Raw genomic sequence first — 55994 nt, forward strand, 5'->3', positions numbered from 1 at the left:
TGGACACCGGCCTGGTGCTGCAACTGCGCCAGGCGCTGGAGTTGATCGAGACGGACCTGGCCCGGCTGGGCGCGGTGCTCGCCGCCCAGGCGCAGCGCTATGCCGATGTGCCATTGGCCGGGCGCACCTGGTTACAGCACGCCACGCCGGTGACCTTGGGGATGAAAATCGCCGGTTGGCTGGGGGCGGTGACGCGCAGTCGCCAACGGCTGGTGGAATTGAAGCCGCGCCTGCTGGTCCTGCAATTCGGCGGGGCGTCCGGCACCTTGGCGGCACTCGGTGAACAGGCGATGCCGGTGGCGCAAGCCCTGGCGGCGGAGTTGCAACTGGCGCTGCCGGAACAACCCTGGCACACCCAGCGTGATCGTCTGGTGGAGTTCGCCAGCGTCCTTGGCCTGATCGCCGGCAGCCTCGGCAAGCTCGGTCGGGATATCAGCCTGCTGATGCAGACCGAAGCGGCGGAAGTGTTCGAACCCTCGGCACCGGGCAAGGGCGGTTCTTCCACCATGCCGCACAAACGCAACCCGGTGGGCGCCGCTGTACTGATCAGTGCCGCCACCCGTGTACCTGGCCTGGTCTCGACGATGTTCAGCGCCATGCCCCAGGAGCACGAACGCAGCCTGGGCCTGTGGCATGCCGAGTGGGAGACCTTGCCCGAAATCTGCCGCCTGGTGTCCGGCGCCTTGCACCAAGCGCTGCTGGTGAGCGAAGGCCTGGAAGTCGACGCGCAACGCATGGGCAACAATCTCGACCTGACCCAGGGGCTGGTGCTGGCCGAAGCCGTCAGTATTGTGCTCGCCCAGCGCCTGGGCCGCGAAACCGCCCATCACTTACTGGAGCAGTGCTGCAAACGCGCCGTCGCCGAGCAGCGCCATTTGCGCGCGGTGTTGGCCGATGAGCCGCAAGTCACCGTCGAGCTGTCGGCGCTGGAGTTGGATCGCCTGCTGGACCCGGCGAATTACCTGGGCCAGGCACAGACCTGGGTCAGCCGCGCCGTGGCCGAACACTTTGCATTTTCTGCCTGAGGAGGCTGCTGTGGGATTTGTACAACTCGCCGATGGCGAACTGAATTACCAACTGGAAGGCCCCGAAGGTGCACCGGTATTGGTGCTGTCCAACTCACTGGGCACTGATCTGCGGATGTGGGACACGCAGATGCCGGCGTTCACCGAGCATTTTCGGGTGTTGCGCCTGGACACTCGTGGCCATGGCAAATCCCTGGTCACCGCAGGCCCCTACAGCATCGAACAGCTGGGGCGGGATGTGCTGGCGCTGTTGGATGCGCTGAACATCGAACGCGCGCATTTCTGCGGCCTGTCCATGGGCGGCCTGATTGGCCAGTGGCTGGGCATCAATGCGGGCGAACGCTTGCTCAAACTGGTGGTGTGCAACACCGCAGCGAAAATCGGCACCCCGGACATCTGGAACCCTCGTATCGAAATGGTCTTGCGCGATGGCTCGGCGGCCATGGTGGCGCTGCGTGATGCGTCGATTGCGCGCTGGTTCACGGCTGATTTTGCCCAGGCCCATCCCGAGCAGGCCAAGCGGATTACCGACATGCTCGCCGCGACAGATCCGGCAGGTTATGCCGCCAACTGTGGCGCGGTGCGCGATGCTGATTTGCGTGAGCAACTATCGTCGATCACCGTGCCGACCCTGGTGATTGCCGGAACCGAAGATGCGGTAACACCGCCGTCTGGCAGCCGTTTTATCCAGGAACAGGTGAGCGGCGCCGAATACGCCGAGTTCCACGCGGCGCACCTGTCCAACGTACAAGCCGGTGCTGCGTTCAGCGATCGGGTACTGACTTTCCTGCTGGCTCGCTGAGGACGCTCTTGTGGACGAAAAACAACGTTACGCCGATGGCCTCAAGGTGCGTCGTGAAGTGCTGGGCGATGCGCATGTCGATCGCAGCCTCAATGCCCTGACCGAGTTCAACAGCGAGTTCCAGGAAATGATCACCCGCCATGCCTGGGGTGATATCTGGACGCGGCCGGGCTTGCCACGGCACACCCGCAGCCTGATCACCATCGCCATGCTGATCGGCATGAACCGCAGCGAAGAGCTCAAGCTGCACCTGCGCGCTGCCGCCAGTAATGGCGTGAGCCGCGCCGAGATCAAGGAAGTGCTGATGCAGAGCGCGATCTACTGCGGGATCCCGGCGGCCAATGCGACGTTTCATCTGGCTGAGTCGGTGTGGGATGAGCTGGGTGTCGAGTCCCGTAGCTAATCTTCTGTTCTAAAGCTGGCCATGGATGGGCGTCAGCTATAGCTATTGCGCTGGACAAGCCCCATTTCTTTACGCAAAGCGTTCTCTGTGAACGGTTCGGGATTGGTTGAGGTCGGCGGGGTGAGGGGGTCATCGTCAAAGTCGAACGGCTCGGCATCGGTCGGCAGACCGACAGCCTGTCGTTCGAAATTGGGTGTGTCTGTGTCATCGTCAGGTTCGCCAGCGACCGGTTCTTTAGTCGTCCCAGGCAGCATGGAGCCTGTGGCACCGTTATAGCCATGCAGCATTTCGTGGTAGAGGTTTGTTATCGGAAAGCCGCCGAATACAGGGGCATCAAAAGTGCTGGAAGAGGGGTAGCGGATGACGCCATCTGTGACGGGTGCGCCTCGTACCCCGTTGTGAACAAAGCCCTTTTCTGGAGTATCAGGAGCGAGCGGGCCTGTCTCCTGCAGGTTAAATGTGAAATTTGTATTCTCTCTTTTTCCGCCGTCCTGAATCGTTACCGGTACTCCGTTTTTCTTGGCGGCGGCGTCCATTTCGGCAAGCAGTTTCTGGCCTGCGGGCGAGCTGCGCAAAAGCGCCAAGTCATCGTCGACGCGTTGTTTGAATTGTGCCGTACCTTGGACGTTAAACCCGGTTTTACCTGCTTGGCTGGGTGTGACCGTGGTTAACGTTGCGCCAGAAAAACTCAGGAATCTGTCGCTGTTTTTTGCATAGATGCGGTCATCCTTATTATTGGACACGATCGTGTCTTTGCCGCTGCCACTATAAAAAGTGGTTCGACCGTGACCAATCATTACATCGTCATCCAGGCCGCCATTCATGATCATGTGGCCATGGCCTGCATGCATCTTGTCCGAACCACTGCCTCCGTCCATGTAGCTTTTTTTGCTGGCGGCTCCAGGGCCTGCCCACATCCGATCGTTTCCGTTGTTGCCGTACATGATGGCGTTGCCAGGCCCGCCTATCATCGTGTCGTCGCCCTCATTGCCTTCGGCATAGCCTGCGCCGCTACCCAATTGGAGATGGTCGTTGCCGTTGCCGCCCAACAGGCGGCTTGGACCACCTCCGGCCCTTACGTGATCATGGCCATCCCCCGCTTCAATGGTGGTGTAAAGCATGACATCGGCATCGATTGTTATTTTGTCATCACCGCCGTTACTTTTAATGTAGAGCTTCGTCGGTACCTTATCTTTCTCGTTTCTGACGTCAAAGATGTATGACTGACCATTGACCTCGACATTGAGTCGTCCATCAGTCCGGTTACTGATATGAATAGTGTCTGAGGTATTGCCCGTTTCAAGGGTCAGTTTATCGTCCAACAGCATATGTTCACCTGGAGCATGTTCCCGGGTTCGGATTGAATGCTGGGCAAAGAGATTGCCGTCACGAACCAGAGGCGCGTCCTGTTCAATCGATGGACGAGGGTAGGACGGGAACTCGCCAGAGGCGGGCGCTTGACGTTGTTCCCTCTTGGCCGCGGCAGGTGCCGAGGGAGGCGAAGGCTCGTGGATCGTGAGGGAAAGATTGTAGTTAAGTGACGCGATAGTGTTCATAAGGAAACCTTTCGATTGGAAACAGACAGGCTCCATCAACCCTTGGGGTTTTCCAGGAGCTGAATATATGACGACTTGAATGAAAGGGTTGCGCCGCGCCTGGTTTCTTTCTAAGAGTTGTCCGGATCGTAAAACTCTCGCCGCGCAAAACCCGTTTCTTCACGAAGCGCATTTTCGTTGAAGGGGTTGGGATTGGTTGTCGTGGCGGGGGTTGAAGGGTCATTGTCAAAATCAAACGCGGGCGCATCAGTCTCCAGCCCAACGGCTTGCCGCTCCAGATTTGGCTCTGGATTCTCCATGCCGTCCTTTTGGGTCTGGCCCGGTAAAAATGTGCCGTTGGCGCCGTTATAGGCATGGGCCATTTCATGGTAAAGGCCAAGAATCGGAGGCTCTTGGAAGATGAAGGCAGGATTGCTGTGTATCGTTGCACCCGTCGCTACCGAGCCCTTGGTATTTGCGTGGATAAATCCTATCTGGGATGACTCCAAGAGTTCGTCATACTCTTTTAGTTGTTTGTCGGTTTCTCTTGTGAAGTCGTTGGCGAAGGAGTAGTTAGGGCGGTATGTAGTTTCTCGGATATTGACGGGGGAACCATTGCGTTCTGCGGCCTGGTCCAGTTCAGTCAGCATCTTTTGTGCCGTCGGCGAGTTTCTGAGGAATTCAAGATCATCCTGGGTTTGTTGAGTGAACTTGTCTGACCCTTCAATATTCAAGCCTTTATTGCCAGCATTACTTATTTTGACTTGTGTCAGGGTAGAGCCGGCGACTCTGAAGATATGATCACCTGCGTCGGTATAGATCTTGTCGCTGGCATCGTTTGAAAAAACGGTATCCCGACCGCGACCCGTGTAAAACGTGGTTGGCCCTTTTCCGTACATCAAGTCTTCACCGGGGCCACCGTGCATCAAGTTAATGGGGCTTTGGCTAACCATGGTGTCGTTGCCATTGCCACCGTCCATATAGCTGAATGTTCCTTTGCTACCAGGGCCGGAGAACATCACGTCATTACCGTTACTGCCATACATGACGGTTTTACCGGTGCCACCCTGCATTCTGTCATTGCCGCTATTGCCTTCGGCGTAGCTGTCACCGCTGCCCAGCGTTATGTCGTCATCTCCCGCACCGCCGTAGACACGGGTTTGACCACTACCCAGGGCTTCAATCCGGTCTCGTCCCCTGCCACCTTCAATTGTAATGGGGAGAGTCATTCGGGGGTCAACCCTGATTTGATCATCGCCGCCTTTTGCCTTGATGTGTAAATCTTCTGGATAGTCCTCATGGTTGTTGATCTTTAGTTTGTAGTGAGTGCCATTCACTTCCAGGTGGATCTCATTACCTGAATAAGGGCTGATTTTTATGATGTCTGATTTGTCGCCTGTTTCGATTTGAAGCGTGTTATTTCTATTGATGTATTGATCGTCTTTTTCCGTTGCCCAAGTGACTTTATGAGTGACTCTTATATTTTTGTCATTGAATAGGGGGGTGGAGTTTGTATAGATTGGATATTTTTCTACATAATTCTGGTCTGTTGTTAATTTGGATTTTGATGTGAAAAGAGTGTGTGATTTTTTCAGTGGCGGGCTTTGAATAATGATCGGGTTGGAGGGGGAGTTTTCTGTCAGTATTGGAGTGAGTTGGCTTGAGGAGGAAAGGGGTAGATGTTGTGATGTCAGTGAAATTGTCATTACTTACTCTCGCGATGAGGTGTAGGAAACATTGACAATGTAGTGGCTGGTCGGTCGGAAAGGATTCCTCAGGGAACTAATACTGTTTTTTTCTGGCGGTGCGTAGGCCTGGGTTCTAAGTTTTTTAATTGTTTAAATGCCAGGCAGCACGGGGAAGTATCACTATCAGTGGGCGTCGGCGTCCCACACCCAGCTCCACACCCCTGGTAAGTGCACCACCTCGCTGGCATCTTTCACCGTACGCGCCAGGGCGCCGCGCTCCAGTGCTGCACGGTCGGTGTAGAACGGTTCGACCGCCGTCTTCAGGCCACTGGCCTGGGCGCTGTCCATCAGGATTTGCAGGTACTCCTGCAGGTGCCGGGCGGTGTAGCGGTTGATGTCGTGAAAGGTCACCACCACGGGGATCACCCCGTCCACCGTCGGCAACTCGCCCAGGGCAATACGTTCGCGCACCAGTGACAGCTGCCGCAGCAGGTTGGCCCGGCGCCGGGGGCTGGCGTTGAATCCCCAGATCTTGCCGTCATTGGCGCTCAAGTCGGTCAACAAGATGTGCATGCCGTGGCGCTGATAGGCGGCGAAGGTGCGTTTGTCGTAATTCCAGAAGGGCGGGCGCACCAGGCTGGGCGCGGCGCCAGTGATCGAGGCAATGCTGGCAGCGCCCAGGTTCAGGGTGCGCTCCAACGCCTGATCGTTCAGCAGGCGATGATTGCTATGCCAACGCGTGGCGGTGTGAAAGGCCAGGATGTGCCCCGCGGCATGCTCGCGTTGCATGGTTTTGCGCCCGCGCGGGCTGCCGCCGGCGCGCCAGGCGTCGGTCTGCAAAAAGAAAATCGCCTTGATCCCCGGTTGCACGGGGTTGTCGGCCAGGTCCTGGATCACCGAACGGCTTGGGTTGTTGTAACCCGAGGCACTGGGGCCGTCATCGAAGGTCAGCAGAAAGCGGATCGGCGCCTGTGCGATCAGGCGTTGCTCGGTGCGTTCGGTCAGGGCGATGGGCGCGCTGATGCAACCGCTGAGGCTCAGGATAGCCAGCAAACTCGATAAGACGATGGTGATGAGTTTCATGAAGGCCGGGTTCCAGGGATGTCGTCCTTGCCATCGTGATACGAGCAGTGGCGCTGAGTCGGTGCAACATACAGCAAAAAGCCCATGACTCAATGGCTACGGGGCTTGGATAGTCGAGGAACTCAATGCTTCGTTGCAGTTAGGGTGGTTCCTGGCAGGAACCTTTTCACACCGGAGGCCAAAGAAACAACACCTCTGCGAGGGTGCAAAAACCGTCAGGAACAGCACTGCTGACAGGGGCAATCGACGACCCACTCTCCCGGAGAAACTCCATGATACAGCCCTTTACGTTGTCTCCCTTTACGGTGTTGCCAGGCAATGCCTCGGTTCAGTTCGCAACCCCAGTGTTTCAGGCCAGCGCCTATGAGCCCGAGACTGAACCTCATCTTAAATACGATCCAGACCATCGCTTCGAGACCCGTATCCAGCCGTTTTTCAATGATGGCAATCTCATAGCAAGTTCACGGCTGACGTGGGAGTTGGACCCCGTGTTCAGCCCATACCGACTCGGCAGTAGCCTGGTCCTGGAAACCGCTGATGCGGCAGATAATGTGCACGTACGCCAGTGTGCCGATGGTCAATTGAGTATTCGGGTCAATGGCCGGGACTACCTCTTCGCCAGCCAGGACAAACACGGCAACGCCATGGAATTACTGATCCGGACAAACGGTGGCGATGACAAGGTGCTGATTGACGCCAATGTCACCCAGGCCGTGCGCATCGAAGCCGGTGATGGCGATGACCGAGTCCAGGCCGGAGGTGGCAGCACCCGGTTGTTCGGCGGCAAGGGCAATGACACCTTGAGCCTGGGCAGTGCAAATGGTTACGTCGAAGGTAATGAAGGGGATGACATGCTCATCGGCGGTACGGGTAATAACGTCATGTATGGTGGCCAGGGACGCGACCGGTTGTACGCCGGCGCCGGCAGTAAGCGCAGCTATCTGGATGGCGGCAGCGGGGATGACCATCTGTACGCGGGTAATGGCCATACGGTCTTGAGCGGTGGGGCCGGGGATGACGTCATGGTAGGGCACGATCGCAGCACGTTTTATACGGGAGCGGGCCGCGATAGCATTCGACGCAATTCCCTGGGAGATCTTGTCTATGGCAAGCACAGTGATTTGATCAATCCTTCCCGCGGCTCGGTTTTCTGCGCCGTGACGCCTAAGAATGTTGGCTCACAAGCCTTTGCCGTGTGTGGTTCTGTCGAGTTCAAACAGCGGGTCGAGGATGACCTGGAGTTATTGCGCAGTTCTCCCCAAGGCCAGGCCATGCTCGCGCACATGGATGCCATGGCGAGAAGCAATGGTGCCCCGGTCACGCTCATCGAAGATATCCACGATGAGGGCAGTCACTACCTCTTTGGTAGCCAGGAGCTCAAGCAGCTCTTTAATAACGAAAGAGCGCCTGTCATCGGTGACGATCCGAGATGGGGCTTCATGAAGGATGGCCTTGCGGGTTCCCGTGCAGATCGTGCCGTCATCGCCTATAACCGAGCGCAAATAGCTGAGTTAAACGGGGTGGCCTACTCGCCGATTGTCAGCCTTTACCATGAGATGGCTCACGCCTGGAACGGTGCCAATGGAACGTTTATTCCCGGTTTTACGCTGGAGTTCCCTCGTGGACGCTCAGCAGTGATCCCCAACAATGAGCGGCAGGCGGTGGGGCTCGAAAACACGGGACGCCCCTTTGATTTTGATGGTGACCCTTCGACCGAGCCTACGACCAGCAACCCCAAGCCATTGACTGAAAATACACTGAATGAAGAAATGGGTGTCCCGTTGCGCATGACCTATTCCTGAGCCTGAGCGTGTATGCCTTGGGCTGCTGCCGACTCCGCTCAGCAACGGCCTCATTTCTGCTCTTTGGCGCAATGTCAGCAACAGCGCGTAGGGGGCGGCCCATTTCTTCGTGCAAGGCAGGCAGCGTGCAGGTTCTACAGCAGGGTTAATGGATAGCTGACAATCAATCGATTTTCATCAAACTCATTGTTGCTGTAGTCCCGGCGCATGCTGGAATTGCGCCAGCGCAGGGTCAGGTTTTTCAGGCTGCCGCTTTGCACGGTGTAGCCCACTTCGCTTTCCCGACCCCATTCCTTGCCGTCACTGACGGTGGCAGTGTGCGCGTTGCTGCCGCTGATGTAGCGGTTCATCAGGGTCAGGCCCGGCACGCCGAGCGCGGCGAAGTTGTAGTCGTGGCGCAGTTGCCAGGATTTTTCCTCGGCGTTGTCATAGCTGGCGTTGAAGCTGTCGTTGGCCAGGGTGCCGCCGCTGGTGCCGTTGACCCGCATCCAGGCGCTGTTGCCGGTGAGTTTTTGCAGGCCGACGTAGAAGGTGTGGCCGCCGTACCTGGCCGAGAACAGGCCGGACCAGGTCTTGTTGTCCAGGCTGCCTGCGCGGGCGCTGCCGTCGTCCTTGCCATAGAAAAAGCCCAGGTTGGCGCCCAGGGTCCAGTCGCCAATCGGCTGGCTGTGGATCAGGTTGAGGTACTGCTGGCGGTAGATGTCCTTGAGCTGGGCATTCCATAAGCCGACTTGGGTGCGCTTGTCGTTGAACGCATATTCGGCGCCCTGGAAGTTGAAGCGATCCGAGGTGAAGGCGGTTTTACCGAACATCGACAGGTCCGTCATGCTGCTGTCGTCACGTGGGCTGTTGGCGCGGAACTGGCCGCCATACAGGGTCAGGCCGTCGATCTCTTTGGAGGTAATCTGCCCGCCGCGCAGGGTTTGCGGCAGGGAGCGGCCGTCGTCCGAACGCAGGATCGGCAATACCGGCATCCATTCCCCGACTTTCAATTCGGTCTTGGAGAGCCGCGCCTTGAACGCGACACCCAGGCGGCCGAAATTGTCGGCCGGCTTGCCATCATGGTCCAGCGGCAGCAACTGAGTGCCGCCAGAACCGCCGCCGCCATCGAGTTTCTGCGAGTACATGCCCAGTACATCCAGGCCAAAACCGACGGTGCCCTGGGTGAAGCCGGACTTGGCATCGAGAATGAAACTCTGCGTCCACTCCTGTGCGCCGCCCTGGGCTTTGGTCGGGTTGGTGAAATTGCGGTTGATGAAGAAATTGCGCAGGTTGAGGTTGGCGCTGGCGTCTTCGAGAAAGCCGTGTTCTTGGGCGATGACTGGCAAGGCAAGGCTGGCAACAGCGGTTGCCAGCAATAGCCGGCAAGGATGGAAAGTGCTCATGGCGTAGGACCTGTTGTTATTGGGGTTATGCAGGTGCGGGCCATGGTGCGGGGCGTTGCGGGGGCGGTTCAATCGGGGGAGGGCGGGTTCTGGGCGGTGATCGAACGGAACTGCATGCCCATGAAAAAGCCCACCAAAAGGTGGGCTTCCTGTGTCGCTACGCCGATCAGAACAACTTGAGCTTCGGCGCTTCTTCTTTCAGCGGTTCATTCTTCGCCGTTTGCTCATTCCAGCCGCCGCCAAGGGCCTTGTACAAGGTCACTTCGCTGGTCAGTTGGGCCAGGCGGTCGGTGATCAGCGTTTGCTGGGCACTGAACAACTGGCGCTGGGCATCGAGGAAGGTCAGGTTGCTGTCGACCCCGATGCGGTAGCGACGCTCGGCCAGGCGGTAGTAGTCCTGGTTGGCCGCGACGAAATCACGTTGGGCCTGCAACTGTTGGTTGTAGGTCGCACGTGCTGCCAGGCCGTCGGAAACTTCCTGGAATGCCGTCTGGATCGACTTCTCGTAGGTCGCGACGTTGATCTCTTTCTGGATCTTCGAGTAGTCCAGGCTTGCGCGCAGGCTACCGGCGTTGAAGATCGGGATGTTGATCTGCGGGGCAAACGACCAGGTGCCCGAACCACCCTTGAACAGACCCCCGAGGTCCGGGCTCAGGGTGCCGGCATTGGCTGTCAGGCTGATGCTCGGGAAGAACGCAGCCCGTGCCGCGCCGATGTTGGCGTTGGCAGCCTTGAGGTTGTACTCGGCCTGCAGGATGTCGGGACGGCGTTGCAGCAGGTCAGATGGCAGGCCTGGTGGAACTTCGCTCAACAGGTCGTCGGACAGCGGCTGGGTGGCGAGATTCGCCGGCAGGCCGGTGCCCAGCAGCAGGGTCAGGTTGTTCTCGTCCTGGGCCACCTGGCGGGTGTAGCGGGCCAGTTGGACGCGGGCGCTTTCAACCGAGGTCCGCGCCTGGCTCAAGTCCAGGGCCGAGGCCACGCCGACTTCGTTGCTGCGCGAGGTGAGCTTGAAGCTCTGCTCGTAGGCCGCCAGGGTGTCCTGGGTCAGCTTGAGCAGCTCTTTGTCGGCCTGCCAGGTCAGGTAGGCATTGGCCACGCTGGCCACCAGGCTGATCTGCGTGCTGCGGCGTGCTTCTTCGGTTGCGAAGTACTTTTGCAGCGCTTCTTCACTCAGGCTGCGCACCCGGCCGAACAGGTCAAGCTCATACGAGCTGACCCCGAGGGTGGCCGAGTAGGAGCTGGAAATGTTCGATTCGCCGGTTTGCGAAGCCCGTGCCGGAGTGCGCTGGCGGCTGCCGCTGCCATTGGCCGAGACGGCCGGGAACAGGTCGGCGCGCTGGATGCGGTACTGCGCGGCAAAGGCGTCGATGTTCAGCGCCGCGACACGCAGGTCGCGGTTGTTCTCCAGTGCAACCTGGATCAGCTGTTGCAGGGCCGGGTCGTGGAAAAACTGCTTCCAGCCTTGCTCGGCAGCGGCCTGGCTCGGCGCCTGGGCCGCCGAATACGCCGGCCCCTGTGGGAACTGGGCGGCAACCGGCGCTTCAGGCTGCTGATAATCAGGAATCAGCGAGCAGCCACTGAGCACGAATGCCGTGACTGCCAGGGAAAGTAGCGACTTGCGCATTAGCCAGCCTCTTTAGATGTGTGCGGTGTATCGGACTTGTCAGTTTTTTTGCGGCTGCCAATGGCAGACACGGTCACAAAGAACAGTGGCACCCAGAAGATCGCCAGGACGGTGGCGGTGATCATACCGCCAATTACCCCGGTACCGATTGCGTGCTGGCTGCCTGAACCTGCGCCCGAGGAGATCGCCAGCGGCAGTACGCCGAGGATGAACGCCATGGACGTCATGATGATCGGCCGCAGACGCATGCGGGAGGCCTCCACGGCCGCCTCGACGAGGCCCTTGCCCTGTTCATGCAGTTCTTTGGCGAACTCCACGATCAGGATCGCGTTCTTCGAGGCCAGGCCCACGGTCACCAACAAGCCCACTTGGAAGAACACGTCGTTGGACAAACCTCGCAGGCTGGTAGCCATCAATGCCCCGATGACACCCAGCGGTACAACTAGTACCACCGCAATCGGGATCGACCAGCTTTCGTACAGTGCTGCCAGGCAGAGGAACACGACCAGCAACGACAGGGCATACAGCGCCGGTGCCTGGGAGCCGGACAAGCGCTCTTCATACGACAGGCCGGTCCAGGCATAGCCCACACCCGCCGGCAGTTGCTTGGCGATGCGCTCGACTTCCGCCATCGCATCACCGGTGCTGTAGCCCGGCGCCGGCGTACCGAGGATTTCCATCGCCGGTACACCGTTGTACCGCGACAGTTTCGGCGAGCCGTAGATCCAGTTACCAGAGGCAATTGCTGATAGTGGCACCATTTTTCCGTCGTCGGCGCGCACGAACCATTTGTTCAGGTCTTCAGGGGACATACGGCTTGAGGCGTCGCCCTGGATATAGACCTTCTTCACCCGACCACGGTCGATGAAGTCGTTGATGTAGCTACCCCCCAGGGCAATTGCCAGGGTCTGGTTGATGCTCGACAGGCTGATGCCTTGGGCACTGGCCTTCTCGTCATCGATGGTCAGCTCGTACTGCGGCTCGTCGTTCACGCCGTTGGGACGTACGCCAGCCAGGACCTTGCTTTGCGCGGCCATGCCAAGGAACTGGTTACGTGCGTTCATCAACGCTTCGTGACCTACACCGCCCTGGTCCTGCAGGAACACGTCGAAGCCGGTGGCGTTACCCAGCTCCAGTACCGAAGGCGGCACGATGGCAAATACCATGGCGTCCTTGAAGGTCTGGAAGAAGTAACCCTGGGCGCGCTTGGCCACCTCGAATACCGACGTCGAGGCATCGCGCTCATCCCATGGCTTGAGCATGACGAACGCCAGGCCCGAGCTTTGGCCACGACCGGCGAAGTTGAAGCCGTTCACGGTAAATACCGATTTCACAGCCTTGCCTTCGCCTGGCTCGCCTTCCTTGTCGTTCAACAGGAACGCACGCATGTCGTCGATGACCACCTGGGTGCGTTCTGCCGAAGAACCGACCGGCGTCTGCACCTGGGCGAAGATCACACCCTGGTCTTCCTCGGGCAGGAATGCACTTGGAATACGGGTGAACAGCCAGATCATGCCGGCGAAGATGATCAGGTACACCAGGAACGAAGGCGCCTTGTGCTTGATCATGTTGCCCACGCCGCGCTCGTAGCTCAGTACGCCACGGTCGAAGGTGCGGTTGAACCAGCCGAAGAAACCACGCTTGGGTTGGCCGTGCTTCTCAGGGTCGATCGGCTTGAGCATGGTGGCGCACAGGGCCGGGGTGAAGATCAGGGCAACCAGTACCGAGAGGGCCATCGCTGACACAATGGTGATGGAGAATTGTTTATAGATCACCCCCGTGGAGCCGCCGAAGAATGCCATCGGCAGCAGTACCGCCGACAGAACCAGGGCAATACCTACCAGGGCGCCCTGGATCTGGTCCATGGACTTGATCGTCGCCTCTTTGGGCGACAGATGTTCCTCGGCCATCACCCGCTCGACGTTCTCGACCACTACGATCGCATCGTCCACCAGCAAGCCGATGGCCAGGATCATGCCGAACATGGTCAGGGTGTTGATGGTGAAACCGAAGGCCGCGAGGATGCCGAACGTACCCAGCAATACCACCGGTACGGTCATGGTGGTGATGATGGTGGCGCGGAAGTTCTGCAAGAACAGGTACATCACCAGGAACACCAGGATGATCGCCTCGACCAGGGTATCGACTACCCCGGAAATCGATTCGGTCACCACCGGGGTGGTGTCATACGGAACCACGGCTTTCATGCCAGGCGGGAAGAACGGCTCCAGGGACGCGACCGTGGCGCGAATCGCCTTGGCAGTGTCCAGGGCGTTGGCGCCCGATGCCAGTTTGATCGCCATGCCGGAGGCCGGCTTGCCGTTGAACTGCGCGCTGATGCTGTAGTTCTGGCCGCCCAACTCGACACGGGCGACATCGCCCAGGCGCACCTGGGAGCCGTCGGTGTTCACGCGCAGCAGGATATTTTCAAACTGCTCGGCGGTTTGCAGACGGGTCTTGCCGATGATCGTGGCGTTCAGCTGAGTGCCGGGCAGGGCTGGCAGGCCACCCAGTTGGCCAGTGGCCACCTGGACGTTCTGAGCCTGCACGGCGGTGCTGACATCCACCGGGGTCATTTTGAAGTTGTTCAACTTGGCCGGGTCCAGCCAGATACGCATGGCGTACTGGGAACCGAAGACCTGGAAGTCGCCCACGCCAGCCGTCCGCGAGATCGGGTCCTGGATGTTGGAGGCGATGTAGTTGGACAGGTCATCCTTGGTCATGGTGCCGTCTTCGGACACCAGGCCGATCACCATCAGGAAGTTCTTCACCGACTTGGTCACACGGATCCCCTGCTGCTGCACTTCTTGCGGCAGCAATGGGGTCGCCAGGTTCAGCTTGTTCTGTACCTGTACCTGGGCGATGTCCGGGTTGGTACCCTGGTTGAACGTCGCGGTGATGGTCATGCTGCCGTCGGAGTTACTGTCCGAGGCGGTATAACGCAGGTTGTCGATACCGTTGAGCTGTTGCTCGATGACCTGCACCACGGTGTCCTGCACGGTTTGTGCGGACGCGCCTGGGTAGGTCACCTGGATATCAATGGCAGTGGGTGCGATCGCCGGGTATTGGTTGATGGGCAACTTCAGGATCGACAAGGCCCCGACCAGCATGATCACCAGGGCAATTACCCAGGCGAAAATGGGGCGGTTGATAAAAAACTTCGACATGAATTACTCCCCTTTGCCAGCGGCGACAGGAGCAGTACCGGCAGGCTTGGCGTTGCTGGCCTCAACCGCTTTGACCTCAATGCCCGGCTTGATGAACTGCAAGCCTTCGGTGATCACGCGGTCACCGGCATTCAGGCCCTTTTCCACCAGCCAGTAGGCGCCGGCGGTACGGTTGGCGACCAGCACGCGCTGTTCGACCTTGTTGTCGGCAGTGACAACCAGCGCAGTCGGGATGCCCTTGATGTCGCGGGTCACGCCTTGCTGAGGTGCGAGGATCGCCTTGCTGTTCACACCGGCCTGCAATTGGGCGTGGACAAACATGCCTGGCAGCAGGGTGTGATCAGGGTTGGGGAACACGGCGCGCAGGGTGACCGAACCGGTGGTCTGGTCGACCGACACTTCGGAGAACTCCAGGCGGCCTTGCTGGGTGTACTCGCTGCCGTCTTCCAGGGTCAGCTTGACCATGGCTGCGTTTTCGCCGGCTTTCTGCAGTTGGCCGCTTTCCAGGTCGCGACGCAGCTTCAGCATCTCGGCGGAGGATTGCGTCACGTCGACGTAGATCGGGTCCAGTTGCTGGATCACCGCCATGGCGTCGGTCTGGCCGTTGCTGACCAGTGCGCCTTCAGTGACCGAAGAACGACCGATACGCCCGGAGATCGGCGCGAACACCTTGGTGTAGCGCACGTTGATCTGGGCGGTCTGCAGGTTGGCTTCCGAGGTCATGCGGTTGGAGACGGCGGTGTCGTATTCCTGGCGGCTGACCGCCTGCTCGTTGACCAACTGCTTGTAGCGGTCGGCAATCGACTTGGTCTGTTGCAGGTTGGCCTGGGCGCTTTTCAGGGTGGCGTCATAGACCGACGGGTCGATCTGGTAGAGCTGCTGGCCTTCCTTGACGTCGCCGCCTTCCTTGAACAGGCGCTTGAGAATGATGCCATTGACCTGGGGACGTACTTCCGCGATGCGGAATGCAGTGGTGCGGCCCGGCAAGTCGGAGGTCAGGGTATAGGCTTGGGGTTGAAGGGTGACCACGCCGACCTGAGGGGTTTGAGCGGGCGGTGCCGCTTCTTCCTTTTTACATCCGCTGAGCAGCGATGCCAGGGCGACGGCAGTGACCAGAGCGGTAACAGCTGGCTTAAGTTGCATGAAGATCCTCGGGTCAGGCGCGCTCAATGCGCACAAGAAGTGTGGAAGGGTAAAAAACAGGCATTGAGTAGATAAGTAGCTTGCTAGGCAATATACTTACGTTCATGGTTGTTTGTAAACTCTTGACAGGCTTCGCGGATTCCTTACAAAGCAACGCTGTAAGCCTCGATTCTAGTACGTTCGATGCCCATGAAGGCGTCGTCCCATAATTATTCAGATGGTGGTTATCAACCACCGCTCGTGTCCTGATTGAGGTGTTACTGCCATGGTTCGTCGTACCAAAGAGGAAGCTCAGGAGACGCGTAGCCAGATCCTTGAAGCTGCCGAGCAAGCCTTTTATGAGCGCGGCGTTGCGCGCACTACGCTGGCGGATATCGCGGCGCGGGCGGGGGTGACGCGGGGCGCGATCTATTGGCACTTCAGCAACAAGTCGGACCTGTTGCAGGCACTGCTCGACACGCTGCACGAACCCCTGGACGAATTGGCCAGGGCCAGTGAAAGCGAGGATGAGGTAGATCCGCTGGGCTGCATGCGCAAGCTGCTGATCCATCTTTTTCATCAGGTGGCCCTGGACCCGAAAACTCGGCGCATCAATGAGATCCTGTTTCATAAGTGCGAATTTACCGACGAAATGTGCGACATGCGCCGTCAGCGCCAGACCCACAGCCTTGAGTGCAACCTGCGTATCGGCCTGACACTGCGCAATGCAGTCCACCGCGGGCAACTCCCGGAAAACCTCGACACCGCGCGCGGGGCGGTGTGCATTCATGCCTACATCAACGGGCTTGTTGGCCAGTGGCTACTGGTGCCTGACAGCTTTGAGCTGTATCAGCAGGCCGAGCGTCTGGTTGATATAGGGTTGGACATGCTGCGTTTGAGCCCCAGCCTGCGCAATTGATACAAAATGCGTAATTGTGCCCGCTTGTGTCAACAGTAAAGCCCAATGACGGTCAATCGTCCTTGCGGCTTATTTGTGGGGTGACTTTATATACGCGCTGGCGCTGGGTTGAAAGGTAGCCGGCTAAGTATTTTGTAGCGATATTGTTGCATTGCTGTGAAGGAATGTTTCCTACAGCGGATGGCTAACATAAAAAGCCCCGGCTCTCACGAACCGGGGCTTTTGCGTTTCTGCTTTTCTGTAGGAGCGAGCTTGCTCGCGAAGAACGTAAACGATAACGCCGTGCATCTGGTTTATTGCGGCGTTCTCAGGTCTTTCGCGAGCAAGCTCGCTCCTACAGGGGGGGGGGTCAGAGCGCCAGGGTCGGGTAGTCGATGTAACCGACCGGGCCCTTGGCGTAGAAGGCCTGCGGGTTGGCTTCATTCAGCGGTGCATCGGCCTTCAGGCGTGCCGGCAGGTCCGGGTTGGCGATAAACGGCACCCCAAAGGCCACCGCATCGGCCTTGCCCGAGGCCAGCCAGGTATTGGCGCTGTCCTTGGTGAAGCGCTCGTTGGCGATGTACGGCCCACCGAACGCGGCTTTCAATTGCGGGCCAAGGCTGTCACCGGCTTCTTTCTCGCGTGCGCAGATAAACGCGATGCCACGCTTGCCCAGTTCGCTGGCCACGTAGGTGAACGTTTCGGCCAGATTGTCATCGCCCATGTCATGGGAGTCAGCCCGGGGTGACAAGTGCACACCGACACGACCGGCGCCCCAGACTTCGATCGCGGCGTCAGTCACTTCCAGCAACAGCCGTGCACGGTTTTCCAGGGAACCGCCGTACTGGTCGGTGCGCTGGTTGGTGCTGCTTTGCAGGAACTGGTCGAGCAGGTAGCCGTTGGCACCATGCACTTCCACCCCGTCAAAACCGGCAGCCTTGGCGTTCTCGGCGCCCACGCGGTAGGCGTCGACGATATCAGCGATTTCTGCGGTTTCCAGGGCGCGCGGGGTCGGGTATTCGGCCAATGGACGCACCAGGCTGACATGGCCTGCCGGCTGGATGGCGCTCGGTGCCACCGGGCTCTCGCCGTCCAGGTAGGACGTGTGGGAGATACGCCCCACATGCCACAGTTGCAGGAAAATCTTGCCGCCTGCGCCATGCACGGCCTTGGTGATGTTGGCCCAGCCACGCACCTGGTCGTTGGACCAGATGCCCGGTGTGTCCGGGTAACCCACGCCCATCGGCGTCACCGAGGTGGCTTCGCTGAGGATCAGCCCGGCTGACGCCCGCTGCACATAGTATTCAGCCATCAGTGCATTGGGTACGCGGCCGGCGTCGGCACGGCAGCGGGTCAGCGGCGCCATGATGATGCGGTTCGACAGCTGCACATCACCCAGTTTGATCGGATCGAAAATAGTCGTCATCGCAAATACTCGTCTCTCAAGTGATTAGTTGGTGGCCGGGGCCAGGTCGGCATCGCCGCTCTGGCGGAACGTGATCAGCGTGACCACCAGCGCCAGGATCGCCAGGGCCGCAGCCGCCAACGGCACGCTGGTCAGGCCGAAGCCGTGGGCAATCACGCTGCCGCCAACCCAGGCGCCCAAGGCATTGCCGATGTTGAAAGCGCCGATATTCAGGGTCGACACCAGGTTGGGCGCGGCCTTGCCGAAGGTCACCACGTTGATCTGCAATGCCGGGACGGCAGCGAACGAGGCGGTGGCCCAGAGGAACAGGGTGATTTCAGTGGGGATAATGGCGACGCTGGTCCAGGTCAACGCCGTGGACACCACGGCCATGCTGATGAATACGCCGATCAGGGTGGCCGCCAGGCGTTTGTCCGCCAGCTTGCCGCCGATGATGTTGCCCACGGTCAGGCCCAGGCCGATCAGCAGCAGGGTCCAGGTCACACCTTTGGGCGAGATGCCGGTGACATCGCCCAGCAGCGGCGCGACGTAGGTGAAGAGGGTGAACATCGACGCGGCAAACAGTGCGGTCATGCTCAACGACAACCAGATCCCGGCACCCTTGAGGGCCGCCAGTTCGGCGCGCATGTCGAGTTTTTCTTCATCGCGCTTGGCCGGCAGAAAGCGGATCAGGCCGATCAACGCAATCACGCCAATCACCGTCACGGCCCAGAAGGTCGAACGCCAACCGGCTTCCTGGCCCAGTGCAGTGCCCAAGGGCACACCGAGCACATTGGCCAGGGTCAAGCCGGTAAACATCAGAGCCACCGCCGAGGCGCGCTTGTTGGCCGGCACCAGGTTGGCGGCCACCACCGAACCGATCCCGAAGAACGCACCGTGGCACAACGCGGTGACTACCCGGGCAAACATCAGCACGTTGTAGTCACTGGCCAGGGCACAGAGCAGGTTGCCGATGATGAAAATGCCCATCAACGCTACCAGGGCCGCCTTGCGCGGCAGCTTGGCGGTGGCCAGTGCCATGAAGGGGGCGCCAATGGCCACGCCCAGGGCGTAGCCGGTCACCAGCCAGCCAGCGCCTGGGATCGACACACCGAGGTCGGCCGCCACATCGGGCAACAGGCCCATGATGACAAATTCGGTGGTGCCGATGGCGAAGGCGCTCAAGGCCAGTATGAGTAGCGAGAGGGGCATTGTGGGATCCTTTACTGCGGTGGGCTGAGTTCTTGGGTGATGGCGTGGATAACGTCTTGGATCACATCTTCATTGCGCCGGAAAAAGTGCCACTGGCCAACTTTTTGGCTGCTGATCAGTCCCGCCCGTTGCAGGGTGGCCAGGTGCGCCGACACGGTGGATTGCGACAGGCCACAGCGCTGGTCGATCTGGCCGGCGCAGATGCCGTATTCGTGGTTGTGGACTTGCTCGGGGAACTGCACTTTCGGGTCTTTCAGCCAGTTGAGAATGTCTCGCCGTACTGGGTGTGCCAGGGCTTTTATTATTTCGTCGAGGTCAATGGACATGGCAGGGCTCGGTGTGGGTAAAACGTTATATCGCGATGAGGCGAACTTTAAATCGCTATATCCCGATATACCAATACGATTTTGATCTTGTTACCAGATAAATCGGTATATCGGGTTATAACGATACGATGTAGGCAGTGCTAGACTGCGCACCATGAATTATCTCGCACATCTGCACCTCGGCGGCCAACTTCCTGCACAACTGCTGGGTAGCCTCTATGGCGATTTCGTCAAAGGCCGCTTGCAGGGCCAGTACCGCCCGCAAATCGAGGCGGCCATTCAGCTGCATCGCTCAATCGACCGATTTACCGACAGCCATCCGCTGGTCGGGCAGGCGTTGTCGCGCTTTAGCCTGACGCGGCGGCGTTACGCGGGGATCGTTCTCGACGTGTTTTTTGACCATTGCCTGGCGCGGGATTGGGCGCTGTATGCCGATCAACCGCTGGAGCGCTTTACCTCCCAGGTTTACCGGGTACTGGCGGCCGAACCGCAGCTGCCGGGGCGCCTGGCGCAGATTGCGCCGTACATGGCGGCTGATGACTGGCTGGGCTCCTACCGCGAGTTTGCGGTGATGGAGCAAGTGCTGCGGGGGATTTCCCGGCGCCTGAGCCAACCCGAGGAACTGGGCCAGGCGATGCAGGAATTGCGGGTGCTGTATGAGCCGTTGAGCGAGGATTTCCGGGTGTTCTACCCCCAGTTGCAGGTATTTGCCGCCCAACACACTGCCTCTATGTAGGAGCGAGCTTGGCTCCGGGCGGCGTTCCGACGAAGAACGTCAACGATAACGCAGCACATCTGGTTTATCGCGGCGCTCTCAGGTTCTTCGCGAGCAAGCTCGCTCCTACAGGGAGGCTCATGCAGCTGCCAATGTTCCTATTTGTCTTGGTTCTGCTGGCAGGGCCACCTCGCCGAACAACGCCTTCTGCACCGCCTGCTGCGCCTGATACGCCAGGGCCGCACGCTCCTGCCCGGCGCAGGCAATCGGCTTGAGCAGGTGAATCTCCACATCGCCCTGATCATTGGCAAACAGGCGCATCAGGTGCGAGAGCAAATCATCGTCGCCAATAAACGGCGCCAGCGGGTCAACCTGCCCAGCGCGTAAATAACGGATGGCCACCGGTTGCAGCGCTACGTCGGCATCAATCGCACTGGCCAACAGCCGGCCATGGAAAGTACGCAGGCTGCGGCCATCCGTGGTGGTGCCTTCCGGGAACATCAGCAGCGGGTGTTTTTGCAGCAGGTGACGGGTCATCTGCTTGCGGATCAATTGGCTGTCACCCGAGCCGCGACGGATAAACAGGCTACCGGCCTTGGCTGCCAGCCAGCCGGCCACCGGCCAGGTGCGCACTTCGGCCTTGGACAGGAAGGACAGCGGCGCGACCATGCCCAGCAACGGGATATCGGTCCACGACACATGGTTGCTGACCCACAGCATCGGCTGTTGCGGCAGTTCACCGTGCACCGTGACGCGAAAGGGCAGGGCATTGCCGAGACGGGCCATGAAAAACCGCGACCAGCGCTGGCGCCGCACCATGGAATTGGCCACGCCCAGGCGTTCGAACAGGCCAAACACACCGGCCATGCTCAAACCCAGGCCTACCACCAGCAGCACGCGGGCGATCCGCCCGTAGACCCGCAGGCGGCCCATCACATGGCCGCCTTGAAGTGGCGGGCATAACGCGGGCACAACTCGTCGCGCTTGAGCAGGATGAACACGTCGGCCACCTGGAAATCCTCGTCCCAGCATGGCTCGCCGCAGATCTTCGCGCCCAGGCGCATATAGGCCTTGAGCAGCGGCGGCATTTCGGCGATGACGTTGGACGGCAGGTCCAGGTACGGCAGGGGTTTTTTCGGCTCGGCGCGCAGGTGTTCATTGCACAGATAGCGTTCGCGCAGGCGCTGCATGATCGCGTGGGCCTGGATGCCGCCGTCGTGCATCGGGATGCTCGCGCAGCCCATCAGGTAGCTGTAGCCGCCCTGGTTGAGGACTTCAGCCAACTCGCCCCACAACACGGCGATGGTGCCGCCGTTGCGGTAGGCCGGGTCGACGCAGGTACGGCCAATCTCCAGGATCGGCCCCTGCAGGTGCAGCAGGCCATGCAGGCTGAACTCTTCTTCGCTATAGAACCGGCCCAGGGTGCTGGCCGCCTGGTGATCCAGCAGCCGGGTGGTGGCAACCAGTCGCCCGGTGTTCAAGTCCCGTACGCCAATGTGGCTGCAGTGAACATCATAGTCATCCATGTCCAGGCCCAGCTCCGCACCTTTCAGCTTGGCATTGAACTCGCCGCTGAAAACGGTGAAACGCAGGGCCTGGGCTTCCTGCAAGGCCTGGGCGCCGATCAGGCGTTCGGCTTGCAGACGGCGTTCATTGCCGGTGTCACTGATGCGGGCGATCTGAGTCATGGCGAGTCTCCAGGTGCCGGCCAGGGTTGCGGCCAGTCGACTTTGTTGTGCAAAGTCAGGCTATGTACCCCCGGTGTCATCTCCATGAATCTACGGTGACGCTTAGATGACAGCCCCCAAGGAGCCTTCCATGCCCTGGCACGCTTTGCTCGATCGACCCGACCGACTGCCCGTCCACGCCAACCTGGCCGAGGGCTACAGCATTTTATTGCAGCGTCTGGGGCCGGTGGCGCCCTTTGAGCTGGCAACACAGGGCGCGCGCCTGATGGCCACGCCCGGCCTGGCGTTTCTGGTGGGCTATCAAGCGGCGCTGCGTGCGTTATGGCCCAGCGCGCCCCACAGCCTGGGTGCTTTATGTGCGACCGAACAGCGCAGCCTGCGCCCGTTGGACATGCAGACACGCCTGGACGACCTGCGCCTGAGTGGGCGCAAGGACTTCGTCACCGCCGGTGATGCGGCCGACTGGCTACTGATCGCCGCGCGCTGCGAGGCCGCCGGTGAAAAGCCGCGCCTGAGCCTGGCGGTGGTGCTGGCCGGCGAGCCCGGCGTACGCGTGGAGCCCTTGCCTGCGATCCCGTTGATGCCCGACATCAGTCACGGGCGCGTCCACCTCGACCATGCCGCCTGCGAGCGTTTGCCGGGGGATGGTTGGGACGATTACGTCAAACCCTTCCGCACGCTGGAGGACACCTATGTACTGAGCGCGATGACCGCCTGGCTGCATGGCATCGGCCAGGAGTGTGATTGGCCCCAGGCCCTGCGTTTGCAGCTATTGGCGTTGCTGGCCGGCTGCGCCGAGGTCATTCGCCAGCCCACGGCCTCGGCGGCGGGGCATGTGTTGCTGGGGGGCTTGTTTGCACAGTTCGAGGCGCTGAAGCCGCAGGTTAATGACGCGATGGCTGCTGGGCAGTGGGCCGCTATGTGGCAGCGCGACCAGGCCGTGCTGGACCTCGCCGCCAGCGCCCGGGCCAAACGCCTGGAAAAAGCCCTGAACCCATCCCCTCTCTGACTGTGGGGCGGGTTTGTGTGGGCGGTAAGCAGTGGTTCCCAGGCTTGTCGCCAAACCGTCATTTATCTGCATTAGGCTCGCGGGTTTGAATGCCCCCGAGTGCTTGTCCATGGTCAAAGGCCTGCTGTGCGTCGCCATGCTGCTGTTCACCGCTACCGCACATGCCCAGGCCTGGCCGGCGAAGGATTGGGCCCAAGGCGTGCAATTGACCGGCCCCGCCGTGAAGGCGCTGGAGGACTATGCGTTCCCGGCCCGCAATGACCTCACCCGCCAAGGCATCCGCACCGACGCGTTGCTGGTGATCCGTGACGGCGAAGTCATTTATGAGCGCTACGCCGCGCCCACTACCGCAAGCACGCCGCACTTGACCTGGTCCATCAGCAAAAGCCTGATGGCCACGGTATTGGGCGTTGCCTACGGCGAGAACCGCTTCAAGCTCAGCGACCCGGTCGCGCGTTTCTATCCGCCGATGAAACAGCACCCGAGCATCACCCTGGCACACCTGCTGAACTGGACCTCAGGCCTGGACTGGCAGGAAGACTACGAATACGCGCCGCTGAAATCCTCGGTGGTGGCCATGCTCTACACCCGTGGCCGCGCCGATATGGCGCAGTTTGCCGCTGATACCACCCCCTTCGCCGCGCCGGGCCAGGCGTTTCGCTACTCCAGCAGTGACAGCAACCTGCTGTCCGCCGCCCTCAAGGGTATGCTCGGGCACAAGGCCTATGTCGATTATCCGTGGACCGCGCTGTTCACGCCCTTGGGAATTGGCAGCGCCACCTGGGAAAGTGACGCCAATGAAACCTTTGTCGCCTCGTCCTATGCCTACATGACCGCCCGCGACTTGGCACGAATTGGCTTGTTAATGGCACGGGACGGGTGCTGGGGCGAGCGGCAGTTGCTGCCCAAAGACTGGGTCGCGTTCAACCGGCAACCTGTCGCGCAATACCAGGCCGGGCAGGACAGTGCGGTGCCGGGTGGCCATTGGTGGCTCAACCGCGAGGTACCAGGCACCCCACGGCCCTGGCCAGATGCGCCCGACGATACCTTCGCGGCGCTGGGGCATTGGGGCCAGGCGTTATATGTGTTGCCCGAGGCAAAGCTGGTGATCGTGCGCTACGGCGATGACCGTGACGGCAGCTATCGCCACAACGAACTGCTCAAGCGCGTGCTTGCGGCGGTGCAACCATGATCCGCCGGCGTCCGTTTATCAGCCTGTTTCTCCTGCTGTTGCTCGCCTTGCTGGGTTGGATCTGGCATGAGCGCGTCAACCTGCAAGCCTTCCCCGACATCATCGGCGCCTACACCGCCAAGGAGTATTGCTCCTGCCGTTACGTGGTGGGCAACCCGGCTGACTATTGTCTGGGCTACGTGAAGCAATATGTCCCCACCAGCGCCTTTGCCGATCATCCGGATACGCGCCTGGTCACCGCCAGCGGACTGGGCCGCACCCACAGCGCCCAATGGCTGGGCGAACGCCAGGGCTGTCGCCTGTTGCCCTGAGGTTCCACAGGGTGGAACCACCTTTGATTGTCCTCGCACGCCCATCGCGGTTATCTGTGGCAATGCCACAAAAAAGAACGGGAATACCCGCCTGCGAGGAGAGTCACCATGAGCCCACACCAGCACATCCTGGATTGGCTGAGCGATGTCGCCAGCGACCTGCACGCCGTGCGCCAGGATATCCACGCCCACCCCGAACTGGGGTTCGAAGAAAACCGCACCTCGGCCCTGGTCGCCCAATCCCTGCGCAGTTGGGGTTATGAAGTGCATACCGGCATCGGCCACACCGGCGTGGTCGGCGTGCTGCGCAATGGCAGCAGCTCGCGCACCCTGGGGATTCGTGCCGACATGGACGCCTTGCCGATCATCGAAAACACCGGCGTCGCCTACAGCAGCCAACACGCCGGCTGCATGCATGCCTGCGGTCACGACGGTCACACCACCATGTTGCTGGGCGCCGCGCGTTACCTGGCGGCGACGCGTCAGTTCGACGGCACCCTCAACCTGATTTTCCAGCCGGCCGAAGAAGGCCAGGGTGGCGCTGAAGCGATGCTCGCCGATGGCTTGCTGGAGCGCTTCCCCTGTGACGCGCTGTTCGGCATGCACAACATGCCCGGCTTGCCTGCCGGCCATCTGGGCCTGCGGACGGGGCCGATGATGGCTTCCCAGGACCTGCTTACCGTGACCCTCGAAGGTGTCGGCGGCCACGGCTCCATGCCGCACCTGACCGTTGACCCGCTGGTCGCCGCCGCCAGTACGGTGATGGCCTTGCAGACGGTGGTGGCGCGCAACATCAATGCCCAGGAAGCAGCGGTGGTTACCGTCGGCGCCCTGCAAGCGGGGCAAGCGGCCAACGTGATCCCCCAGCAAGCCGTGTTGCGCCTGAGCCTGCGCGCCCTCAACGCACCGGTGCGCGAGCAGATGCTGGAGCGGGTCAAGGCGATCATCCTGACCCAGGCCGAGAGTTTTGGCTGTACTGCGCAGATCGAACACCGCCCGGCCTATCCGGTGCTGGTCAACCATGCCGCAGAAACCGAGTTCGCCCGTCAGGTAGGCATTGCCTTGCTCGGTGACGCGGCGGTCGACGCCAATACACCCAAGCTGATGGGCAGCGAAGACTTCGCCTGGATGCTCCAGCGCTGCCCCGGCAGCTACCTGTTTATCGGCAATGGTGTTTCGCGGCCGATGGTCCACAACCCCGCCTATGACTTCAACGACGACATCCTGCTGACCGGCGCCGCCTACTGGGGCGCCCTGACCGAGAGCTGGCTCAAACCGGCCTGACTCCCTGCCTTTTTCCTGCCGCTGGACCTTTCCTCAACAGGTTGAATGGAGTGTTCTCATGCAGACTTCAATAAAAGGCGTGTCCCGCACCCGGCAAGTGGTAGCGGCGGTGGTCGGCAACGCGCTGGAGTGGTACGACTTCATCGTCTACGGTTTTCTGGCCAGCATCATCGCCCGGCAGTTTTTCCCTTCGGACGATGAGTATTCGTCGCTGCTGATGGCCCTGGCCACCTTCGGCGTCGGCTTCTTCATGCGCCCGGTGGGCGGCATCCTGCTCGGCATGTACGCCGACCGCAAAGGCCGCAAGGCGGCGATGCAGTTGATTATCCGCTTGATGACCGTGTCCATCGCGCTGATCGTGTTTGCCCCCAACTACGCGGCCATCGGCATGGGCGCGCCGCTGTTGATCGTGGTGGCGCGCATGCTCCAGGGCTTTGCCACAGGCGGCGAATATGCCAGCGCCACGGCATTCCTAGTGGAAAGCGCACCGGCCCATCGCAAAGGTTTGTACGGCTCCTGGCAACTGGTCGGGCAGTGCCTGGCGGTGTTTGGCGGCGCGGCGATGGTGGCCTTGGTCACGCACTTCTTTACCCCCGAAACCCTCGACCTGTGGGGCTGGCGCCTGCCGTTTGTGTTCGGCCTGCTGATCGGCCCGGTGGGCTTGTGGATTCGCCGGCACATGGAAGACCCGGAAGAGTTTATCGAAGCACGCAAACAGGCCACCGGCCCGGCGCCAAGCCTGATGGATGTATTGCGCAACCATCGGCGCAGCATCCTGGTGAGCATGGGCCTGGCCTGCGGGGCGACGGTGTCGTTCTACGTGGTACTGGTGAATATGCCGACCTTCGCCCACAAGAACCTCGGCCTGCCCCTGGACCAGGTATTGATGGTGCAGATGTTCGCCGTGGCGCTGATGACCGTGGTGATTCCGCTGTCTGGCCTGTTGTCCGACCGCCTGGGCCGGCGGCCGGTGTTGATGGGTTTCACCCTGGCCTTTTTCGTGATGGTTTACCCGTTGTACGTGTGGGTCGCGGCGGCGCCGTCCATCGAGCGGCTGTTGGTGATGCAAGTGATGTTGTGCATCGCCATCGGCGGCTTCTTTGGCCCGGCGCCGACGGCCCTGGCCGAGCAGTTTCCCATCGAGGTGCGCTCCACCGGGGTGTCGGTGGCCTACAACGTGGCGGTGATGGTGTTCGGCGGCTTTGCCCCGCTGATCGTCACCTGGCTGAGCAAGGAGCTGGGCACACCGGTGGCTCCGGCGTTTTATGTGCTGTTCGCTTGCGTCCTGACGCTGCTGGGCACTTACTGCATGCATGAAGCGCCGAGGGTTGCAGCGCCGGCGCGCTTTACCAAGGGAGTGAAGCCTTGAAGATTGTTGAGCTCGATGCAATTGCGTTGTCCCAGGCGATCCACGCCCGGCAGGTGTCCTGCCATGAGGTGATGCAGGCCTATCTGGCGCAGATCGCGCGTTTCAACCCATCGGTCAATGCCCTGGTGTCATTGCGCGATGAAGAGCACGTGCTGGCCGAGGCCCGGGCCTGTGACCGGGAGCTGGACCAGGGCCGCTCTCGTGGCTGGATGCATGGCATGCCCCAGGCGATCAAGGATCTGGCGGCAACCAAGGGTTTGCGCACGACCATGGGCTCGCCACTGTTCGCCGAACAGGTGCCCGCTGAAGACGCCATCGCCGTGGCGCGGGTGCGGGCCAGTGGCGCGATTATCATCGGCAAGAGCAACGTGCCTGAATTCGGCCTGGGCTCGCAGACCTACAACAGCGTGTTCGGCACCACCGGCAATGCCTATGATCCGGCCTTGGCGGCCGGTGGCAGCAGCGGCGGGGCGGCGGTAGCCTTGGCGTTGCGCATGCTGCCGGTGGCCGACGGCAGCGACATGATGGGCTCGCTGCGCAACCCGGCGGCGTTCAATAACGTGTTTGGCCTGCGCCCGTCCCAGGGCCGCGTGCCCCATGGGCCGGCGCCGGAGGTGTTTGTCCAGCAACTGGCCACCGAAGGCCCGATGGGCCGCAGCGTGGCGGATGTGGCGCAGCTATTGAGCATCCAGGCTGGCTTTGACGCACGGGTGCCGTTGTCGCTCAAGGATGATCCCAGCGTATTCGGCACGCCGTTGGCCCGTGACTTCAAGGGCGCGCGCCTGGGGTGGCTGGGAGACTACAACGGCTATCTGCCAATGGACGACGGCGTGCTGGGCCTGTGTGAATCAGCCCTCGGCGATTTCAGCGCGTTGGGTTGCGCAGTGGAAAGCTGCCAGCCGGACTTTTCCATGGAGCGCTTGTGGCACACCTGGCTGGTGCATCGTCATTGGCTGGTGCAGGGCGCGCTGGGGGCGGCGTATGCCGACCCGCAAAAACGTGGGTTGCTCAAGCTGGAAGCACAGTGGGAAGTGGAGGGCGGCCTGCAACTGAGCGCAGCGGATGTGTATCAGGCCTCGTTGGCGCGCAGCGAGTGGTACCGCGCCCTGGCCAAGTTGTTCGAGCGTTACGATTTTCTGCTGTTGCCCAGTGCCCAAGTGTTCCCTTTCGATGCACAACAGCACTGGCCGCGCGTCGTTGGAGGGCAAACCATGGACACCTATCACCGCTGGATGGAGGTGGTCATCGGCCCGACATTGGCGGGGCTGCCGAGCATGAGTGTGCCGGTGGGCTTCAACCCCCGGGGACTGCCCATGGGCCTGCAAATCATTGGCCCGGCCCAGGCCGATCGCGCCGTGCTGCAACTGGCGTATGCCCATGAACAACTGACGCACTGGGTGCAGCGCCGGCCTCCAGAATGCTTGAAGGCGAATGCCTGAGCGGGCACGGCCTGTATCTTGCTGTGAAATTCGATCATCCATCAGCCACCGGGAGATCAAGCCATGGGCAGCAACGCCGACACAGGGACTGTGCGTTCAGTGGAGCGGGCACTGGCAATCATCGAGCTGCTGGGTGAACACCAGGCGCTGGGGCTGGAGGAGCTGCATTACCTGACCTGCCTGCCCAAGGCCACGGTGTCGCGGATGTTGCTGACCTTGCAGGAGCAGGGCTGGATCTATCGCGGCCTGAGCGACCGGCGTTATCGCATCAGCGCCCAGCGCTTGTTCGGCGATACCCAGCAACGCTTCAAGCGCCGCCTGGTGGAATGCGCGGCGCCCTGGTTGCTGGAACTCAGCGAGCGCACCGGGCTGGTGGCGGACTTGTCGAACTTCGACGGCGAGCGCCTGGAAGTCATGGAAAGTGCAATCCCCACGGTGCTGCGCAAGCTGTACCCGAACAACTGCCAGATCGTCGGCCAGCATGCCAGCCTGTTCCATTCGGCCATGGGCAAGGCGTGCCTGGCCGAGCTGGCGCCCGACGAAGTGCAGCGCCTGGCCAGTCGTGAGCACGTGGCGGCCGACGATCAGTACCGTGCTTGCGAACAATCCCAGCACCAGGGGTTTGGCCAGCGTACCGAAGGGTATTGGGAGTATCCGGTGCGCTTGCCGTTCCTGATCCGCGCGGTGGCGCTACCGGTGCGGGCCAATGGGCGATTGGTGGGGAGCATGGCGTTGCATTGGCCGATGCACCAGGCGCCGGTGGAGCGGGTGTTGAATTTGCACCTGGCGAGCCTGGAGGCAACCGTGCAAGGCGTGCAGCACGCACTGGCCTGAAGCGGCACCCTCCTTGTAGGAGCGAGCTTGCTCGCGAAAAACCTGGGCACACCGCGAGCATCCAGGATGCACGCGTTAGCGTTGACGATTTTCGCGAGCAAGCTCGCTCCTACAAAGGGTCTTTGCTACTGTTCGAGCAGGTTTTTATCCGCGCGAGTGTTTAATGTTCAACGTATCCGTCTTCAACCCCCTGGCCTTCCTGCTACTGGCCGCCATCGCCGTGCCTGCGCAGGCCGCCTGGTACCTGGATAACGAATCCTCACGGCTGTCGTTCGTCACCACTAAAAACACCGACCTGTCCGAAGTCCATCGCTTCCTGGTGCTGCACGGCAAGGTCGATGACAAAGGCGCGGCGCAATTGGAAGTCGAGCTGGAGTCGGTCAACAGCGGCATCCCGCTACGCGATGAACGCATGCGCAACGACCTGTTCCAAATCAAGACCCATCCCGATGCGCTGATCAACGCGCAAATCAACCTGCAACCGATCAATGACCTGGCCACCGGCGCACAGCTGGAGTTGCGCCTGCCGCTGTCGGTCACCCTGCACGGCAAGACCCAGGTCTACAACGCCGAATTGCTCGCCACGCGCCTGGATGACCGACGCTTCCAGGTGGTGACCCTGGAGCCGCTGGTGCTGCATGCCAAGGATTTTGATTTGCTTGCCGGTGTGGAAACCCTGCGCAAAGTCGCCGGCCTTGACGCGATCAGCCTGTCGGTACCGGTGGGTGCGGTGCTGATTTTCACGGCGCGCTGACATGGGCGGCGCGGTGTTCCCCTGGCGCAGCGCGAACCGCTTCGAATTACTCATCGATGGGCCGAACTTCTTCCCGCAGATGCTGGTGGGCATTGCCCGCGCCGAACAGCAGGTGGAACTTGAGCTGTATCTGGTGGAGGCGGGCGCCTGTGCCGAGGCGATGGTCCAGGCGCTGGTGCAAGCGGCCGAGCGCGGAGTTAGGGTGCGTTGCCTGTTCGATGACTATGGCAGCCTGGCCTTTACCCTGGGCCTGCGCCGACGCTTGACCGATGCCGGCGTCGAGTTGCGTTTCTACAATCGCCTGCGCTGGCGGCGCTGGATGCGCAACCTCTACCGTGACCACCGCAAGTTGCTGTTGATCGATCAGAACGTTGCCGTTGTCGGTGGCACCGGTGTCACCGATGAGTTCTGGACCCCAGGCCAGGACACCTGCGATTGGCACGAGGTCATGGTGCAAATCAGCGGCCCGCTGGTGCAGGACTGGCAAGCCCTGTTCGACCGCCAATGGCTGGTCAACGATCACCGTCGCGCCTGGAAACCGGCCCGGCACTTTGGCCTGCCGCGCCTACCCAAAGTGCCGGCGACCGGGCCGGGCCTGGGCCGGGTGGCCTATGCCGACGCCGGCCAGCACCGCGATATCTTGCAGTCATTGATCCGTGCCTTGAACAACAGCCAGCAACGTATCTGGCTGGCCACGCCGTATTTCCTGCCGACCTGGGGCGTGCGCCGAGCCCTGCGCCGGGCGGCCGGGCGCGGTGTGGATGTGCGCCTGCTGCTGACCGGGCCGCGCACCGACCATCCTTCGGTGCGCTATGCCGGGCATCGTTACTACCCGCGCCTGCTCAAGTCCGGGGTGCAGATCTTCGAATACCAGCCGTGCTTCCTGCACCTGAAGATGGTGCTGGTGGACGATTGGGTCAGCGTCGGCTCATGCAACTTCGATCACTGGAACCTGCGCTTCAACCTGGAGGCCAACCTGGAAGCCTTGGACCCTGAGTTGACGCTGGCGGTGGCGGGCAGCTTCGAGCGCGACTTTGCCCAGAGCCAGGCGGTCAGCCTGCAGGCATGGAAGGCCCGGCCATTGTGGAGGCGGGTGAAGCAGCGGGTGTGGGGGTGGATTGATCGGTTGGTGGTGAACTTGCTGGATAGGCGGGGCTAGAAAACCGAAGGTGGAACTGTAGGCGTTCATCACGCCACTGACGAAATGCTCAACTTAGTTGTTACCGACCGGGTGCTGATGAGCCGGCACTCATCCAGACCAATGAGTAATTAACAATGACGTCATCGATTAATGCCCCCTCACTCCCTACCCAACAGGCTACCCACGGCCGAACGCGTCGTGATGCGGAAAGTACTGACGAAGCCAACCGGCTATTCAATGACCTTGCGACTTCACCTGCTGAAGAAAGGCAGCAGCGTTTAACCACAGCGCTGGGTCAGTTGCAGATCTACAACCCTCCAGGCATGTGGCTGAATGATTCTGCTCGCAACCGTTTCGACGACTTGACGAAGGACTTCGCACAAAAACAGGAGATCAGCTATGACGAAGCTCATGACTTGATCAAGGAGAAATTGAAGGAAGAGGCCCCAGAGCTCCTTCTTAAAGATATTCCTGCCGACCTTCTTACCGCCGACCCCAAGTGGGAGAGGGTTATTGCTAAGGCTGCTCAAGTCAAAGATAGCGTCAATCTTGAGGACATGACTTACGCAGAGTTCAAACAGGCCTACTTGACGTAATACAAGCCATCAAGATGCATAAACTCTGACTTTCCTGCGGGGTAGAAGCCTCGGCTCATCAGGTGAACCGAGGTGAAACCATCGCAGGCAAGCTAGCTCCTACACTGAGCGCATTTACAGCTTCAAATCAGAGCAGTTCAAAGCTCTGCTGCTGCACATCCTGGGAATCCAACCCGATCTGCACATTGAACTCACCCGGTTCGGCGGCGAACTTGAGCTGGGTGTTGTAGAACTTCAAGTCATCCTCGCTAATGCTGAAGTGCACCACCTTTGATTCGCCGGCCTTGAGCAGGATCTTCTGAAAGTTCTTCAGTTCCTTGATCGGGCGGATCATCGAGCCGGCCACGTCCTGGATGTACAACTGCACCACGGTTTCGCCATCCACCTTGCCGGTGTTTTTCAGGGTGACACTGGCGTCGAGCTTGCCGGTCTTGTTCAGGGTGGTGGACGACAGCGCCATGTCCGACAGGCTGAACGTGGTGTAGCTCAGGCCATAACCGAACGGATACAGGGGGCCTGTGGTGTCGTCGAAGTACTGCGAGGTGTAGTTGCCCGGTTTGCCCGGCGTGAACGGTCGGCCAATGGTCAGGTGGTTGTAGTAGGTAGGAATCTGCCCCACCGAGCGTGGGAAGGTGATCGGCAGCTTGCCCGACGGGTTGTAGTCACCAAACAGCACATCGGCAATCGCGTTGCCGCCTTCGGTGCCGGAGAACCAGGTTTCGAGGATCGCGTCGGCCTGTTGGTTCTCTTCGAGGATCGACAATGGTCGACCGTTCATCAGCACCAGCACCAGCGGCTTGCCCGTGGCCTTGAGGGCCTTGATCAGGTCACGCTGGCTTTGCGGGATGTTCAGGTCAGTACGGCTGGAGGACTCGTGGGACATGCCACGGGACTCGCCTACGGCAGCCACCACCACATCGGCATTTTTCGCGGCCTTGACCGCTTCGTCGATCAGCACCTGGGCCGAACGTGGGTCATCCACCACTTCCGGGGCATCGAAGTTGAGGAAGTTGAGGTAATCGAGCACGGCTTTGTCGCTGGTGATGTTGGCGCCACGGGCGTAGATCACTTTGCCTTTTTCGCCGATCACCGTGTTCATGCCGTCCAACAGGGTCACCGATTGCGCGGGTTTGCCGGCGGCGGCCCAACTGCCCATCATGTCGATGGGGGCCTTGGCCAGCGGGCCGACCAGGGCGATGGTCGCGGATTTCTTCAGCGGCAGGGTGTCGTTCTGGTTCTTCAGCAACACCAGGCTGCGCCGCGCGATGTCGCGGGCTTCACTGCGGTGCAGGCGGCTTTCGGCATAGGTGTCGACCGGATCATCCTCGGCCTTGCCGATACGCAGGTACGGGTCGGCGAACAGGCCCATGTCGTATTTGGCGCCGAGCACTTCACGCACGGCGTTGTCGATGTCTTTTTGCTCGATCTCGCCGGACTTCAGCAGCCCCGGCAGTTCCTTGCCGTAGAGCTGATCGTTCATGCTCATGTCGATGCCAGCCTTGATCGCCAGCTTGGCCGCTTCGCGCCCGTCCTTGGCCACGCCGTGCTTGATCAGTTCGAAGATCGCGCCGTGGTCGCTCACGGTCAGGCCCTTGAAGCCCCATTCCTTGCGCAGCAGGTCGTTCATCAGCCAGGTGTTGGCGGTGGCCGGTACGCCATTGATCGAGTTCAACGCCACCATCACGCCGCCGGCGCCGGCCTTGATTGCCGCGTGGTACGGCGGCAGATAGTCCTGGTACATCTTGACCGGGCTCATGTCGACCACGTTGTAGTCGCGACCGCCTTCCACTGCGCCGTACAGGGCGAAGTGCTTGACGCTGGCCATGATGCTGTCGGCCTGGGCCGGGCTTGGGCCCTGGAAGGCCTTGACCATCACTTCGCTGATGCGCGACACCAGGTAGGTGTCCTCGCCGAAGCCTTCGGAGGTGCGGCCCCAACGGGCATCGCGGGAAATATCGACCATCGGTGCGAAGGTGATGTCGAGGCTGTCTGCCGCGGCTTCCTTGGCGGCAATGCGCCCGGAGCGGCCGATGGCGTCCATGTCCCAGCTAGAGGCCAGGGCCAGGCTGATCGGGAAAATGGTGCGGTGGCCGTGGATCACGTCATAGGCGAAGAACATCGGGATCTTCAGGCGGCTGCGCATGGCCGCGTCCTGCATCGGACGGTTTTCCGGGCGGGTGATGGAGTTGAAGGTCCCGCCAATACGCCCGGCGGCGATTTCCTTGCGGATCATCTCGCGCGGCATTTCCGGGCCGATGCTGATCAGGCGCAACTGGCCGATCTTTTCATCCAGGGTCATCTGCTTGAGCAGGTCGCTGACGAAGGCGTCCTTGTCTTTAAGCGCAGCGGGCTTGGTCTCGGCAACGACAGGGTGACTGGCCAGAGTGGCAACAAGGCCCAGCAAACACAGCTTTTTCATGAATATCCTTTTTCGGCTCACTGCACCGTGTTCAAGGTAAACGCGGTTCGGCCAAAATGTGGGGAGCGACTATTGTTGTTCGGGTGTTGTTCAGATAAATAACGCACACTTCTGAACTCTGATTCGCGTTGGGCATCTTTTTAGCTGATTGATTCGATGCAATCCAGTTACGGTGGCCGATTATGCCCCAAGCGCGTGATGTATAGGGTGAGTCGTCAAATTCCATAAGGTTGGCCAGGAGAAACACCATGCAAGCAGCACAAACTATTCGATGGGGCTGGAAAGCCGCGGCCCTGCTACTGATCAGCAGCGTGCTGAGCGGTTGCGGCATCAACAAGATCCCGACCCTGGACGAACAGGTCAAGGCGGCCTGGGCCCAGGTGCAGAACCAGTATCAGCGGCGTGCCGACCTGATCCCCAATCTGGTGGAAGTGGTCAAGGGCTATGCCGCCCACGAGCAAGACACCCTCACCGCCGTGATTGAGGCGCGGGCCAAGGCGACTTCGATCCAGGTCGATGCCAGCACCCTCGACAACCCGGAAAAACTCAAGCAGTTCCAGCAGGCCCAGGAAGGCTTGAGTGGTGCCCTCAGCCGCCTGATGGTGGTGTCCGAGCGTTATCCGGACCTGAAGGCCAACCAGAACTTCCTGGCCCTGCAATCGCAGCTGGAAGGCACTGAAAACCGTATCAGCGTGGCCCGTCGCGACTTTATCGCCGCCGTGCAGGCCTTCAACACCGAGATCCGTACCTTCCCAGGCCGCCTGTGGCACAGCGTGATGTACAGCGACTTGCCAATGCGCGCCAACTTCGAGGCCACCAGTGCCGATGCCGATAAAGCGCCGCAAGTGAAGTTCTGATGGGCCAGCGCGTTTGGTGGCTGGCGGCGTGGCTGCTGTCTTTTTGCCTGACGGCCCAGGCAGCACCGGACTTTCCGGCGCTGACCGGGCGGGTGGTCGATAACGCACAAATGATCGACCCGCCGGTGCGTGCGCAACTGAGCCAGCAATTGCAGACGCTGGAGCAGACCACCGGTGCCCAGGTCGTGGTGGTCACTGTGCCCGACCTGCAAGGCCTGCCCATTGAAGACTTCGGTTTTCAACTGGGCCGGCACTGGGGCATCGGGCAAAAGGGCAAGGACAACGGCGCGCTGCTGATCGTCGCCCGGGACGAGCGCCAGTTGCGCATCGAAGTGGGTTATGGCCTGGAAGGCGTGCTCACCGATGCGCAGTCGTGGGTGATCATCAACCAGGTGATTGCGCCGGCGTTCAAGGCCGGCAACTTCACCAAGGGCATCAGCGACGGCGTGGCGGCGATGGTGCAAGTGGTCGGCGGTGAGCCGCTGGCGGTGCCGGCCCATGTGGCCGACCCCAACTTTGCCAAGGACAACCCGGCGTTCTCCATCGGTCTGTTTATTTTGCTGCTGGTGGTGTTGTGGCTGTGCAACCGCATGGGGCTGCCGGTAGGCGCCATTCTGCTGGCGATTCTCAGCAGCAGTGGGCGTGGCGGCGGTGGAGGCGGGGGCGGCGGCGGTTTCAGGGGCGGCGGCGGTGGTTTTGGCGGCGGCGGGGCTTCAGGTGGCTGGTAATGACAATAACTAAAGAGCATCTACAACCATGGCTTTACTGACTGAACACGAGCAGCGCCAGGTCGCCGAAGCGATCGCCAGGGTCGAACAACAGACCGACGCCGAACTGGTGACCGTACTCGCCGCCCGCGCCGATGACTACGCCTACATCCCGCTGTTGTGGGCCAGTGTGGTGGCATTGGTGGTGCCGGGGATCGTGCATTACCTGTCGGGCTGGCTGACCATGCACACCTTGCTGCTGGCGCAGTGGGCGACGTTTGTCGTGCTGTGCCTGGTGTTCCGCCTGCCAAAGATCACCACCCACCTGATCCCGCGTTCGGTGCGGCATTGGCGCGCGTCGAACCTGGCGCGTCGACAGTTCCTGGAGCAGAACCTGCACCACACGCTGGGCAGCACCGGGGTGCTGATTTTTGTCAGTGAAGCCGAGCGGTATGTGGAGATCCTGGTGGATGACGGGATTTCCAAGCGCCTGGATGACAAAAGTTGGGATGTGATCGTCAAGGCGTTTACCCAGCAAGTGAAGCAGGGGCAGACGTTGGCAGGGTTCATTGCCTGCATCGAAGCCTGTGGCGAATTGTTGAAAGTGCATGTGCCGGTGACGCAAACCCGCAATGAGCTGCCGAACCGCCTGATCGTCCTCAAGTAATCTGTGGGAGCTGGCTCCTACACAAGCCAGCTCCTACAGAAAGCAGCTTCCGCATTTTGAAGTGTGCTGACCGTTGGGCAAATAACTCCGTGCCCTGGCGCCCCATCCCCCCTAAAATGCCCGGCATTCCCTGCCCGAGGCGTTTTTGTTCATGTCTGTCACCGCTAAACCCACCAGCCCTGCGCCGGATCATCACGCCCAGTTCATCGAACTGTTGGGCGCAAGCCTTGGGCAAAACGCCTTTATCAAGCTGGTGCTGGCCAAGTACGTGGGTGAAGAAGCCGAGTTGCAGCGGCTGATCATCAAACCGGTGACGGTCAAGGAGCAGCCATGCCTGTCCTTCGTCTATCGCTACAAGACCCGTGACATCACCAAGAACTTCTCCGTGGACGATGGCGTGGCGGCGATTGCCGCGCTGCTGCCTGCCTCGTTCAAGAACGCGCACCTGCTGTCGTTGACCGACGAGGCGCAGCTCGAATACAGCAAGAAGAACAAAAGCTCGCTGTTCAAGAGCAAACCCCAGCAACTGCGGGAAGCGCCGTCGGCCGAGCACAACCGCGAGAAACACCGCTTCCTTGACCTCGGCCGGCCGTTCCTCGCCGACCTGGGCGTGACCAACGCCAGGCACGAGCTGATCCCGGCGATGTCGCGCAAGTGGAAGCAGATCAACAAGTTCATCGAAGTATTCAGCCATGCGCTGACCTCGTCCCCCTTGCAACTGAACCGGCCCGTGCGGGTCGCGGATTTTGGTTCGGGCAAGGGCTACCTGACATTCGCCATCCACGACTACCTGCGCAACACCCTCAAGGCCGAAGGCCAGGTGACGGGTGTCGAGTTGCGCGAAGACATGGTGACCCTGTGCAACAACGCCGCCGCCCGCCTGGAGCACCCGGGGCTGGTGTTCAAGTGCGGTGACGTGCGCAGCGTGGCGCCCAGCGAGCTGGACGTGATGATCGCCCTGCATGCCTGCGACATCGCCACCGACTATGCGATCCACACCGGCATCCGTTCCGGTGCGTCGATCATCATGTGTTCGCCGTGCTGCCACAAACAGATCCGCTTGCAGATCCAGAGCCCGGCGCTGCTCAAGCCGATGCTGCAATACGGCCTGCACCTGGGCCAGCAGGCGGAAATGGTCACCGACAGCTTGCGCGCGTTGTTCCTGGAAGCTTGTGGGTATGAAACCAAGGTGTTCGAGTTCATCTCGCTGGACCACACCAACAAGAACAAGATGATTTTGGCGGTCAAGCGTGCCGAGCCTTCGGATAACGCGCAGTTGCTGGAGAAGATCCGCGAGTTGAAGGCGTTCTACCAGATCAGCGAGCACTGCCTGGAAACCCTGCTGCGCGCCGATAACTACCTGCCCTGACAGGCGACTCGGTCCCTGTGGGAGCTGGCTTGCCTGCGATCGCGGTGTGTCAGTACCGAATGGGTTGACTGACACTCTGCTATCGCAGGCAAGCCAGCTCCCACATTAGACTGTGCTCGGCCTGGGCGCCGGCTGCACAGCCGTCTTGCGCCCCAGCATCACCGTCACGATCACCCCGCAGGCAAACAGCCAGGTAATCGGTTCGATGTGCTCACCAAAAAACAACGCGGAAAAGGCGATGGTGAAAAAGATCTGCAGCAGCTGGATCTGGCTGACCCGGGCGATCCCGCCCATGGCCAACCCGGCGTACCAGGCAAAGAACCCCAGGAACTGCGAGAACAGCGAGACGTAGCCAAACGCCCACCAGGTGCGGGCCGAAATCGCGCCTTCGTGTTGCAGCGCCAGGTACGCCACCGGCCCGATCAGCAGCGGCGTCGACAGCACCAGTGCCCAGCAGATCACTTGCCAGCCCCCCATTTCCTTGGCCAGCCGGCCGCCTTCGGCATAGCCCAGGCCACCCACGGCAATCGCTCCGAGCATCAGCAAGTCCCCGGCCTGGATGCTACCGGCGCCGCTGATCAGCGCATAACCGAGCACCAACGCACTGCCCAGCGCCGCGCAGGCCCAGAAGGCTTTTGACGGTCGTTCATGGGACAGCCACGCCGCATACAGCGCCACGCACAGGGGTTGCAGGCCGTTGACCAGGGCGCCGTGGGAGGCGGGCAGGGTTTGCATGGCCCAGGCCGACAGCACTGGGAAACCGAGGATCACTCCGGCAATCACCAGGCTCAGGCCGCGTACCTGGCGCCAGGTCGGCCAGGCTTCGCGACGCCACAGCAACAGCAAGGCTGCCGGCACCGCCGCGAACAACGCGCGGCCCAGGCCATTGAGCAACGGGTGGATTTCCTGCACCACGATGCGGGTGAAGGGCAAGGTCAGGCTGAAGATAATCACGCCGAGCAGGCCGAGGGCCATGCCGGTGTTTTCGCGCGAATTCATGGGTACAACCGGATCGAATGGGCTGGAAGAGATTGCCCATCTAGCCACAAAGCCCGCAGGACGCGGGCTTACAGCTGGGTGCAGATTGAACCGTACAGTTTCTGAAGGTGTGGGTGGGTTAGAAGAAGCGGGTCACGCTGATCTTGGCATTGCGTCCGACGCTGGTGGCGCTGTCGCCACTCAAGGCCGGCATGTAGCTGCGGTTGAACAGGTTGTCGACGGTGAAGTTGACTTCGGTGCCCTTGAGGTACGCCTGTTGCGGGGTCCATTTGGCAAACAGGCCCTGGGTGTCGTAGCTGTCGTTGGCGTACTGGTCATAAAACCTGTCGCCGAAGCTGCTGTTCAGGCCGCTTGAATATTTGTCGCTGGGCAGGCGATCGGTCTTGCGCACGAACTGGCCTTGCCAGCCCACTTGTGCGTCCCAGGCAGGAATTTTGGTGCCTAGCATCGCGACCCACTTGGCCGGTGGAATGTCGCGGGCCCAGACGTTGATATCGCTGGCCCACGGGTTGGTGTAAGGGTTTTCGCGTTTGCCGGTGGCCCACGAGTAGCTCAGGGAGCCGAACAGGTAGGTCGAGTCGTAGTAGCCTTCGAGCTCGAAGCCCTTGATGGTCATGCTGCCGACGTTGCGGTAATTGGTCTTCGACGCCATGTCGGTGCAGACATCAGCGATAGTGCCGTCCTTGTAGTTCTGTTCCTGGCAGCCGAGGCCGGTGGCCTTGAAAATCTCGTCTTCGATCGTGTTGTGGAACAGCGTCGTGCGCAGTTGCAGGCTGTCGCCGCTGGCAATCACGTTGGCGAAGCTGGTGACATTACCCACGGTAATGGCGGTGATGCGCTCCGGATCGAGGTTGCGACTGGTGGAGGTGCGGCTGCCCAGGCCCTGGACTTCGTACTGTTCGTCGATCACCGGCGCGCGCCAGGTGCGGCTCCAGTTGGCAAACAGAGCTACGTCCGGGGTGACCTTCCAGAACGCCGCCAGGCGCGGCGACCAGCCGGCATAGGTACGGTCGCTGTAGTCGTGGCCGAAGGCCGGATCGGGGTTGCTGTAGTAAGGCGCGTCGTTGGCTTTGCCACGGTTGACCACGTGGTCATAACGCAGGGACGGGGTGATGGTCACGTCGCCCAGGGTTACCGCGTCCTGGATATAGAACGCATTGGTGTCGACCTTGCCGCGGGGCATGAACGCCGGCTGGAAATACCCGTAGTTGTACTTGGGCGTGTTGTAGATTGCGCCGGGCATCCAGCTTTCGGTGTCGCGGATGTGTTTGCGGACCTGCACGCCAGTGGTCAGGGCGTGGTCCAGCGGGCCGGTATTGAAGCGGCTGATGTTGCGCAGTTCAAGAATCTTGTCGGTGTAGGCGGTGTCCATTTTGCGCCCGCCGCTCGACAGGGCAATGACGGCCGTGGCGTCGCGCTCGTCGGTCTGGTCGGTGTTGGACTCCGAGTAGCTGAGCTTCATGTCAATCAACGGGTTGTCCAGGGGCTGGTATTCATACTTGCCCGACCAGGTGGTGTCGACAGTGGTGCGGTTGGCCAAAAAGCGTTTCAAAGCGCCCTTGTAGCCGTAGCGGTCGATCTCGGACTGGCGTGGTGGCGACGGATAGCTCTTGGCCGAGAACGGTGTCCAGCGCTCGCTGTTGGCCCGGGAGTAGGAGAAACCGAGGCTGTGCTCATCGGTGAGGTACATGTTCAGTTTGAACAGTTGACCGTCAACATCCTGGGCGCTGTTGGGCAGGCGCTGCGGGTTGATCGGGTAGTCCTTGCTGTCGTAGTCGCGCTTGTCGGCCAGCTTCATGTCGCCGCCGTCGCGCTTGGTCAGGTAGGCCAGGGCGTCGATACGACCGTCGTCGGTGCGGCCATACACGGCACCGCTGTAGACCTGCTCGTGGTCATTGCTGGAGTAGCCGTACTTGAGCATCGCACCGCTGTTGCGCCCGTCCTTGAGCAGGTCCGGTGCATCCTTGGTGACCATGTTGACCGTACCACCGAACCCACCGTTACCGGTGAAGGCCGAGTGCGGGCCTTTTTCCACCTCGACGCTCTTGATCATCTCGGGCTCGATAAACACGGTGCCTTGCTGATAGCGCTCGAAACCGCTTTTGGCCGCGCCATCGACGGTCATCGGCACGTCTTCAGCCTCGCCCATCCCGCGAATATTGATGGTCTGCCCACCCGGCTTCATCGAGCCGCCCATGGTCACGCCCGGCAGCGTCTGCACCAGGCTGGCGATGTTGTTGGGCTGCAGACGGTCGATATCGGCCTGGGACAGGGTCGAGCGGCCGACGGTGCTGGCATCGACTTGGTTGCCGGTGCCGATCACGCTCAAGGCGTCCAACTGGACGCTGGCGCTGTTGGTGGTGCGGCTTTCTTCGGGGCGCACGACATAGGTGCTGCCCACTTTGATCAGGGTGAATTCGCCGGTCTTGAGCAGGGTGCGGATCGCCACTTCGGGGGTGAAATCGCCGTTGATCGCTGGCGCCTGGATATTCTTCAGCAGGTCTTCATCGAACAGCAGCTGGATTTTTGCCTGTTGCGCCACCTGGCTCAGGGATGTGGCCAACGGTTGGGCCGGCAGTTGCAGTTTGAGCGACTCGGCCTGGGCGGTCAGGCTGACGGTCAGGCAGGCGGCGATCAGGGTCGGTCGAAGAAACAGGTGCTGGGCAAGGCAAGGCGCGCGAAACATGAAATCCCCCAAGGCGGCTAAATAGCCAAAAAAGGCATGCGTATCAAACGCAGACCGGAGGAAGACGCGGCAGGAAAAAAAATCCTCACATGCGAATGCAAAATATTCTCATATGGTGTTACTTGCGTGCCTCGATACGGATAATGCCGTCGCCCAGGGCCACGGTTTTCACCGGCAACAGGGCCGGCAGGGCATTGAGCAGCGCATCCGGGTCATTCACGTCGAGATTGCCGGAAACTTTCAGGTGCGCCACCGGGCCATCGGCCAAGACCACGGCCTTGGGCCGGTACAGGCTCAACTCGTCCAGCAGGCTGGCCAGTTCGCGGTTGCGAAAGGACAAGTGGCCACTGCGCCAGTCGGCGACCTCGCCAGCGGCCAGGGTTTGTTGTTGCACGGAGCCCTTGGCATAGCTGTAGGTCGCCCGTTGCTGGGCGCCGAGCATCACGGCGCTGGCTTTCTGGTCGGGGGCAAAGGCCACCATCCCGTGGGCCACGCTGACCACCAGTTGCTGCTGGCTGCGGCGCACATCAAAAGCGGTGCCTACCACCCGCACGTCGGCTTCGCCGGCACGCACGAACAGTGGTCGCTCCTTGTCGGGCGCCACCTCCAGGTACAACTGGCCCTGGTCCAGGTGGATCACGCGGCGCTGGGCATCGAAGTCCACCCGCAATCGTGTGCTGGCGTTGACGTACAAGGTGCTGCCATCCGGCAGGTCCAGGGTGCGCATGCCTTTGTCCTGCGCCGCGACCTCGGTGTGATAGAGCCCGCGCGGGGCGCCGAGGTTGCTCGCGAGCAAGGCGCAGACCAGCGCGGCAGCCACGGCCAGCGCCGGGCGCCAAGGCGCTGTCTTGCGTGTGGGCAAGGGCACGGGTTTGTTCAGTTGCTGCAGCTGGCCAAGGTCGGCCCACAGTTGTTCGAATTCGGCGTAGGCACGCGCATGGGCCGGCACGGCCTGCCAGGCGATGAAGGCCTTGCGATCGAGGCTGCCGCCTTCGTTGCGATTGCGCGCAAACCAACTGGCAGCCTGTGCATCGATGCTGTCGTGCTCATCAATTGCATGGCCGTCGCGGTTGCTCAAGCGGGTCATTCTGGCTGCTCCTTGCCCGGGTCTTTTTGAAGTCGCTGCTTGCAGTGCAGCAGGGCAAAGGCGATGTGCTTTTCCACCATGCTGATCGAAACGCCCATGCGCTCGGCGATCTGCGCCTGGCTCAAGCCTTCGAAGCGGTGCAGCATAAGGGCTTCTCGCCTGCGGGGCGAGAGTTCGGCGAGGACTTCTTTCAACTGCTCCAGGCGTTGGGTGCGTTGAGCGGCAGCCATGGGGTCGTTTTGCTCGTCGGTGACAGGCTCGGCATCCCATTCGGCCTGCTCGTTGTGGACGATGTGCCGCACCTTCTGTTTGCGCCAGTGATCACGCAACAGATTGCGTGCCATCTGAAACAGAAAGGCCCGTGGCTGCTCGACCTTGGCCCGGTCGCGGTAGTCCAGCCATTGGGTAAAGACATCCTGGGTCATGTCCGCCGCGTCGCTGGCGTTGTCCGTGCGTTTGCGCAGGTAATGCAGGATATCTGCATAAAACCCGCGAAAGGCGTCGGCCGACAACGGGTCGGGCTTGAAACGAGACATGGATATCCTTCTTGACGCAGCACGCTGCAGAAAAGTCGCGAATGATATCGAGAATTATTGCTATTTGTCTCCGTAAATTTAAAGGCCCATGCAATCCAATGTGGAAGCGGGCTTGCTCGCGATTACGGTGTGTCTGACCCACCGCTATCGCGGGCAAGCCCGCTCCCACAGGGTTGTGTTTTAGCTCAACGAGGTCAACAGCTTCTGCAACTGCGCCTGGCCCGCCATGTCCAGCGGGAACACCGGCAATCGTGGATCACCGACTTCCAGCCCGGTCATGCGCAAGCCAGCCTTGATCGTTGCTGGCAAACCACCCTTGAGGATGAAGTCGAGCAACGGCAACTGGCGATAGAACAGTGCACGTGCCTGGTTCAGGTCGTTGGCCAACACGGCCTGGTACAGGTCCAGGTTGAGTTGCGGGATCAGGTTCGCCGCAGCGGTGCACCAGCCCTTGGCGCCGGCGGCGAAGGCTTCCAGGGCCAGTGGGTTGCAGCCGTTGTAGAACGGCACCTGGCCTTCGCTTTGGCGGTACAGCTGGTGCATGCGCTGGATATCGCCGGTGCTCTCCTTGACCATCGTCACGTTATCGACGCTGTTGACGATGCGCAGGATCAACTCCACCGACATGTCCGTGCCGCTGGTGGCCGGGTTGTTGTAGAGCATGATCGGCACGCCGACGCTGTCGCCGATGGCCGCGTAGTGCGCAAGGATCTGCGCCTCACTGAGCTTCCAGTACGAGGTCGGCAGCACCATTACCACATCGGCGCCCTCGGCTTCGGCAAAGCGCGCGCGGCGCACGGCCTTGGCGGTGGTCAGGTCGGACACGCTGACGATGGTCGGGACACGTTTGGCGACCCGGTCAATGCTGTAGGCGCTGACTTCGTCCCACTCCGTATCGCTCAGGTACGCGCCTTCACCGGTGCTGCCCAACGGCGCGATGGCGTGGACGCCGCTGTCGATCAAGCGATCGATGGATTGGCCCAGGGCGTCGAGGTCAAGGCGGCTGCCGTCGGCGCTGAACGGGGTGATGGTGTAGCCGATGATGCCGTGAATAGTAGGGCTGGACATGGAATATCTCCGGTCGAAAAAGGCTTCAGTTCAGGCAATCGGCGTGTTGGCGCAGGTTCTGCCGAGCGTAGTAGTTGAACGCGGCGCCGTGGCGCTTGGGCTTGGAGATCCAGTCATGGGCCTCGCGTCCCAGTGCCGGCAGAATCGGCTTGACGGTACCGGCGCTCATGGCCAGCAGTTGCAGTTTGGCCGCCCGTTCGATCAATTGCGCGATCACGCAGGCTTCTTCGATGGTGCCGCCAGTGGACAGTTGACCGTGGTGGGACAGCAGGATTGCGCGCTTGTCGCCCAGGGCCTGGGTGATGATTTCGCCTTCTTCGTTACCCACTGGCACACCCGGCCAAGCTTCGAGGAATGCACAGTCTTCATACAGTGGGCACAGGTCCATGTGCGACACCTCCAACGGCACTTCCAGCATCGACAGGGCGGCGATGTGCGTCGGGTGGGTGTGGATGATGCAGTTCACATCCGGCCGGCCACGATAGACCCAGCTGTGAAAGCGGTTGGCCGGGTTGGGCATGCCGTGGCCTTCCAACACTTCCAGGTCTTCGTTGACCAGCAGCAGGTTGCTGGCGGTGATTTCATCGAAACCCAGGCCCAGTTGCTGGGTGTAGTAGGTGCCAGGCGTCGGGCCACGCGCAGTGATCTGCCCGGCCAGGCCGGAGTCGTGGCCGTTCTCGAACAGAATCCGGCAGGTCAGGGCCAGCTTTTGCCGGTCGGTCCACGTATTATCTGTCAGGCTGCTTTGCATCTGGGTCAGCGCTTGCTTGACCAGTTGGTCTTTGGGGAGTGCTAATGTCTTGGCCATATCGGTGTCCTTTGGGTGGTTCAATGGACGTCGATTTGCTGGTTCCCGCAGCTCGCAAGGTCGTTGGGTTCTGCAAATGACACTAAAGAGGCTATATGACACAATGTGTCATTGGCAAGTAAAAATCATCGTCCTCTGGCTGGATTAATCGCTGCGCATGTCTATCCGTTTGAAATTATTGAGAAAAAAGCTCGGTGTTACCTTGGAGGCACTGGCCGAGAAATCCGGGATGACCAAGAGTTATCTGTCGAAAGTCGAGCGCGGGCTGAACACGCCGTCGATTGCCGCCGCGCTGAAACTGGCCAAGGCGTTGAACGTCAAGGTCGAAGAACTGTTCAGCGAAGACAACGTCAGCCTCGACAGCTACAGCCTGGTGCGCAGCCATGAGCGGCCCGACACGTCGCCGGGTTATGCAGTGCTGGCCCATCAGGTCAGCGAGCGCAGCCTGCTGCCGTTCATCATCTATCCGCCGGCGGAGTTCAGCGACAAGACTTTCAAGGAGCACTTGGGGGAGGAGTTTCTGTTTGTGCATGAAGGCCGGGTGGAAGTGGACTTCATGAACGAACGGGTACTGCTGGAGCGCGGCGACGCATTGCACTTCAATGCGCAAAAACCGCACCGCATTCGTTCGGTGGGCGAAGTGCAGGCGCAGTTGCTGGTGGTGGTACACAGCGCCGAAGAATAGGTTTGGAACGCGGTCAATGTGGGAGCTGGCTTGCCTGCGATGGCATCACCTCACAGTTGCTGATACACCGCATCGCCTGCATCGCAGGCAAGCCAGCTCCCACATTTGATCGCCTCTGTTCTGGGGATCAGTGTTCGACCGGCACCGACAGTGCCGCTTTGCCCAGGGCATGGCTGCGCGCCGCAAAGAACCGCAGCTCCACCTCCATCCCTTCAAACAGCCCCGCATACCGCCGCTTCTGCTGCTGGATAAACCCTTCGCTGCGGCCAAATACCGAAATCGCCAGGGTCTTGATCTTCGAACGGCGAATCGCCTCCACCAAGTGTTGATCCTGCTCGCCCAGGTGATGGCCGAAGATGCACAGCGCACCTTCCTGGCCCAGCAACTGTTCATAGCAGAACGACAGATAATCCGAACTGCGGATGGTCTTGAGCTTTTCGCCAGTGGGCCCTTCGTTGATGAACAGCGGCACATCGTCGAGGGTCTTGATGGTGTTGTTGATCGCAAAACTGCTGAGCAACGTACTGTCGCTGGACGGCAATTTACGCGCCGAACCATCCAGGTTACGCACCAGGTGCAGGCCGCCGTGCAGGTACAGGATGCGCGTCGCGGCGGTGGCGGTATCGCGTAGGTCAAAGCGTGATTCGGCACCACGAAACAGGTCGTCAATGCCTGGCGTGTGCAGGATCGACCAGTAGTTGAGCAAGTCGTAATTGCTGGTGAACACCGTCTTGTAGCTCGCCAGTTCCTGATTGATCGTCACCAGCGTCGAAGGCTGCACCAGGCGCCAGGGGATATGCACGGCGTGGATGGTGTTGATCAGCGCTTCCTTGATCGCGTAGTAGCGATTGCGCGGCGCGGCGGAGCTGACGGCCAGGGCCTTGTTGACGCGGCTGGTGGTTTTCAGGGCGCCCAGCACTTGTTCGAAACTGCGGGTCTGCATCGCATCAAACACGCTCAGTTCGGAAGCGCTCAAGGGCTTTTCTTCCACGGTGCGTGCGTTTTCAAACAGTGAGTCGTAGGCAAAGTCTTCCCACACCGCGCGACTGGCACCGTTGCCGATCAGGATCGCGGCGAAGGCGGTGCTGCTGCGCAGTGCGCTCCAGTCTTCAAGGGCGGCGTCGATATCCTGGAAATCCTTCATTGCGGCGGGTCTACTCAAAAACGGCTGGGTGGTGACTTTATCACGGGCGGGCGTTGATCTTGGTCAAGATGCCGCAGCCCGCTGCGGTCGATGCTGTAGGCATCAACGTATCCCCGAGGGTTCACCATGAGCAGCACGTTCTTCATTCCCGCCGTCAACATCATGGGCATCGACTGCCTCGACGAAGCCATGAGCGCGATCCGCAACTACGGTTTTCGCAAGGCGCTGATTGTCACCGATGCCGGTCTGGCCAAGGCGGGCGTGGCCAGCATGATTGCCGAGAAACTGGCGATGCAGGACATCGATTCGGTGCTCTACGACGGCGCCAAACCCAACCCCAACGTGGAGAATGTCGAGAACGGCCTGGCGTTGCTACAGGCCAGTGGCTGCGATTTTGTGGTGTCGCTGGGCGGCGGTTCGCCCCATGACTGCGCCAAGGGCATCGCCCTGTGTGCCACCAATGGCGGGCATATCGGCGACTACGAAGGGGTCGACCAATCGAGCAAGCCGCAGTTGCCGCTGGTGGCGATCAACACCACCGCCGGTACCGCCAGCGAAATGACGCGTTTCTGCATCATTACCGACGAAACCCGCCACGTGAAAATGGCCATCGTCGACCGCAACGTCACCCCATTGCTGTCGGTCAACGACCCGGCGCTGATGGTCGCCATGCCCAAGGGCCTGACTGCTGCCACCGGCATGGACGCGCTGACCCACGCTATCGAAGCCTATGTTTCCACCGCCGCTAACCCGATCACCGATGCATGCGCGATCAAGGCGATCGAACTGATCAGCGCCAACCTGCGCCTGGCCGTGCGCGACGGCAGCGACATGGCGGCCCGGGAAAACATGGCCTATGCGCAATTTCTGGCGGGCATGGCCTTCAACAACGCCTCCCTGGGTTTTGTCCACGCCATGGCCCACCAGTTGGGCGGCCTCTACGACTTGCCCCACGGCGTGTGCAACGCGGTGCTGCTGCCCCACGTGCAAAGCTTCAACGCCAGCGTCAGCGCCGCGCGCCTGAGCGACGTCGGCCGCGCCCTGGGCGTGACCGATAAACACCTCAGCCCCGAAGAAGGCGCACAAGCGGCCATCGCTGCGATTCGCTGCCTGTCCCAGGATGTCGACATCCCGGCCGGCCTGCGCGAACTGGGTGCCAAGCTGCAAGACATCCCGCTGCTGGCAAGCAACGCCCTCAAGGATGCGTGCGGCCTGACCAACCCACGGCGGGCGGATCAGCGGCAGATCGAGGAAATTTTCCGCAGCGCGTTTTAGTCTGTCCTGGCCCGGGCGACGCACCACAGTGCGCCGCTTGCCAGCGCCACACATAACGCCGCCAACGGCCACGCTTGCTGACTGACCAGCAAGCTGGCCATGCCACCAATCAGCGCCGCCATCAACTGGTGCAAAAAGCCACTTAGGGCCATGGCGTAGGAGCCGCCTACCGGAGAGTGGTCGTTGGCCAGGGACAGGCTGATGGGGTAACTCATCGACTGCCCGAACACCGCCACGCAATAAGGCAACCACAGCAGCAAGGCCCAATCACTGGCGAACCAGCCAGCGAGCAACATCACCGAACTGCCGCCCACTACCAATGTCACTCCCCATGTCATCATCGACAGGCGCCCGCTGCGGGCAACCCAACGATTGACCGTCAATGCCCCCGCCAGATAGGCCGCGCTGATCGGCCAACCCAGCAGCCCATACTGCGTGGCAGTCCACTCGAAGCGGCCCTGCAGAATCAGCGGAGCGCAGGTATTGAACGCGATGATCACGCCATACCCCAACCCGCCCGCCAACGCTGCTCGTAGAAACGCCGGGTGTTGCAAAATCATGCTGTAGATACGCCATGCAGAAACTTGCCCATCGGCTTTTACCCGTGGCGGGAACGCCACCGCTTGCAGTACGCAAATCAGCCCGATTGCCGCCAATGCCAAGCCGTAGAAGATCGCCTCCCAACCCAACGCTACCTGCAATACCGAGCCAATGAACTGGCCGATACCCAGGGCGATCACGAAGGTCATGCCCAGCCACGACAGGCCTTTGGCCAACAATGCACCGCTGAAACTATCGCGCACCAACACCCGTGCCATCACCGAAACGCCACCAGCCCCCAGGCCCTGGACGAACCGTAGCGAGAGAAACGTCTCGATGTTGTGAGCCATGGGGATGGCCGCGCTGGCCAGGGCATACAGGGCCAGTGCCGCCAGCAGCACCGGTTTCCTGCCCAGGCGTTCACCCAGGCTGCCCCATAGCAGCATGGGCAACGCCATGCCCACCAGATACACCGCCAAGGCAAGCGAGGCCTGGGACTCGGCGGCCTGCAGTGCCTGGGAAATGGCCGGTACCGCGGGCAGGTAAATGCTGATGCCGACTTGGGACAGGAAGGCGGTGCAGCAGGCTATGGCAAGGGTTGTGGTGCTCTTCAAGGGGCTGGAGTTCCTTTCTGAACGCTAAATTTCAGGGGCAAAGCTACAAGCTGTTAGTGTATTTGTCTTTAGTTGGAAACTTGCCACTGAGGCCCCCCTTATGAGAGTTCTGCTATTCGGCGCCACCGGCATGGTCGGCCAGGGCGTGTTGCGTGAGTGTCTGCTGGCCGCTGATGTGCAGGAAGTGGTGGCGGTGGGGCGCACGGCGTTGACTCAGGAGCACGGCAAGCTGCATCAGGTGTTGCACGCCGATATGTTCGACTTCCAACCCCTGGAGCATTTGCTGCAAGGGTTTGATGCCTGTCTGTTTTGCCTGGGGGTGTCGTCGGTGGGGATGGATGAGGCGACTTACACCCGTCAGACCTATGACCTGACGCTGGTCGCTGCCAGTACCCTGGCGCGGCTCAACCCGCAGATGACGTTTGTCTATGTGTCCGGCACGGGCACCGACAGTTCCGAGCAGGGCAAGGTGATGTGGGCACGGGTCAAGGGCAAGACTGAGAATGCCTTGCTGCGCCTGCCGTTCAAGGCGGTTTACCTGTTCCGTCCGGGGATCATCCAGCCGCTGCATGGTGTGCGTTCTAAAACCCGGCTCTACCAGGCGTTCTACACCTTGCTCGGCCCATTGTTGTCATTGGTTCGTCGCGTGCGGCCGGCCTGGGTGGTCAGTACCGAGACGGTGGGACGGGCGATGCTAGCTGTGGTCCGGCATGGCGCGCCGCAAGCGGTGATCGAACCTGCCGATATCAATCGCCTGGCTGTCGAGCGCCGGTGATGGCAATGGGTCAGCCCGCCGCAGCCAATGCCTTGGCTGGCGCGGCACTGAACTGAATCAACGCCACACCGCCGATCAACATCAGTACTCCGAGCAAACGGGGTGCGGTGAGGTGCCGTTCCACCAGGCCGAACAGGCCAAAGTGGTCGAGCAGCAACGAGGCGAGAATCTGCCCGGTCATGGCCAGGGCGATAAATCCCGAAGCCCCCAACTTCGGCAACAAGATCAGGGCCAAGGCAATAAAACACACCCCAAATGCGCCACCCGCCCACATCCACATTGGGGCCTGGGTGATAAAGGCCATGCTTGGCAGCGGCAGTCGCAACGCCAGAATGACAGGCAATAACACCAGGATGCTCACCGTTAGCGAAGCCAGGGTCGCCCACAGGGGATGCCCCAGGCCACGCCCGAGGTTGGCGTTAATCGCGCTTTGAAACGGCACCACCGCACCGGCAAACACCGCTAACAGCAACAAGCCCAGCCAATGCCACGTCGTCATATTCGTTCTCCCAAAGGTTTTACTGGACTCTACGGTATTCGTCGCGCAGATTTAAATTCCAAGTTCTTATGTTGAATATGCACGCTATGAATGATTTACGGCGCATCGACCTCAACCTGCTGGTGATCCTCGACGCACTGCTCAGCGAGCAACACGTCACCCGCGCCGCTGAGCGCCTGCATCTGAGCCAACCGGCGGTGAGCCATGCGCTGGCGCGGTTGCGGGATCTGCTCGGCGATCCGTTACTGGTGCGCCAGGGCGGTGGGCTGGTCGCTACCGCCCGCGCGCTGGAGTTGGCGGCACCACTGGCCGATGCGCTGGCCCAGGTGCAGTCATTGCTGGCACCGAACCGTTTCGACCCGGCATCGGCCAGGCGGACCTTTCGCCTGGCCATGTCCGATTACGGCGCGGCGCTGCTGTTGCCTGGGTTGGTGCGGGCACTGCGCGAGCAGGCACCGGGGATTGATCTGGCCATCACCCACGCCAGTCGCGAAGGCATGCAGGAGGGGGTGCTCAGTGGCGAAATCGACCTGGCGGCCGGCGTGTTTCCCGACCTGCCGGGCGAATTGCGCAGCACGCCGTTGTTTGAAGAGCACTACGCTTGCCTGGTCGACCGCGACAGCTTGCCTGCCGGTGGTGTGCTCGACTTGCCCACTTACCTGGCGCGGCCCCATGTACTGCTGGAAATGCGCGGCAGTGGCACCCCGGAAATCGAACGTGCGCTGACCGCGATCCGTGAGCGGCGCCATGTGGCAATCAGCCTGCCGCATTGGGGTATTGCCCCGCAGTTGATCCAGGGCACTGATCTGATTCTTACTGTTTCTTCGCAGGGGCTGCTGAACATCGATCCCCGGCACCTGCTGGTGGTGCCACCGCCGTTTCATATCCCGTCTTTCGGTTTTGTACTGGCCTGGCATAAACGCCGTGGTGGGGATGGCGCCTTGCAGTGGCTGATCGCTCAAGTGCAGGACGTGCTGGCCAAACGCGCGGCCTAGCATTGCAGTGCCGAGTGGATTGTGCACAATCGACGCGTCCCTCCTATTTTCTGTCAGAGCGTGTAACCCATGACTTCATCACTGCTGTTTGCCGTCATTGCCTCGGGCTTTATTTATGGCATCACGCCGGGCCCCGGTGTGCTGGCGGTATTTGGCATTGGTGCGGCCCGTGGCCGCCGGGCCGGCGCGGGTTTTCTGTGCGGGCACCTGTTGGGCGATGTGGTGTGGTGCAGCACCGCCCTGGTCGCGATTGTCGGCGCGCGGGAGATCGGCAGCAGCGCATTTGATGTGCTGGGTGTGCTCAGTGCTCTCTATCTGTTTTGGCTGGGCATTCGTGCGATCCGCACCCGCAACCGCAGCAGCGAAGCGCCCCAGGGCGCAGCACGCCAACCGTTCTGGCACGGCATCCTGTTTGGCCTGACCAATCCCAAGGCGTATCCGGTGGCTGTGGCCACTTTCACGGCGCTGCTGTCCAGCCGTGCCGAATTGCTGACCTGGGCCATGCTGCCGTGGTTGATTGTCTTGAGCTTTATCGGTGGCCTGGTGGCCTATGCCATCCTGATCGGCATCGTGGGTGCCCGGCAAGTGCGTACGGTGTATCAGCGTCATGAAGTGTTGATTACCAAGCTGTGCGGCGTGATGTTTATCGGCTTCGCCATCAATGCCCTGGCGCATGCGCTACCGGGCTTGATGGGCAGCAAATCCTCCTGAGTCCAAGACGACCGTTCGTCGCACCAGCAAGTTTTTTCTAAACCTTTGCCGCCCTGAAAATTCAGATTCAGGGCGGGGTTCGTTCCCCGGCATGTATTTATTACCTGGAGGAACCCATCATGAGCCGTATGGCTAGCCGGTTACGCACCGCCACTTTCGCGATGCTGCTGGGCCTCGGCGCCAGCAATGCCTTGGCCCAAGGGCCTGCCGAGTTTATCGAGCAAGCCTCGGCCAAAGGCATGGCCGATATCGAAACCAGCCGCATGGCCCACGCCAAGACCTCGTCCCAGGAAATCAAGGACTACACCATCGAGGTCATCAATGAGCGCACCCTGGCCAATCAACATTTGGCTGCGATTGCGAAAAAACTCGACTTGCCGGTGGCGCCTCGCGAGCAGATCGCCGACAAGGCCGAAACCCTGATGCCTGAACTGACTGATGGCGACTCCTTTGACGCCGCCTACACGGCCCAGCAGGTCAAGGCCAACGAAGATGCCATCGCGCTGTTCAAGCAGGAAGGCGCGGCGTCGCAGATTCCCGAAATAAAGGCACTGGTCGACGAAACCCTGCCCAAGCTGCAAACCCGCCTGGAAAAAGCCCGGGCCCTGGCGTCGTCCTATGGCAAGAGCCGTAACGGCGACGGTTGATTACGGGGGCTGTGGTATTGAAACGGCGGTTGGACTACTCCAGCCGCCGTTTTTTTGCGTCGTAATTCCCATCACCCGTGGCAGCTTTCTACTGTCGCTTTCGGAAACAGCCGACAGTGACCCGCAGGCGTTGAAGCAAGACTGGTTTTTTGCCTGGACTTGCCGATGCCTACGACCGTCAATTCGCTTTACCACCGGACCGAAGCCCACTTTTTTTCCGCGACCTGCCCGTTGCACCGCAGCTTCAACGCCTGTGTGAGCGCCTATTTTGCTGACGAAGTCGTCAATGAATGGAACCTGTTGTTTGTCCGGGTCGGCAGTGAGCCGTTGGGTGGTGGGATGGCCGCCTGTGAGCAATTGATCCGCAGCGTGGTTTTGCCCGTACGGATAGTGATTCATCAGGAAAAGGTCGAGGAGTTGGCGCAAAGCCTACAGGCGATGGGCTTTATCTTCGCGCAAAAGACCAGCGCAATGGTCCTTGACCTGACGAGCTTCACCGCTGCCGTCCGAACACCTGTCAGCGATACCGTCAGTTTGACCCAGAGCCTCGACGATTGGGCGGCTCCCCTGAGCAGTGCATTTGGCCTGACAGCCGAGGGCGTTGCGCGTTATCAGGCCAGGCATCAGGTTGCAATTGATCGCGGCGAAGGCTTTTATCATTTTGCGCTGTCAGTGGAGGGGCGGCCGGTGAGTGCCATAACCTTGTCCATGTGTGACGGGCTGGCGCGGCTCAATGACATGGGCACTCACATTGAGTTTCGCGGTAGAGGCTATGCAACTCGGTTGATCCAGGTCGCGTTGGCGCACGCCGTGAGCCTGGGGGCGCAAACGTGTTTTCTTGAGGCATCGAGCGATGGGTTCTTGCTTTATCGCTCGTTTGGTTTTCAGGCGCTGTTCGATTATCAGGCATTTGTACGTGGCCCATTGGTGAACGGGCTGTTGCTTCAGCCGGTCGCGCAATAGCCATCAAAACAGCGATCTTGTGGCCTCGCCATCCTCCAATGTCAGCAAGTACTGCTTGGCTTCAAGCCCACCGGCAAATCCGGTCAGGCCGCCCGACGCACCAATGACCCGATGGCAGGGTGCGACGATCGAAATGGGATTGCGCCCGTTCGCCGCACCCACCGCTCGTACGGCTTTCGGGTTGCCGATCTGCTGGGCAATCTGGCTGTAGCTGCGGGTTTCACCGAAGGGAATGGTCAATAGCGCGCCCCAGACTTTTTTCTGGAACTCGGTGCCGTCAAAGTCCAGCTCCAGCTCGAAACGGTCGCGGGTGCCGGCAAAATACTCTTTCAACTGCTGCTCGGCTTCCAGCAGCACCGGGCTGTGGTTGACCTCTACCAACTCGCCCAGGCGCACGCGGTTGGCGCGCTCGGTTTCCCACAAAATCGCGGCGAGCTTGCCGTTGCGGGCTACCAGGGTCAACTGGCCGACGGGAGAGGGCATGAGTTTGTATTCACATGGCATGAGCGAGCTCCTTGTTGGGTGGGTCATTGACCGACAGGCCTGCACTTTAACGCTCATCGTTGATGGCCGAACTACGTTTCTTGCGGTCAAATTCGGTGGTGTTATCGCTCTTGTTGCAGCACCTTCAGCGCAGCCGAAGCGAGAAACCCCGAACGGCTTTTTTCTTCCGGGTGATGCAGCACGTATTCATCAATACGGTTGAGCAAATAGCCAGGCAGCGTGATGTTGAGTTTCTGCGCCTTGCCCAGGTACTTGGTGACATCGATATCGACCACCGCCCAGGTGCAGCCGGCGTACTGCGGGTTGGCCGCATGCAGGGTGACCTTTTGCGCACTGGGAATCGGTGCTCCGTCTTCTGCCAGAAGCTCAAAATGACCCTCTATGGCCTCCCGTGCCATGGCCATGGCGTCGTCCAGATCATCACCAGCAGAGAAACAGCCAGGGATGTCAGGGACTTCCACACCCCAGGCGTGGTTGTCGTCACCGGTTGAAATTGCAATCGGATACAGCATGTTCGTTGTCCTCCAGGGACGGTTTAACCGAGCAGGGCCTGTTTCAAAATGCTTTTGGCGGTCTTGTCCAGCAGGTCTTTCTTGGGATGGGGAATAGTCACCAGCCCAGGCTTGGTTGGGTGCTTGAAATGATGATGGCTGCCCCTGACGCGCGCCAGGTACCAGCCATCTGCAACGATATGGCCTATTAAATATCGGCTATCCACATCACCTCCTTGTGGTGTATTGGTGGTGACTATAACCACTAAATAAAAATTATCAACACTCTACCCACCAATAAAAACGGCAGGGGTGCAAGAAGTGTATGGGCGTGGGGCGCGGCTGCAGAACGGAGGTATTGCGGGGTTTTACTGGCAAATCCCAGGCATAAAAAAACCGGCCTCATGAGCCTAATGCCGATCAGTTAAGCGAACGCAATGCTCAAAGCAGGGGATCTGCGCTTAACTGATATGAACCTACTCGTAGTCTAGAAAAGGCATTAGATAGGTTTTGTGGTGTGATCAATCAAGCGAGGCGACTCTAACGGTGTAATGTTAGAGTCGCAAAGCTATTCAGCTGGATGGGTTATTTTTTGAAAATTTGTTTTTTGGGCGGATGAATTTTTTCGTGGAGTTTTTTTGCAATACTTGATCTGGATATTCGCACTAATATACAGAATACGAAGAAAATCGAAGTTGCGACGATTGTCAGAAGAAGCCCTCGTTGCCCCTTGAGCCCATTGTTTACATGCTCGCGGTATTTCTTGTCGTCAAAGAGCGAGCAGATGATGTTGATGTTTTTTTCTGTAAATTTTTTATTGAAAATTTCTTTAAGTGATTCCGGTGACTGGCACTCTTTGTCTGTCAGCGTTGGGGTGGATCTGAAAAAGCTAAATTTAGCATCACCCTCGGATAGGTAAAATGATGGCGCTTCCGGAGCGTCTCTCAATGAAACCATCAGGTATTTTGCGTTCGTAAGTGGTGCTGAGATGCTGATAATTAAGAAGAAAATGAAGAGTAGCCCAAAAAACACATATTGAGCATATTTAGAAAATAGAGCTTCTTTAAATGTGAGGCTGTTAAAGTGTAGAAACTCAGACTTCATCTGACAGTTACCGGATTTGAGGTCGTGACTGTCAG

The 55994-nt window shown here is 60.5% G+C and carries 53 protein-coding genes (1 of these 53 running past the window's edge); 27 read left to right on the plus strand and 26 right to left on the minus strand.

Annotation, left to right across the window (positions count from 1 at the left end):
- The 3 genes in view from KL786_RS16315 to pcaC are tightly spaced (at most 10 nt apart) and all read left to right on the plus strand, a layout consistent with a single transcriptional unit that may run on beyond the window.
- Positions 1–1025, plus strand: partial view of a 3-carboxy-cis,cis-muconate cycloisomerase gene (locus KL786_RS16315; protein ID WP_215518281.1) — the 3' portion only. The gene continues 340 nt to the left of window position 1, outside the view; only the last 1025 of its 1365 coding nucleotides appear in the window; its start codon lies off the left edge, out of view; the stop codon is at positions 1023–1025.
- A 10-nt stretch (positions 1026–1035) separates the two neighbouring features.
- Complete coding sequence (gene pcaD, locus KL786_RS16320; RefSeq protein ID WP_215518282.1) at positions 1036–1827, plus strand: 3-oxoadipate enol-lactonase; 792 nt, start codon at positions 1036–1038, stop codon at positions 1825–1827.
- Positions 1828–1837: 10 nt separating this feature from the next.
- On the plus strand, positions 1838–2230 hold the full coding sequence (pcaC, locus tag KL786_RS16325) for a 4-carboxymuconolactone decarboxylase (protein WP_215518283.1): 393 nt from the start codon (positions 1838–1840) through the stop codon (positions 2228–2230).
- A gap of 32 nt (positions 2231–2262) precedes the next feature.
- Here the strand turns inward: pcaC and KL786_RS16330 are convergent, their stop codons facing one another.
- From KL786_RS16330 to KL786_RS16340, 3 genes are all read right to left on the minus strand, one after another.
- The gene (locus tag KL786_RS16330; RefSeq protein ID WP_215518284.1) at positions 2263–3786 is read right to left on the minus strand and encodes a M91 family zinc metallopeptidase; all 1524 of its coding nucleotides are present in this window, start codon (positions 3784–3786) and stop codon (positions 2263–2265) included.
- A 110-nt stretch (positions 3787–3896) separates the two neighbouring features.
- Positions 3897–5471: a M91 family zinc metallopeptidase gene (locus KL786_RS16335; RefSeq protein WP_215518285.1), complete on the minus strand. Its 1575-nt coding sequence runs from the start codon at positions 5469–5471 to the stop codon at positions 3897–3899.
- 165 nt (positions 5472–5636) lie between these two features.
- Positions 5637–6536, minus strand: coding sequence for a polysaccharide deacetylase family protein (locus KL786_RS16340; protein WP_215518286.1), 900 nt, complete (start codon positions 6534–6536; stop codon positions 5637–5639).
- Positions 6537–6808: 272 nt separating this feature from the next.
- Here KL786_RS16340 and KL786_RS16345 point away from each other — a divergent pair, with 272 nt between their 5' ends.
- Complete coding sequence (locus KL786_RS16345) at positions 6809–8338, plus strand: M91 family zinc metallopeptidase (RefSeq protein ID WP_215518287.1); 1530 nt, start codon at positions 6809–6811, stop codon at positions 8336–8338.
- A gap of 134 nt (positions 8339–8472) precedes the next feature.
- Here KL786_RS16345 and KL786_RS16350 read toward each other — a convergent pair whose 3' ends face one another.
- The 4 genes from KL786_RS16350 to KL786_RS16365 all read right to left on the minus strand — a co-directional run bounded on the left by KL786_RS16350 (position 8473) and on the right by KL786_RS16365 (position 15657).
- Positions 8473–9723 carry an OprD family porin gene (locus tag KL786_RS16350; RefSeq protein WP_215518288.1) on the minus strand — a complete coding sequence of 417 codons (1251 nt, stop codon included), beginning with the start codon at positions 9721–9723 and terminating at the stop codon, positions 8473–8475.
- Between the two features lie 166 nt (positions 9724–9889).
- Positions 9890–11347 carry an AdeC/AdeK/OprM family multidrug efflux complex outer membrane factor gene (gene adeC, locus KL786_RS16355; protein ID WP_032858031.1) on the minus strand — a complete coding sequence of 486 codons (1458 nt, stop codon included), beginning with the start codon at positions 11345–11347 and terminating at the stop codon, positions 9890–9892.
- Positions 11347–14514, minus strand: coding sequence for an efflux RND transporter permease subunit (locus KL786_RS16360; RefSeq protein WP_215518289.1), 3168 nt, complete (start codon positions 14512–14514; stop codon positions 11347–11349). The genes adeC and KL786_RS16360 overlap by 1 nt, the downstream gene beginning before the upstream one ends.
- Positions 14515–14517: 3 nt before the next feature.
- A complete protein-coding gene (locus tag KL786_RS16365) occupies positions 14518–15657 on the minus strand; it encodes an efflux RND transporter periplasmic adaptor subunit (RefSeq protein WP_215518290.1) in 1140 nt (379 codons plus the stop codon).
- Positions 15658–15922: 265 nt separating this feature from the next.
- On the opposite strand from KL786_RS16365, the gene KL786_RS16370 reads away from it, so the two are divergent.
- Positions 15923–16555 (plus strand): TetR family transcriptional regulator, encoded by a 633-nt coding sequence (locus tag KL786_RS16370; protein ID WP_032858025.1) that lies wholly within the window; start codon positions 15923–15925, stop codon positions 16553–16555.
- Between the two features lie 349 nt (positions 16556–16904).
- Here KL786_RS16370 and KL786_RS16375 read toward each other — a convergent pair whose 3' ends face one another.
- Genes KL786_RS16375 through KL786_RS16385 form a run of 3 tightly spaced genes read right to left on the minus strand, consistent with a single transcriptional unit; the run spans position 16905 to position 19477 of the window.
- Positions 16905–17960, minus strand: a complete 1056-nt coding sequence (locus KL786_RS16375) for an alkene reductase (protein WP_215518291.1) — start codon at positions 17958–17960, stop codon at positions 16905–16907.
- Between the two features lie 24 nt (positions 17961–17984).
- Positions 17985–19151 carry an MFS transporter gene (locus KL786_RS16380; RefSeq protein WP_032858023.1) on the minus strand — a complete coding sequence of 389 codons (1167 nt, stop codon included), beginning with the start codon at positions 19149–19151 and terminating at the stop codon, positions 17985–17987.
- Positions 19152–19162: 11 nt separating this feature from the next.
- The gene (locus KL786_RS16385) at positions 19163–19477 is read right to left on the minus strand and encodes an ArsR/SmtB family transcription factor (protein WP_215518292.1); all 315 of its coding nucleotides are present in this window, start codon (positions 19475–19477) and stop codon (positions 19163–19165) included.
- A gap of 154 nt (positions 19478–19631) precedes the next feature.
- Here KL786_RS16385 and KL786_RS16390 point away from each other — a divergent pair, with 154 nt between their 5' ends.
- Positions 19632–20213, plus strand: coding sequence for an acyl carrier protein phosphodiesterase (locus KL786_RS16390; RefSeq protein ID WP_215518293.1), 582 nt, complete (start codon positions 19632–19634; stop codon positions 20211–20213).
- Between the two features lie 117 nt (positions 20214–20330).
- On the opposite strand, the gene KL786_RS16395 is transcribed toward KL786_RS16390, so the two are convergent.
- Positions 20331–21125 (minus strand): lysophospholipid acyltransferase family protein, encoded by a 795-nt coding sequence (locus KL786_RS16395; protein WP_032858015.1) that lies wholly within the window; start codon positions 21123–21125, stop codon positions 20331–20333.
- On the minus strand, positions 21125–21880 hold the full coding sequence (gene olsB, locus KL786_RS16400) for an L-ornithine N(alpha)-acyltransferase (RefSeq protein WP_032858013.1): 756 nt from the start codon (positions 21878–21880) through the stop codon (positions 21125–21127). The genes KL786_RS16395 and olsB overlap by 1 nt, the downstream gene beginning before the upstream one ends.
- Positions 21881–22010: 130 nt before the next feature.
- Between olsB and KL786_RS16405 the strand changes: the two genes are divergently transcribed.
- From KL786_RS16405 to KL786_RS16450, 10 genes are all read left to right on the plus strand, one after another.
- On the plus strand, positions 22011–22889 hold the full coding sequence (locus KL786_RS16405) for an acyl-CoA dehydrogenase middle domain-containing protein (RefSeq protein ID WP_215518294.1): 879 nt from the start codon (positions 22011–22013) through the stop codon (positions 22887–22889).
- Positions 22890–22998: 109 nt separating this feature from the next.
- Positions 22999–24081, plus strand: coding sequence for a serine hydrolase domain-containing protein (locus tag KL786_RS16410; protein WP_215518295.1), 1083 nt, complete (start codon positions 22999–23001; stop codon positions 24079–24081).
- Entirely contained in the window at positions 24078–24392 is a 315-nt protein-coding gene (locus tag KL786_RS16415; RefSeq protein ID WP_215518296.1) for an amidase, read from the plus strand. The genes KL786_RS16410 and KL786_RS16415 overlap by 4 nt, the downstream gene beginning before the upstream one ends.
- A gap of 108 nt (positions 24393–24500) precedes the next feature.
- Positions 24501–25676, plus strand: a complete 1176-nt coding sequence (locus KL786_RS16420; protein ID WP_215518297.1) for a M20 aminoacylase family protein — start codon at positions 24501–24503, stop codon at positions 25674–25676.
- Positions 25677–25734: 58 nt separating this feature from the next.
- Complete coding sequence (locus KL786_RS16425; RefSeq protein ID WP_215518298.1) at positions 25735–27045, plus strand: citrate-proton symporter; 1311 nt, start codon at positions 25735–25737, stop codon at positions 27043–27045.
- A complete protein-coding gene (locus KL786_RS16430; RefSeq protein ID WP_215518299.1) occupies positions 27042–28484 on the plus strand; it encodes an amidase in 1443 nt (480 codons plus the stop codon). Before KL786_RS16425 ends, KL786_RS16430 begins: the two co-directional genes overlap by 4 nt.
- Before the next feature lie 63 nt (positions 28485–28547).
- Positions 28548–29318: an IclR family transcriptional regulator gene (locus KL786_RS16435; RefSeq protein WP_215518300.1), complete on the plus strand. Its 771-nt coding sequence runs from the start codon at positions 28548–28550 to the stop codon at positions 29316–29318.
- 163 nt (positions 29319–29481) lie between these two features.
- Positions 29482–30072 (plus strand): YceI family protein, encoded by a 591-nt coding sequence (locus KL786_RS16440; RefSeq protein WP_215518301.1) that lies wholly within the window; start codon positions 29482–29484, stop codon positions 30070–30072.
- Between the two features lies 1 nt (position 30073).
- Positions 30074–31231 carry a phospholipase D-like domain-containing protein gene (locus tag KL786_RS16445; protein WP_032857992.1) on the plus strand — a complete coding sequence of 386 codons (1158 nt, stop codon included), beginning with the start codon at positions 30074–30076 and terminating at the stop codon, positions 31229–31231.
- A gap of 116 nt (positions 31232–31347) precedes the next feature.
- On the plus strand, positions 31348–31809 hold the full coding sequence (locus KL786_RS16450; RefSeq protein ID WP_215518302.1) for a hypothetical protein: 462 nt from the start codon (positions 31348–31350) through the stop codon (positions 31807–31809).
- A 127-nt stretch (positions 31810–31936) separates the two neighbouring features.
- Here the strand turns inward: KL786_RS16450 and bglX are convergent, their stop codons facing one another.
- Positions 31937–34228 (minus strand): beta-glucosidase BglX, encoded by a 2292-nt coding sequence (bglX, locus tag KL786_RS16455; RefSeq protein WP_215518303.1) that lies wholly within the window; start codon positions 34226–34228, stop codon positions 31937–31939.
- 248 nt (positions 34229–34476) lie between these two features.
- On the opposite strand from bglX, the gene KL786_RS16460 reads away from it, so the two are divergent.
- The 4 genes from KL786_RS16460 (at position 34477) to KL786_RS16475 (ending at position 37828) form a co-directional block, all read left to right on the plus strand.
- Positions 34477–35085 (plus strand): LemA family protein, encoded by a 609-nt coding sequence (locus tag KL786_RS16460; protein WP_032857987.1) that lies wholly within the window; start codon positions 34477–34479, stop codon positions 35083–35085.
- Complete coding sequence (locus tag KL786_RS16465) at positions 35085–35813, plus strand: TPM domain-containing protein (RefSeq protein WP_032857986.1); 729 nt, start codon at positions 35085–35087, stop codon at positions 35811–35813. The genes KL786_RS16460 and KL786_RS16465 overlap by 1 nt, the downstream gene beginning before the upstream one ends.
- A 28-nt stretch (positions 35814–35841) precedes the next feature.
- Complete coding sequence (locus KL786_RS16470) at positions 35842–36459, plus strand: TPM domain-containing protein (RefSeq protein WP_215518304.1); 618 nt, start codon at positions 35842–35844, stop codon at positions 36457–36459.
- A gap of 151 nt (positions 36460–36610) precedes the next feature.
- Positions 36611–37828: a class I SAM-dependent methyltransferase gene (locus KL786_RS16475; RefSeq protein ID WP_215518305.1), complete on the plus strand. Its 1218-nt coding sequence runs from the start codon at positions 36611–36613 to the stop codon at positions 37826–37828.
- 105 nt (positions 37829–37933) lie between these two features.
- Here the strand turns inward: KL786_RS16475 and KL786_RS16480 are convergent, their stop codons facing one another.
- The 6 genes from KL786_RS16480 to KL786_RS16505 all read right to left on the minus strand — a co-directional run bounded on the left by KL786_RS16480 (position 37934) and on the right by KL786_RS16505 (position 45012).
- Entirely contained in the window at positions 37934–38827 is an 894-nt protein-coding gene (locus KL786_RS16480) for a DMT family transporter (RefSeq protein WP_215518306.1), read from the minus strand.
- 118 nt (positions 38828–38945) lie between these two features.
- Complete coding sequence (locus tag KL786_RS16485) at positions 38946–41513, minus strand: TonB-dependent receptor (RefSeq protein WP_215518307.1); 2568 nt, start codon at positions 41511–41513, stop codon at positions 38946–38948.
- A 118-nt stretch (positions 41514–41631) separates the two neighbouring features.
- Positions 41632–42600, minus strand: coding sequence for a FecR family protein (locus tag KL786_RS16490; protein ID WP_215518308.1), 969 nt, complete (start codon positions 42598–42600; stop codon positions 41632–41634).
- The gene (locus KL786_RS16495) at positions 42597–43136 is read right to left on the minus strand and encodes an RNA polymerase sigma factor (protein ID WP_215518309.1); all 540 of its coding nucleotides are present in this window, start codon (positions 43134–43136) and stop codon (positions 42597–42599) included. The genes KL786_RS16490 and KL786_RS16495 overlap by 4 nt, the downstream gene beginning before the upstream one ends.
- A 180-nt stretch (positions 43137–43316) precedes the next feature.
- A complete protein-coding gene (locus KL786_RS16500) occupies positions 43317–44204 on the minus strand; it encodes a dihydrodipicolinate synthase family protein (RefSeq protein ID WP_215518310.1) in 888 nt (295 codons plus the stop codon).
- A 25-nt stretch (positions 44205–44229) separates the two neighbouring features.
- Positions 44230–45012: an aldolase gene (locus tag KL786_RS16505; RefSeq protein ID WP_215518311.1), complete on the minus strand. Its 783-nt coding sequence runs from the start codon at positions 45010–45012 to the stop codon at positions 44230–44232.
- Positions 45013–45169: 157 nt separating this feature from the next.
- Between KL786_RS16505 and KL786_RS16510 the strand changes: the two genes are divergently transcribed.
- The gene (locus KL786_RS16510; RefSeq protein ID WP_032857965.1) at positions 45170–45697 is read left to right on the plus strand and encodes a helix-turn-helix domain-containing protein; all 528 of its coding nucleotides are present in this window, start codon (positions 45170–45172) and stop codon (positions 45695–45697) included.
- 127 nt (positions 45698–45824) lie between these two features.
- On the opposite strand, the gene KL786_RS16515 is transcribed toward KL786_RS16510, so the two are convergent.
- Positions 45825–46841, minus strand: a complete 1017-nt coding sequence (locus KL786_RS16515; RefSeq protein ID WP_215518312.1) for a DUF4917 family protein — start codon at positions 46839–46841, stop codon at positions 45825–45827.
- A gap of 126 nt (positions 46842–46967) precedes the next feature.
- On the opposite strand from KL786_RS16515, the gene yiaY reads away from it, so the two are divergent.
- Positions 46968–48116 (plus strand): L-threonine dehydrogenase, encoded by a 1149-nt coding sequence (yiaY, locus tag KL786_RS16520; RefSeq protein ID WP_032857960.1) that lies wholly within the window; start codon positions 46968–46970, stop codon positions 48114–48116.
- Here the strand turns inward: yiaY and KL786_RS16525 are convergent.
- Positions 48113–49270 carry an MFS transporter gene (locus KL786_RS16525; RefSeq protein ID WP_215518313.1) on the minus strand — a complete coding sequence of 386 codons (1158 nt, stop codon included), beginning with the start codon at positions 49268–49270 and terminating at the stop codon, positions 48113–48115. The two genes, yiaY and KL786_RS16525, sit on opposite strands and share 4 nt — an antisense overlap.
- A 100-nt stretch (positions 49271–49370) precedes the next feature.
- Here KL786_RS16525 and KL786_RS16530 point away from each other — a divergent pair, with 100 nt between their 5' ends.
- Complete coding sequence (locus tag KL786_RS16530) at positions 49371–50045, plus strand: NAD-dependent epimerase/dehydratase family protein (RefSeq protein ID WP_215518314.1); 675 nt, start codon at positions 49371–49373, stop codon at positions 50043–50045.
- Between the two features lie 10 nt (positions 50046–50055).
- On the opposite strand, the gene KL786_RS16535 is transcribed toward KL786_RS16530, so the two are convergent.
- Complete coding sequence (locus KL786_RS16535) at positions 50056–50544, minus strand: DMT family transporter (protein ID WP_032857953.1); 489 nt, start codon at positions 50542–50544, stop codon at positions 50056–50058.
- A gap of 77 nt (positions 50545–50621) precedes the next feature.
- Here KL786_RS16535 and KL786_RS16540 point away from each other — a divergent pair, with 77 nt between their 5' ends.
- The 4 genes from KL786_RS16540 (at position 50622) to KL786_RS16555 (ending at position 53860) form a co-directional block, all read left to right on the plus strand.
- Complete coding sequence (locus tag KL786_RS16540; protein WP_421527215.1) at positions 50622–51539, plus strand: LysR family transcriptional regulator; 918 nt, start codon at positions 50622–50624, stop codon at positions 51537–51539.
- 69 nt (positions 51540–51608) lie between these two features.
- The gene (locus tag KL786_RS16545; protein WP_215518316.1) at positions 51609–52250 is read left to right on the plus strand and encodes a LysE family translocator; all 642 of its coding nucleotides are present in this window, start codon (positions 51609–51611) and stop codon (positions 52248–52250) included.
- 119 nt (positions 52251–52369) lie between these two features.
- Complete coding sequence (locus KL786_RS16550; protein WP_215518317.1) at positions 52370–52897, plus strand: DUF4142 domain-containing protein; 528 nt, start codon at positions 52370–52372, stop codon at positions 52895–52897.
- Positions 52898–53062: 165 nt separating this feature from the next.
- Positions 53063–53860, plus strand: coding sequence for a GNAT family N-acetyltransferase (locus tag KL786_RS16555; RefSeq protein WP_215518318.1), 798 nt, complete (start codon positions 53063–53065; stop codon positions 53858–53860).
- A 3-nt stretch (positions 53861–53863) separates the two neighbouring features.
- Here KL786_RS16555 and KL786_RS16560 read toward each other — a convergent pair whose 3' ends face one another.
- From KL786_RS16560 to KL786_RS16575, 4 genes are all read right to left on the minus strand, one after another.
- Positions 53864–54364, minus strand: a complete 501-nt coding sequence (locus KL786_RS16560) for a methylated-DNA--[protein]-cysteine S-methyltransferase (protein WP_215518319.1) — start codon at positions 54362–54364, stop codon at positions 53864–53866.
- A gap of 101 nt (positions 54365–54465) precedes the next feature.
- Entirely contained in the window at positions 54466–54876 is a 411-nt protein-coding gene (locus KL786_RS16565; protein WP_032857941.1) for a type II toxin-antitoxin system HicB family antitoxin, read from the minus strand.
- Positions 54877–54899: 23 nt separating this feature from the next.
- Positions 54900–55082 (minus strand): type II toxin-antitoxin system HicA family toxin, encoded by a 183-nt coding sequence (locus KL786_RS16570; RefSeq protein WP_032857937.1) that lies wholly within the window; start codon positions 55080–55082, stop codon positions 54900–54902.
- Between the two features lie 358 nt (positions 55083–55440).
- On the minus strand, positions 55441–55994 hold a 554-nt coding region (locus KL786_RS16575; RefSeq protein ID WP_252193753.1), incomplete at its 5' end, for a DUF6216 family protein.

The sequence above is a fragment of the Pseudomonas sp. TAE6080 genome (assembly GCF_018732265.1).
Lineage (GTDB): Bacteria > Pseudomonadota > Gammaproteobacteria > Pseudomonadales > Pseudomonadaceae > Aquipseudomonas > Aquipseudomonas brenneri.

What these genes read in the sequence shown, in the direction of transcription:
- adeC (WP_032858031.1), bottom strand. Translation starts at nt 11,347, where the DNA reads ATGCGCAAGTCGCTACTTTCCCTGGCAGTCACGGCATTCGTGCTCAGT.
- KL786_RS16330 (WP_215518284.1), bottom strand. Translation starts at nt 3,786, where the DNA reads ATGAACACTATCGCGTCACTTAACTACAATCTTTCCCTCACGATCCAC.
- KL786_RS16440 (WP_215518301.1), top strand. Translation starts at nt 29,482, where the DNA reads ATGTTCAACGTATCCGTCTTCAACCCCCTGGCCTTCCTGCTACTGGCC.
- KL786_RS16465 (WP_032857986.1), top strand. Translation starts at nt 35,085, where the DNA reads ATGGGCCAGCGCGTTTGGTGGCTGGCGGCGTGGCTGCTGTCTTTTTGC.
- KL786_RS16380 (WP_032858023.1), bottom strand. Translation starts at nt 19,151, where the DNA reads ATGCCCCTCTCGCTACTCATACTGGCCTTGAGCGCCTTCGCCATCGGC.
- KL786_RS16550 (WP_215518317.1), top strand. Translation starts at nt 52,370, where the DNA reads ATGAGCCGTATGGCTAGCCGGTTACGCACCGCCACTTTCGCGATGCTG.
- KL786_RS16410 (WP_215518295.1), top strand. Translation starts at nt 22,999, where the DNA reads ATGGTCAAAGGCCTGCTGTGCGTCGCCATGCTGCTGTTCACCGCTACC.
- KL786_RS16450 (WP_215518302.1), top strand. Translation starts at nt 31,348, where the DNA reads ATGACGTCATCGATTAATGCCCCCTCACTCCCTACCCAACAGGCTACC.
- KL786_RS16375 (WP_215518291.1), bottom strand. Translation starts at nt 17,960, where the DNA reads ATGACGACTATTTTCGATCCGATCAAACTGGGTGATGTGCAGCTGTCG.
- KL786_RS16365 (WP_215518290.1), bottom strand. Translation starts at nt 15,657, where the DNA reads ATGCAACTTAAGCCAGCTGTTACCGCTCTGGTCACTGCCGTCGCCCTG.
- KL786_RS16425 (WP_215518298.1), top strand. Translation starts at nt 25,735, where the DNA reads ATGCAGACTTCAATAAAAGGCGTGTCCCGCACCCGGCAAGTGGTAGCG.
- KL786_RS16485 (WP_215518307.1), bottom strand. Translation starts at nt 41,513, where the DNA reads ATGTTTCGCGCGCCTTGCCTTGCCCAGCACCTGTTTCTTCGACCGACC.
- KL786_RS16515 (WP_215518312.1), bottom strand. Translation starts at nt 46,841, where the DNA reads ATGAAGGATTTCCAGGATATCGACGCCGCCCTTGAAGACTGGAGCGCA.
- KL786_RS16545 (WP_215518316.1), top strand. Translation starts at nt 51,609, where the DNA reads ATGACTTCATCACTGCTGTTTGCCGTCATTGCCTCGGGCTTTATTTAT.
- KL786_RS16500 (WP_215518310.1), bottom strand. Translation starts at nt 44,204, where the DNA reads ATGTCCAGCCCTACTATTCACGGCATCATCGGCTACACCATCACCCCG.
- KL786_RS16395 (WP_032858015.1), bottom strand. Translation starts at nt 21,125, where the DNA reads ATGGGCCGCCTGCGGGTCTACGGGCGGATCGCCCGCGTGCTGCTGGTG.
- KL786_RS16560 (WP_215518319.1), bottom strand. Translation starts at nt 54,364, where the DNA reads ATGCCATGTGAATACAAACTCATGCCCTCTCCCGTCGGCCAGTTGACC.
- KL786_RS16535 (WP_032857953.1), bottom strand. Translation starts at nt 50,544, where the DNA reads ATGACGACGTGGCATTGGCTGGGCTTGTTGCTGTTAGCGGTGTTTGCC.
- KL786_RS16405 (WP_215518294.1), top strand. Translation starts at nt 22,011, where the DNA reads ATGCCCTGGCACGCTTTGCTCGATCGACCCGACCGACTGCCCGTCCAC.
- KL786_RS16495 (WP_215518309.1), bottom strand. Translation starts at nt 43,136, where the DNA reads ATGTCTCGTTTCAAGCCCGACCCGTTGTCGGCCGACGCCTTTCGCGGG.
- KL786_RS16415 (WP_215518296.1), top strand. Translation starts at nt 24,078, where the DNA reads ATGATCCGCCGGCGTCCGTTTATCAGCCTGTTTCTCCTGCTGTTGCTC.
- KL786_RS16335 (WP_215518285.1), bottom strand. Translation starts at nt 5,471, where the DNA reads ATGACAATTTCACTGACATCACAACATCTACCCCTTTCCTCCTCAAGC.
- bglX (WP_215518303.1), bottom strand. Translation starts at nt 34,228, where the DNA reads ATGAAAAAGCTGTGTTTGCTGGGCCTTGTTGCCACTCTGGCCAGTCAC.
- KL786_RS16565 (WP_032857941.1), bottom strand. Translation starts at nt 54,876, where the DNA reads ATGCTGTATCCGATTGCAATTTCAACCGGTGACGACAACCACGCCTGG.
- KL786_RS16490 (WP_215518308.1), bottom strand. Translation starts at nt 42,600, where the DNA reads ATGACCCGCTTGAGCAACCGCGACGGCCATGCAATTGATGAGCACGAC.
- KL786_RS16530 (WP_215518314.1), top strand. Translation starts at nt 49,371, where the DNA reads ATGAGAGTTCTGCTATTCGGCGCCACCGGCATGGTCGGCCAGGGCGTG.
- olsB (WP_032858013.1), bottom strand. Translation starts at nt 21,880, where the DNA reads ATGACTCAGATCGCCCGCATCAGTGACACCGGCAATGAACGCCGTCTG.
- KL786_RS16555 (WP_215518318.1), top strand. Translation starts at nt 53,063, where the DNA reads ATGCCTACGACCGTCAATTCGCTTTACCACCGGACCGAAGCCCACTTT.
- KL786_RS16420 (WP_215518297.1), top strand. Translation starts at nt 24,501, where the DNA reads ATGAGCCCACACCAGCACATCCTGGATTGGCTGAGCGATGTCGCCAGC.
- KL786_RS16370 (WP_032858025.1), top strand. Translation starts at nt 15,923, where the DNA reads ATGGTTCGTCGTACCAAAGAGGAAGCTCAGGAGACGCGTAGCCAGATC.
- KL786_RS16340 (WP_215518286.1), bottom strand. Translation starts at nt 6,536, where the DNA reads ATGAAACTCATCACCATCGTCTTATCGAGTTTGCTGGCTATCCTGAGC.
- KL786_RS16345 (WP_215518287.1), top strand. Translation starts at nt 6,809, where the DNA reads ATGATACAGCCCTTTACGTTGTCTCCCTTTACGGTGTTGCCAGGCAAT.
- KL786_RS16360 (WP_215518289.1), bottom strand. Translation starts at nt 14,514, where the DNA reads ATGTCGAAGTTTTTTATCAACCGCCCCATTTTCGCCTGGGTAATTGCC.
- KL786_RS16475 (WP_215518305.1), top strand. Translation starts at nt 36,611, where the DNA reads ATGTCTGTCACCGCTAAACCCACCAGCCCTGCGCCGGATCATCACGCC.
- KL786_RS16540 (WP_421527215.1), top strand. Translation starts at nt 50,622, where the DNA reads ATGCACGCTATGAATGATTTACGGCGCATCGACCTCAACCTGCTGGTG.
- KL786_RS16435 (WP_215518300.1), top strand. Translation starts at nt 28,548, where the DNA reads ATGGGCAGCAACGCCGACACAGGGACTGTGCGTTCAGTGGAGCGGGCA.
- KL786_RS16505 (WP_215518311.1), bottom strand. Translation starts at nt 45,012, where the DNA reads ATGGCCAAGACATTAGCACTCCCCAAAGACCAACTGGTCAAGCAAGCG.
- KL786_RS16510 (WP_032857965.1), top strand. Translation starts at nt 45,170, where the DNA reads ATGTCTATCCGTTTGAAATTATTGAGAAAAAAGCTCGGTGTTACCTTG.
- KL786_RS16385 (WP_215518292.1), bottom strand. Translation starts at nt 19,477, where the DNA reads ATGTCCATTGACCTCGACGAAATAATAAAAGCCCTGGCACACCCAGTA.
- KL786_RS16480 (WP_215518306.1), bottom strand. Translation starts at nt 38,827, where the DNA reads ATGAATTCGCGCGAAAACACCGGCATGGCCCTCGGCCTGCTCGGCGTG.
- KL786_RS16445 (WP_032857992.1), top strand. Translation starts at nt 30,074, where the DNA reads ATGGGCGGCGCGGTGTTCCCCTGGCGCAGCGCGAACCGCTTCGAATTA.
- KL786_RS16460 (WP_032857987.1), top strand. Translation starts at nt 34,477, where the DNA reads ATGCAAGCAGCACAAACTATTCGATGGGGCTGGAAAGCCGCGGCCCTG.
- yiaY (WP_032857960.1), top strand. Translation starts at nt 46,968, where the DNA reads ATGAGCAGCACGTTCTTCATTCCCGCCGTCAACATCATGGGCATCGAC.
- KL786_RS16470 (WP_215518304.1), top strand. Translation starts at nt 35,842, where the DNA reads ATGGCTTTACTGACTGAACACGAGCAGCGCCAGGTCGCCGAAGCGATC.
- KL786_RS16390 (WP_215518293.1), top strand. Translation starts at nt 19,632, where the DNA reads ATGAATTATCTCGCACATCTGCACCTCGGCGGCCAACTTCCTGCACAA.
- KL786_RS16350 (WP_215518288.1), bottom strand. Translation starts at nt 9,723, where the DNA reads ATGAGCACTTTCCATCCTTGCCGGCTATTGCTGGCAACCGCTGTTGCC.